The sequence below is a fragment of the Thauera sp. 63 genome (genome assembly GCF_000310165.2).
GTDB lineage: Bacteria > Pseudomonadota > Gammaproteobacteria > Burkholderiales > Rhodocyclaceae > Thauera > Thauera humireducens.
The window spans coordinates 279,421-337,091 of sequence record NZ_AMXC01000001.1; the positions used below are offsets into that span (position 1 = coordinate 279,421).

At 66.1% G+C, this 57,671-nt stretch carries 37 protein-coding genes (2 of these 37 only partly in view); 16 read left to right on the forward strand and 21 right to left on the reverse strand.

The window, feature by feature from the left end; genetic code table 11:
- The 3 genes in view from glgC to C664_RS01460 are tightly spaced (at most 57 nt apart) and all read left to right on the forward strand, a layout consistent with a single transcriptional unit that may run on beyond the window.
- Positions 1 to 127, forward strand: partial view of a glucose-1-phosphate adenylyltransferase gene (gene glgC / locus C664_RS01450; protein WP_004251766.1) — the end only. The gene continues 1,142 nt to the left of window position 1, outside the view; 127 of the gene's 1,269 nt are visible here — the last part of the coding sequence; the start codon falls outside the window, past its left edge; its stop codon occupies positions 125 to 127.
- Between the two features lie 10 nt (positions 128 to 137).
- The gene (glgA, locus tag C664_RS01455) at positions 138 to 1,598 is read left to right on the forward strand and encodes a glycogen synthase GlgA (RefSeq protein ID WP_004251769.1); all 1,461 of its coding nucleotides are present in this window, start codon (positions 138 to 140) and stop codon (positions 1,596 to 1,598) included.
- A 57-nt stretch (positions 1,599 to 1,655) separates the two neighbouring features.
- The gene (locus tag C664_RS01460; protein ID WP_004251771.1) at positions 1,656 to 4,133 is read left to right on the forward strand and encodes a glycogen/starch/alpha-glucan phosphorylase; all 2,478 of its coding nucleotides are present in this window, start codon (positions 1,656 to 1,658) and stop codon (positions 4,131 to 4,133) included.
- Here C664_RS01460 and C664_RS01465 read toward each other — a convergent pair.
- The 3 genes from C664_RS01465 to C664_RS01475 all read right to left on the reverse strand — a co-directional run bounded on the left by C664_RS01465 (position 4,119) and on the right by C664_RS01475 (position 6,841).
- Entirely contained in the window at positions 4,119 to 5,789 is a 1,671-nt protein-coding gene (locus C664_RS01465) for a phosphoethanolamine transferase (RefSeq protein WP_004251774.1), read from the reverse strand. The two genes, C664_RS01460 and C664_RS01465, sit on opposite strands and share 15 nt — an antisense overlap.
- Positions 5,790 to 6,148: 359 nt before the next feature.
- Positions 6,149 to 6,520, reverse strand: a complete 372-nt coding sequence (locus C664_RS01470) for a helix-turn-helix domain-containing protein (RefSeq protein ID WP_038010635.1) — start codon at positions 6,518 to 6,520, stop codon at positions 6,149 to 6,151.
- Between the two features lie 18 nt (positions 6,521 to 6,538).
- Positions 6,539 to 6,841 carry a type II toxin-antitoxin system HigB family toxin gene (locus tag C664_RS01475; RefSeq protein WP_004251777.1) on the reverse strand — a complete coding sequence of 101 codons (303 nt, stop codon included), beginning with the start codon at positions 6,839 to 6,841 and terminating at the stop codon, positions 6,539 to 6,541.
- Positions 6,842 to 6,976: 135 nt separating this feature from the next.
- Between C664_RS01475 and C664_RS01480 the strand changes: the two genes are divergently transcribed.
- Genes C664_RS01480 through C664_RS01495 form a run of 4 tightly spaced genes read left to right on the forward strand, consistent with a single transcriptional unit; the run spans position 6,977 to position 15,097 of the window.
- Positions 6,977 to 8,494: a TIGR02677 family protein gene (locus C664_RS01480; RefSeq protein ID WP_004251778.1), complete on the forward strand. Its 1,518-nt coding sequence runs from the start codon at positions 6,977 to 6,979 to the stop codon at positions 8,492 to 8,494.
- Complete coding sequence (locus C664_RS01485; protein ID WP_004251781.1) at positions 8,494 to 9,732, forward strand: TIGR02678 family protein; 1,239 nt, start codon at positions 8,494 to 8,496, stop codon at positions 9,730 to 9,732. Before C664_RS01480 ends, C664_RS01485 begins: the two co-directional genes overlap by 1 nt.
- Positions 9,733 to 9,743: 11 nt before the next feature.
- Entirely contained in the window at positions 9,744 to 13,907 is a 4,164-nt protein-coding gene (locus tag C664_RS01490) for a TIGR02680 family protein (RefSeq protein ID WP_004251783.1), read from the forward strand.
- Complete coding sequence (locus C664_RS01495; protein WP_004251786.1) at positions 13,904 to 15,097, forward strand: TIGR02679 family protein; 1,194 nt, start codon at positions 13,904 to 13,906, stop codon at positions 15,095 to 15,097. Before C664_RS01490 ends, C664_RS01495 begins: the two co-directional genes overlap by 4 nt.
- A gap of 524 nt (positions 15,098 to 15,621) precedes the next feature.
- On the opposite strand, the gene guaA is transcribed toward C664_RS01495, so the two are convergent.
- Together guaA and guaB are read right to left on the reverse strand one after the other, a co-directional pair.
- Positions 15,622 to 17,187, reverse strand: a complete 1,566-nt coding sequence (guaA, locus tag C664_RS01505; RefSeq protein WP_004251788.1) for a glutamine-hydrolyzing GMP synthase — start codon at positions 17,185 to 17,187, stop codon at positions 15,622 to 15,624.
- A gap of 75 nt (positions 17,188 to 17,262) precedes the next feature.
- Complete coding sequence (gene guaB, locus C664_RS01510) at positions 17,263 to 18,726, reverse strand: IMP dehydrogenase (RefSeq protein WP_004251804.1); 1,464 nt, start codon at positions 18,724 to 18,726, stop codon at positions 17,263 to 17,265.
- Between the two features lie 79 nt (positions 18,727 to 18,805).
- Between guaB and C664_RS01515 the strand changes: the two genes are divergently transcribed.
- Positions 18,806 to 19,309 carry a DUF4124 domain-containing protein gene (locus tag C664_RS01515; RefSeq protein WP_004251807.1) on the forward strand — a complete coding sequence of 168 codons (504 nt, stop codon included), beginning with the start codon at positions 18,806 to 18,808 and terminating at the stop codon, positions 19,307 to 19,309.
- A 60-nt stretch (positions 19,310 to 19,369) separates the two neighbouring features.
- On the opposite strand, the gene C664_RS01520 is transcribed toward C664_RS01515, so the two are convergent.
- Entirely contained in the window at positions 19,370 to 19,699 is a 330-nt protein-coding gene (locus C664_RS01520; RefSeq protein ID WP_004251810.1) for an RnfH family protein, read from the reverse strand.
- Between the two features lie 2 nt (positions 19,700 to 19,701).
- Positions 19,702 to 20,139, reverse strand: coding sequence for a type II toxin-antitoxin system RatA family toxin (locus C664_RS01525; protein WP_004251826.1), 438 nt, complete (start codon positions 20,137 to 20,139; stop codon positions 19,702 to 19,704).
- Between the two features lie 71 nt (positions 20,140 to 20,210).
- On the opposite strand from C664_RS01525, the gene smpB reads away from it, so the two are divergent.
- The gene (gene smpB, locus C664_RS01530; protein ID WP_269745286.1) at positions 20,211 to 20,720 is read left to right on the forward strand and encodes an SsrA-binding protein SmpB; all 510 of its coding nucleotides are present in this window, start codon (positions 20,211 to 20,213) and stop codon (positions 20,718 to 20,720) included.
- Positions 20,721 to 20,724: 4 nt separating this feature from the next.
- On the opposite strand, the gene C664_RS01535 is transcribed toward smpB, so the two are convergent.
- The 4 genes from C664_RS01535 to C664_RS01550 form a co-directional block, all read right to left on the reverse strand.
- On the reverse strand, positions 20,725 to 22,314 hold the full coding sequence (locus tag C664_RS01535) for a protein adenylyltransferase SelO (RefSeq protein WP_038010510.1): 1,590 nt from the start codon (positions 22,312 to 22,314) through the stop codon (positions 20,725 to 20,727).
- Positions 22,315 to 22,627: 313 nt separating this feature from the next.
- The gene (locus tag C664_RS01540; RefSeq protein ID WP_038010637.1) at positions 22,628 to 24,055 is read right to left on the reverse strand and encodes an ABC transporter permease; all 1,428 of its coding nucleotides are present in this window, start codon (positions 24,053 to 24,055) and stop codon (positions 22,628 to 22,630) included.
- A gap of 20 nt (positions 24,056 to 24,075) precedes the next feature.
- Positions 24,076 to 25,053 (reverse strand): ABC transporter permease, encoded by a 978-nt coding sequence (locus C664_RS01545; protein WP_004251836.1) that lies wholly within the window; start codon positions 25,051 to 25,053, stop codon positions 24,076 to 24,078.
- The gene (locus C664_RS01550) at positions 25,053 to 27,233 is read right to left on the reverse strand and encodes an ABC transporter substrate-binding protein (protein WP_004251840.1); all 2,181 of its coding nucleotides are present in this window, start codon (positions 27,231 to 27,233) and stop codon (positions 25,053 to 25,055) included. Before C664_RS01550 ends, C664_RS01545 begins: the two co-directional genes overlap by 1 nt.
- Positions 27,234 to 27,524: 291 nt before the next feature.
- Here C664_RS01550 and fabI point away from each other — a divergent pair, with 291 nt between their 5' ends.
- Entirely contained in the window at positions 27,525 to 28,319 is a 795-nt protein-coding gene (gene fabI, locus C664_RS01555; protein WP_004251843.1) for an enoyl-ACP reductase FabI, read from the forward strand.
- A 109-nt stretch (positions 28,320 to 28,428) separates the two neighbouring features.
- Here fabI and C664_RS01560 read toward each other — a convergent pair whose 3' ends face one another.
- Positions 28,429 to 30,321, reverse strand: coding sequence for a SurA N-terminal domain-containing protein (locus C664_RS01560; RefSeq protein WP_004251846.1), 1,893 nt, complete (start codon positions 30,319 to 30,321; stop codon positions 28,429 to 28,431).
- A gap of 192 nt (positions 30,322 to 30,513) precedes the next feature.
- Between C664_RS01560 and C664_RS01565 the strand changes: the two genes are divergently transcribed.
- Entirely contained in the window at positions 30,514 to 33,816 is a 3,303-nt protein-coding gene (locus C664_RS01565) for an EAL domain-containing protein (protein WP_004251848.1), read from the forward strand.
- A 40-nt stretch (positions 33,817 to 33,856) separates the two neighbouring features.
- Here the strand turns inward: C664_RS01565 and clpB are convergent, their stop codons facing one another.
- Both clpB and C664_RS01575 read right to left on the reverse strand, forming a co-directional pair.
- A complete protein-coding gene (clpB, locus tag C664_RS01570) occupies positions 33,857 to 36,436 on the reverse strand; it encodes an ATP-dependent chaperone ClpB (protein ID WP_004251876.1) in 2,580 nt (859 codons plus the stop codon).
- Between the two features lie 91 nt (positions 36,437 to 36,527).
- A complete protein-coding gene (locus C664_RS01575; protein WP_004251878.1) occupies positions 36,528 to 37,265 on the reverse strand; it encodes an SDR family oxidoreductase in 738 nt (245 codons plus the stop codon).
- Positions 37,266 to 37,488: 223 nt separating this feature from the next.
- Here C664_RS01575 and C664_RS01580 point away from each other — a divergent pair, with 223 nt between their 5' ends.
- Both C664_RS01580 and C664_RS01585 read left to right on the forward strand, forming a co-directional pair.
- Positions 37,489 to 39,552 carry a PAS domain-containing sensor histidine kinase gene (locus C664_RS01580; RefSeq protein ID WP_004251879.1) on the forward strand — a complete coding sequence of 688 codons (2,064 nt, stop codon included), beginning with the start codon at positions 37,489 to 37,491 and terminating at the stop codon, positions 39,550 to 39,552.
- Between the two features lie 34 nt (positions 39,553 to 39,586).
- Positions 39,587 to 41,809, forward strand: a complete 2,223-nt coding sequence (locus tag C664_RS01585) for a putative bifunctional diguanylate cyclase/phosphodiesterase (protein ID WP_004251881.1) — start codon at positions 39,587 to 39,589, stop codon at positions 41,807 to 41,809.
- A gap of 54 nt (positions 41,810 to 41,863) precedes the next feature.
- Here C664_RS01585 and C664_RS01590 read toward each other — a convergent pair whose 3' ends face one another.
- From C664_RS01590 to acs, 6 genes are all read right to left on the reverse strand, one after another.
- Complete coding sequence (locus C664_RS01590) at positions 41,864 to 43,915, reverse strand: VC_2705 family sodium/solute symporter (protein ID WP_004251883.1); 2,052 nt, start codon at positions 43,913 to 43,915, stop codon at positions 41,864 to 41,866.
- Positions 43,916 to 43,958: 43 nt separating this feature from the next.
- The gene (locus C664_RS01595) at positions 43,959 to 46,151 is read right to left on the reverse strand and encodes an exonuclease domain-containing protein (protein ID WP_038010640.1); all 2,193 of its coding nucleotides are present in this window, start codon (positions 46,149 to 46,151) and stop codon (positions 43,959 to 43,961) included.
- Between the two features lie 2 nt (positions 46,152 to 46,153).
- Complete coding sequence (locus C664_RS01600) at positions 46,154 to 46,522, reverse strand: response regulator transcription factor (RefSeq protein ID WP_004251893.1); 369 nt, start codon at positions 46,520 to 46,522, stop codon at positions 46,154 to 46,156.
- A gap of 31 nt (positions 46,523 to 46,553) precedes the next feature.
- Positions 46,554 to 49,295 carry a sensor histidine kinase gene (locus C664_RS01605; RefSeq protein ID WP_004251896.1) on the reverse strand — a complete coding sequence of 914 codons (2,742 nt, stop codon included), beginning with the start codon at positions 49,293 to 49,295 and terminating at the stop codon, positions 46,554 to 46,556.
- Positions 49,296 to 49,305: 10 nt separating this feature from the next.
- A complete protein-coding gene (locus tag C664_RS01610; protein WP_004251899.1) occupies positions 49,306 to 49,503 on the reverse strand; it encodes a hypothetical protein in 198 nt (65 codons plus the stop codon).
- Positions 49,504 to 49,691: 188 nt separating this feature from the next.
- Positions 49,692 to 51,656, reverse strand: a complete 1,965-nt coding sequence (gene acs, locus C664_RS01615; RefSeq protein WP_004251902.1) for an acetate--CoA ligase — start codon at positions 51,654 to 51,656, stop codon at positions 49,692 to 49,694.
- Between the two features lie 282 nt (positions 51,657 to 51,938).
- Here acs and C664_RS01620 point away from each other — a divergent pair, with 282 nt between their 5' ends.
- The gene (locus C664_RS01620; RefSeq protein WP_004251904.1) at positions 51,939 to 53,471 is read left to right on the forward strand and encodes a fumarate hydratase; all 1,533 of its coding nucleotides are present in this window, start codon (positions 51,939 to 51,941) and stop codon (positions 53,469 to 53,471) included.
- A gap of 164 nt (positions 53,472 to 53,635) precedes the next feature.
- On the opposite strand, the gene ppsA is transcribed toward C664_RS01620, so the two are convergent.
- Positions 53,636 to 56,002 carry a phosphoenolpyruvate synthase gene (gene ppsA, locus C664_RS01625; RefSeq protein WP_004251906.1) on the reverse strand — a complete coding sequence of 789 codons (2,367 nt, stop codon included), beginning with the start codon at positions 56,000 to 56,002 and terminating at the stop codon, positions 53,636 to 53,638.
- Between the two features lie 129 nt (positions 56,003 to 56,131).
- On the opposite strand from ppsA, the gene ppsR reads away from it, so the two are divergent.
- Positions 56,132 to 56,965 carry a posphoenolpyruvate synthetase regulatory kinase/phosphorylase PpsR gene (gene ppsR / locus C664_RS01630; protein WP_004251909.1) on the forward strand — a complete coding sequence of 278 codons (834 nt, stop codon included), beginning with the start codon at positions 56,132 to 56,134 and terminating at the stop codon, positions 56,963 to 56,965.
- A gap of 86 nt (positions 56,966 to 57,051) precedes the next feature.
- A protein-coding gene (locus C664_RS01635; protein WP_004251911.1) for a DUF2863 family protein crosses the window boundary here: on the forward strand, positions 57,052 to 57,671 show its 5' portion. 550 nt of this gene lie beyond the right edge of the window; 620 of the gene's 1,170 nt are visible here — the first part of the coding sequence; its start codon is at positions 57,052 to 57,054; the stop codon falls past the right edge of the window.

The window sequence follows — 57,671 nt, forward strand, 5'->3', positions numbered from 1 at the left end:
CGACCGCCGCTGCAAGCTGCCCGAAGGGCTGGTCATCGGCGAGGATCCTGAGCTCGACGCCCGGCGTTTCCACCGTACCGAAAACGGCGTGGTCCTGGTGACCCGGGACATGCTTGCCGCACTCTAAGGAGATCACGATGCGCATCCTGCAGGTCTGCGCCGAAATCTATCCCCTGCTCAAGACCGGCGGCCTCGCCGATGTGGCAGGCGCCCTGCCCGCTGCGCTGAGCGCCTGCGGTGCGGAGCCCCGCGTGCTGCTGCCCGGATTCGCGCCGATCCTGGCCGACCTGCACGACGCGGTCGAGCTTGCCCGTCTCACGCCACCTGCCGGCCTTGAAGCCGCCGATGCCCGCCTGCTGCGTGGCAGGCTGCCCGCCTGCGGCGTCGACGCCTACGTGATCGACGCCCCCGCCTTCTACCTGCGCGCCGGCGGCCCCTACGCCGACGCGCAGCAGCACGCCTACCCCGACAACCATCGGCGTTTCGCCCTGCTCGGCTGGACGGCCGGCCAGCTCGCCCAGGGGCTGGACGGGGGCTGGCGGCCACAGGTCGTGCACGCGCACGACTGGCACGCCGCGCTGGCGCCGGCCTATCTGCGTGCAGCGCACGACGCCGGCGTCCGCGGCCTGCCCGCGTCCGTCTATACGGTGCACAACCTCGCCTACCAGGGGCTGTTCGACAGCCACCACTTCGCCGAACTGGGGCTGCCGCCATCGTTCTTCAGCATGCACGGGCTCGAGTTCCACGGCCGGATCAACTTCATGAAGGCGGGCCTGTACTACGCTGACCGCATCACCACCGTCAGCCCCGGCTATGCCCGCGAGATCCAGACCGCGGAGCAAGGCTGCGGCCTGGACGGCGTGCTCCGCCAGCGCACGCACGACCTGACCGGCATCCTCAACGGCGTGGACGAATCGGTGTGGAATCCGGCGCTCGACGCCCTGCTCCCCGCGCATTATTCGGTCGAGCAACTCGAGGGCAAGGCGCGCTGCAAGGCGAGTCTGCAGCAGGAACTCGGCCTGGCCGCGACGCCGACCTCGCCCTTGTTCTGCGTGGTCAGCCGCCTGACCGACCAGAAGGGCCTGCATCTGATCCTGCAGGCGCTGCCGGAGCTGGTCGCGCGCGGTGCGCAGTTCGCGCTGCTCGGCAGTGGCGACGCGGCGCTCGAGGCAGCCTTCCGCGCCGCGGCAGACGCGGACCCGGCGCACGTCGCCGTACGGATCGGCTATGACGAAGCCTTCGCCCACCGGCTCATCGCCGGCAGCGACGTCATCCTCGTCCCGTCACGTTTCGAGCCCTGTGGGCTGACGCAGCTCTACGGCCTCAAGTACGGCACCTTGCCGCTGGTGCGTCGCGTCGGCGGGCTGGGCGACACCGTCTCGGACAGCCGCCTCGAGACGCTGGACGAGGATGCGACCGGGTTCGTATTCGACGATTTCTCTGCCGCTGGCCTGCTTGGTGCCGCCCGGCGCGCGCTTGCCCTGTACCGCCGCCCGGCAGACTGGAAGTCGGTGCAGCAACGCGCGATGCGCCACCCTTCGGGCTGGCGCGATGCCGCCGACCAGTACCTCGCACTGTACCGCCAGATCGCAGCCTGACCGCCGACGACACCGACGCCTCGATCGCAACGACCGGACCGTAACTTGAACCCGCCCATGGACCTCTCCCAGTTCACCCACCAGTACGACCACCTGTCGCGCGACGTCGCGGCCTTCCGACGTGCGATCTCGAACAAGCTGATGTACCAGGTGGGCAAGAATCCGGAGTCCGCCCGGCCCGAGGACTGGCTCCATGCGGTGTCCTATGCGGTGCGCGACCATCTGGTCGAGCGCTGGATGAAGACCATCCGCGCCAGCTACGCGCAAGACGTCAAGCGCGTCTATTACCTGTCGATGGAATTCCTCATCGGCCGCAGCTTCAGCAATGCCCTGCTCGCGCTCGACCTGATGCCCACCGTGCGTCAGGCCTTGACCGAACTGGAAGTCGATCCGGACGTCGTCATCGACCTCGAACCGGATGCGGCACTGGGCAACGGCGGCCTCGGCCGGCTCGCGGCCTGTTTCCTCGATTCGATGGCGACACTCGGCGTGCCCGGATTCGGCTACGGCATCCGCTACGACTACGGCATGTTCCGCCAGCAGATCATCGACGGACAGCAGGTCGAGGTGCCCGACTACTGGCTGGCGCACGGCAACCCGTGGGAATTCCACCGGCCCGAGATCTGCTTCCGCGTACGCTACGGCGGACACCTGGAGCAGGAAGGCGATGTGGTCCGCTGGGTCGGCACGGAGGACGTACTGGCAAACGCCTACGACACGATCATCCCGGGCTACGGCACCGAGGTGACCAACACGCTGCGGCTGTGGTCGGCCAAGGCCACCGAGGAAATCGATCTGTCGGCCTTCAACCAGGGCAACTACTTCGGTGCGGTCGAGAGCAAGAACCACTCGGAGAACGTCAGCCGCGTGCTGTATCCGGACGATTCCACCCTGTCGGGCCGCGAGCTGCGTCTGCGTCAGGAGTACTTCTTCGTCTCGGCCAGCCTGCAGGACATCCTGCGCCGCTATCGGGTGAACCACCGCGATTTCGACGCCCTGCCGGACAAGGTCAGCATCCATCTCAACGACACCCATCCGGTGCTGGCCGTGCCGGAACTCATGCGCCTGCTCGTCGACGAGCACGGTGTGCCGTGGAAGGAGGCGTGGGCCCTGTGCCGGCGCGTGTTCTCCTACACCAACCACACGCTGATGCACGAGGCGCTGGAGACCTGGCCGGTGGACATGCTCGGCCGCGTGCTGCCGCGCCATCTGCGCATGATCTTCGACATCAACGCCGATTTCCTCGCCGACCTCACCGCCGCACACGGGCACGATGTCGAACTGATGCGCCGCGTGTCACTGATCGACGAGCACGGCGAGCGTCGTGTGCGCATGGCCTACCTCGCGGTGGTCGCATCGCATTCGGTCAACGGCGTGTCGGTGCTGCACTCGGAACTGATGAGGCAGTCGATCTTCGCCGACTTCGCCCGCCTGTGGCCGGAGCGCTTCAACAACAAGACCAACGGTGTCACCCCGCGGCGCTGGCTCGCACAGGCCAATCCCGGCCTGGCCGCCCTGCTCGACGCACGCCTCGGCACAGGTTGGCGACGCAACCTTCACGAACTGGCGGCCTTGCGCGAGTACCAGCACGAGCGCGACTTCCTCGACGCCTTCCGCTCGGTCAAGCGGGCGAACAAGCAGCGTCTGGCCGACTACGTCGGCGCACGCCTTGGCATCGACATCGACCCGGGCGCGCTGTTCGACGTGCAGGTCAAGCGCATGCACGAGTACAAGCGCCAGCTGCTCAACCTGCTGCACGTCATCGCGCGCTACCAGGCGATCCTCGCCAAGCCCGATGCGGACTGGGTGCCGCGCGTGGTGATCTTCTCGGGCAAGGCCGCGTCCGCCTATGTGATGGCCAAGCAGGTGATCCGCCTCATCAACGACATGGCTGCGGTGGTCAATGCCGACGCCCGGCTGCGCGGCCGGCTCAAGGTCGTCTTCATCCCGAACTACAGCGTCAGCCTGGCCGAGCTGATCATTCCGGCGGCCGACCTGTCGGAACAGATCTCGACCGCGGGCACCGAGGCCTCGGGCACCGGCAACATGAAGCTCGCGCTGAACGGCGCCATCACGATCGGCACGCTCGACGGCGCCAACGTGGAGATCCGCGAACAGGTCGGTGACGACAACATCTTCATCTTCGGCCATACGACCGCAGAGGTCGCCGACATCCGCGCGCAGGGCTACCAGCCGCGCAACTGCTACGCGGCCAATCCGCAACTGGCGGCGGCGCTGAATGCCGTACGTGACGGCCTGTTCAGCCCTGGCGAACGCGGGCGCTACCAGGCCGTGTTCGACGCGCTGATGAACTGGGGCGACCACTACCTGCTGCTGGCGGACTTCGCCAGCTATGTCGAGGCCCAGCAGCGTGCGGACGCGTTGTACCGGCAACCCGAGGCCTGGACCCGATCCGCGCTGCTGAACGTCGCCGGCATGGGCCTCTTTTCGTCCGACCGCACGATCGACGCGTACGCGCGCGAGATCTGGAAGACGACGCCGATCCGGCTCGACGCCGCCTCAGTTTTCGAATGAAGCCACGCTGACCGGAAGCTGTGGATCGGCCCAGCGGTATGCGGCGTCCAGAACGTCGCGACCCCGATCGTCGCCCTGCCAGCGGACGTCGAGCAGGTGCGCAAGCGTCCACCCGGTCCAGTCAACGCGGAAAGGACGGCGCCATGCATCCGCCGGCAGGGTGCTGCGGGCCTGGTTCTGCCAGACGATCGCGGGAATGCGGAAACCGGCAACGGTGTGCGAGCTGTGGCCGGCATGGTCGGCGTCATGGCCCACCTCCTGTCCATGATCGGACAGGTAGAGCCAGGCGCGATAGTCGCCGGAGCCCGGCGCCTGCCGCAGCAGTTCGAACGTTTCGGCCAGAACGGTATCGTGATGCAGGAGCGCCGCGTCGTACTCGTCACGGAGCACCTGCAGCCACACCGGTCGCCCTTCCTGCTCGAGTTCGTGCTCGACCACGTCGAATCCATCGTCGAACGGATTGGCCCCTTTCGGATAGCGGAAACTGTAATGCGGATGCGCTCCCATCAGGTGAACGACGATGAGCTTGCGCGGTTGCGGGTCCGCGAGCGCCGCCCGCAGGGGCTTCAGCGTATCGATGTCGGCAGAGCGGTTCGATCGGCCGGGCGTACGGCTCAGCCTCTCGATCCGGTCTGCAAAGGCGGCATGTGACTGATCGATGGCGATGTCGTCGTGATTGCTGATCCACGTGACGTGATAACCGGCGGCACGCGCCAGGGCCAGCACGTGCATCGGCTCCGGCGCGTTGTAGTTGCCGAACCAGAACAGGTTCCGCAAGGACGCCAGCGTACCGGCATCCACCGACCACGCATGCCTCAACACCAGAAAGGCGTCGCCGAGTTCATCCCGCAGTCGTTCAAGCCGTGGGGTCGTCTCCCGTGTGTAGCCATAGAGTCCGAGATTGTCGCGATTGACGCTGTCCGATATCACCACGACGACCGTCGAGGGCCCCTCGGACAAGACCGTCGGCTGCAGTCCGGCAGCCCGCGCAAGGGTTCGCTGCCGGAGTTCGTCCTGATCCGCCCATTCGTCACGGAGCTCCTGAACGGACGCCACCCAGTCGGACCAGAACACCAGTGGATGCAAGCGCCGCCACGGCTTGAGCGCATAGGCAAGCGCGCTGAGAAGCAGTACAGCACAAAGCAGCAGGGCCGACCATCGCCGCAGGAGGGGCATCCTGGCTCCGTTCGCGCGCGGCACGCCTGCCTGCACCGGGGAGACGGCCGTGCGCCGAAGCGCCCAGGCCATCGCAAGACCACCAGCCATGAGGACGGCGACCCAGGGCAGCATCGCGGGCCAGTACATCGAAAGATACTCGACGCTCTCGCCTGTACCCGTGTTCGCGACTGCGGTCAGGACCAGTGCGCTGTCGGCCGAAGCCTGATAAGTGCGTGCCAGATAGGCCCTGACTGCACCGTCGATCATGAAACCCCCCGCCCACAAGCCGACGAACAGGGCGCGCAGTCGGCACACGCGCAAGGCTTCAACCGGCCACAACAGAAGACACATCGCGGGCAGCGCCAAGACCATGACCTGGGCGAGACGGCGCAAGTCATGCGCGGGGATCAGCGTACATAGAACGGTGGCGAACACCACCGCGAACGCAAGCAGATCACTGGAACGAGCGGGAGAATGACCATCGCGGATGGCGTGCATGATCTGGTGGCCTGTCGGGGCTGGGCAAGGATTGTTGAGGTATGGACAACAGGATTCCGGCGGCTATGGACACGGATTCATGTCTGTCCGTTCCCGAACTGCCAGCGCCCACGTGCGACGCACACAAAAAAATCGCTGCCCCGCGCCGATGAAGGCGCGGCGGGGAGCGATTTCGTGGCTATTGCCCGTACCAGGCGCCACCCATCTTCACCCGGCAGGTTGTTCAATAATCGTGATCTGACGGTATCTGCGGCCGTACTTCTTGAACATTCCGCTGATACCGTAGGCGATACCGTCAATATGCCGTTAGCATTGGCGCGGAAGTCGAGACAAGTGCATCTCTCGCCAGCACCATCAAGTCAGCCCGCAACGGTCTCGGCAATCAGAACCTCGGCCGGAATGCCCAGGCCTTGGTGCAATCTACGGATCATGCCCAGTGTCAAGGGGCGCTTGTGGTTCAGGACTTCGTAGACACGGTTGCTCCGGCCAATGAATGGCTCCAGATCTTTCACCGACAGGCCGCTCTGCTCCATCCGGAATTTGATCGCTTCGACCGGATCCGGCACGCCAATGGGGAAGTGCTTGGCTTCATAGGCTTGCACCAGGGTGGTCAGAATATCCAGGCGGTCTCCCTCCGGGGTGCCCGGATCAGGGTCGAACTCCATCAAGGCCGAAATTTCCTTCAGCGTAGCCTTGTAATCGGCTTCAGTGTGAATAGGGCGGATGTCCATGTGGTCCTCCATGGTCACTCAGACCATTTCAATGGTTTCTGCGTCCACTTCGTCGTATTCCTTGTGGGTCCCGACGAATTTCACGTAGACGACCTGCAGCCTATAGGCGATGGCCACGATCAACCGGTAGTCGTTGCCTTTGATGTTGAAAACGACGCGCCGGTTCTTGAGGATGCTGGCGCTGCCGTACTGCGCCTTGATGTCCGATGGCTGAGTCCAGGACGCTTTGGTCACCTCCTCAAACCAAGCCTTCAAAGGCTGCTCGGCATCCGGATGAAGTTTCCAAAATTCCCGAAGGGTGGAGACGGCTATCACTCGCATCAGCAGCACTTTAGTCCCATTATGGGACTATCGCAAGCCGCTTCCGGGTTTTGGCTCGGTAGCGCAAACGCATATGCTCGACAACCGCCCGCATTGTTGCCAACATCGGGCGAACGCCCCCCCAGAATCCAACCCATGCCCTATTCGGACACATCGACCGACCTGTTCCGACACGTCAGCGCAGACAAGGCCGGCATCTACCGCAACATCATGGCGAGCTTCGCCGCGGCAAAACGCCAGTTCAGGCTCCACATGCGACCCGACGAGGTGCTGGCCGAAGCCCGGTGGAGCGATGGCGTACCGAAGCTCGAGGAGGTTCAGAGCGCGCTTGCTCAGCTCACCGAGTGGGGCAACCTCGAGGCGCAACCCGATACCGCGCGCGTTGCCAGCATCAGCGACTTCTACCGCGCCCGCTTCCTCTACCGCCTGTCCCATGGCGGCGAAGCCGTCGAGACGGCCATCACTGCCTTCGCCGAAGCGCTCGGTCGGCGTGCCGAGTTGCAGACGGTCGCGCTCGAAGACATCGCCAGCCGGCTCAAGACCTTGCTCGCGCTGGCCGACGCACCGGCGCTCGATGCGGCGAAGCTGCACGAAACCCTGCGCGATCTGGTGCGCGTGTTCGAAAGCCTCGCCGACAACGCCCAGGCCTTCATGGCCGGCATGGCACGCAGCATCGAGCTGCAGCAGGCCGACGCCACGGCGGTGGTCGCCTACAAGCAGCGACTGATCGACTACCTCGAGCGCTTCATCGGCGACCTCGTCGGGCGTTCCGGTGCGATCGCGCAGCACATTGCCCTGCTGCATCCGCGCATCGATCCGCTGTTGTGGGCGGCCGCGCAGCGCGAAGCGCGCGACGCCGCGCCCGGGGATGAACAAGCGCAGGCCGATGCACTCTCGCAGCGGCAGCAGGCCTGGCGCGAGCGCTGGAGGGGCCTGCGCGGCTGGTTCGTCAGCACCCATCATGAACCGCCGCAGGCCGAGGTGCTGCGCTCGAAGGCACGTGCGGCGATTCCGCAGTTGCTGGCCGCGGTCGCGGCGCTCAATGAGCGGCGCAGCGGGCGCAGCGATCGCTCTGCCGACTTCCGCGTGCTCGCCGGCTGGTTCGCGACCTGCGGCAGCGACGACGACGCGCACCGCCTGGGGCGTGCCGCCTTCGCCCTCAATCCGGCCCGCCATTTCTCGCTGAACCCGGGCGCCGGCCATGAGCTGCCGGCCACCACGCCGTGGGCCGAGGCGCCGCCGCTCTCCATCCATCCGCGCCTGCGCGAGTACGGCGAGGCCGCCCCGCGGGGCCCCTTGCCCAAGGTGCGCGAGCGCAGCGAAGAGCGCGCCCTGCTCGCGCGCCAGTTGCGGGAGGAACATCTGCAGGTCGAGGCCGCGCGGGTGCGCCTGGCGACCGGTCGAACGACGCGCCTGTCGGAGATCGGCCACCTCGATCCGCACGCCTTCTCGCTGTTCCTGTCGCTGCTCGGCGAGGCGTTGACGGCGCAATCCTCGCCCGACGACGTGGTCGAGCGCCAGACCGGCGACGGCCTGTTGCGCGTTCGCCTCGAGCCGCTGGAAGCGCACACCCGGGCCGAAGTCGTCACCGATGCCGGCGTCTTTGCCGGCCGCGACCACCGTATCACGATCACCGCCACGCAAGCGCCCTGATGACAACCGACAGCACCGCGATCGGCCAGCAGCAGGCCCTCCATCAACGCGAGGAGTTCACCGCCGCGCTGCGCGCCCTGTTGATGACGCCGCTGATGACACCGGCACACGCGGAATTCGCCGCCGTGCGCCGCCACGCCGATGCCTTGCGCGAATGGTTCGTCCGCGAGGCCGGCTGGCCCCTGCATATCGAACGCGATGCGGCGCGCCTGTACAAGCGTCCGGCCGACGTACACGACGCCACGCGTGGGCTGCCCGGCTACGAGCGCCGCCGCTATGTTCTACTGTGCCTCGCCTGCGCGGTGTTGGAGCGCGCCGACCCGCAGATCACGCTGCGCGTGCTCGGCGACCGGCTGCTCGCCCTCGCCGCAGACCCGGCGCTGGCCGCGCTCGGCTTTAGCTTCACGCTCCAGGCGCAGCACGAGCGGCGGGAGCTGGTCGCGGTGTGCCGCACGCTGCTCGAGCTCGGCGTCCTGCATCGCGTAGCCGGTGATGAGGAGGGCTTCGTGCACGGCGGCAGCGAAGGCTCGGACAGTCTCCATGACGCACTCTACGACGTGCAGCGGCGGGTCCTCGCCGGTGTACTCGCGGCATCGCGCGGCCCGTCCACGTGGCCCGCGGACGACGCTCCGGCCACGCTCGAGGCGCGGCTCGCCGCGCTGGTGGCGGAGCCGGTGCCGGACAGCGACGAGGGCCGACGCACGGCGCTGCGCCACCATTTGGCGCGCCGCCTGCTCGACGACCCGGTGATCTACCTCGACCGCCTCGACGCCGACCAGCGCGCCTACTTCATGAACCAGCGCGGCACGATGGCCACCCGGCTGTGCGACGCCACCGGGCTGGTCACCGAACAACGCGCCGAGGGCCTGGCGCTGACCGACGAGGACGGCGAGCTGACCGACGTGGCGATGCCGGCCGAAGGCACCGAAGCGCATGTCACCCTGCTCGTGGCCGAGTTCCTGACTGCGCGCGCAAACAGCCGCGCAAGCACCGACGAAGTCGCCGCATTTATTGCTGGCGCACGCCAGCGCTTCGGCAAATTCTGGCGCAAGTCCGCGCGTGAAGCGGGCTCGGAGCACGAGTTGGCGGCGACCGCGCTCGAACGCCTGCAGCGTCTTCAACTGCTCGAACGCGACGGTGCCGAAGTACGACCCTTGCCGGCGCTGGCGCGCTTTGCCGTCGGCGAGGCCGAGCTCAGGCCGGCGGCACCCGCCACCACCGGCACTCTGTTCGATTGAGACTGCAAGCCTTGGATACTCCGGATACCCTGCTCGACACCCCGTCCGACCTTGCGACGGCCGACGCCCGCCCGGCGCTGCCGCAGCCGACGCTGGCCCGCTGGCAACCGCTTCGCCTCGGCCTCGTCGAGCTGTTCCACTACGACAGCGAGGAATTCTGGTTCCGCGATGGCCACCTGCTGCTGCGCGGCAACAACGGCACCGGCAAATCGAAGGTGCTGTCGCTGACCCTGCCCTTCCTGTTCGATGCCCAGCTCAAGCCCTCGCGCATCGAGCCCGACGGCGACGCCGGCAAGAAGATGGCCTGGAACCTGCTGCTCGGCAAGATCGACCGCCGCATCGGCTATGCGTGGATCGAGTTCGGCCGCATCGCCGACGATGGCGAGCCCGACTATCTGACGCTGGGCTGCGGGCTCTCGGCGGCGGCGGCGCGGGCCCAGGTCGATGCGTGGTACTTCGTCCTCGAAAGGCGACGCATCGGCGAAGACCTGTGGCTCACCAGCCCGGCACGCACCGTACTCACCCGCGAGCGACTGAAGGAAGCCTTGCACGAGCACGGCCAGGTGTTCGACACCGCCGCCGCATACCGCCGGGCGGTCGACGAGCGACTGTTCCAGCTCGGTGCCGTCCGTTATGCGGCCCTGATGGACACCCTGGTCCAGTTGCGCCAGCCGCAACTGTCCAAGAAACCCGACGAAGGCAACCTCTCGGACGCGCTGACCGAGGCACTGCCTCCGCTGTCGGCCGAGCTACTGACCGACGTTGCCGACGCGCTCAACCAGCTCGAGGAATACCGCCGCGAGCTGCAGGATTACGAAGCGCTGGCTAAGGCCGTCGGCCAGTTCAACCAGCGCTACCAGCGTTACGCCGCGATCAACGCGCGGCGCCAGGCCCGCGGGCTGCGCAGCGCACAGAGCGGCTATGACACCGCCAGCCGCAATCTCAACGAAGCCCGCACCGAGTTGCAAACCTCGCAGCACGCCGAGGCGCGGGCGAAAGGCCGCCTCGATGCCGCCGAAGCCGCATTGCTCGCCGGCCGCACGCGGCTCGACCAGCTGCAGTCCGACCCAGGGATGAAGGACGCGAATCGCCTGAACCAGGCCGAACGTGACTCCGAATCGCGAGCCGCCGACCTCGTCGACGCGACGCGCATGAGTGACGAGGCAACCGCCCGCCTCGAGCGCGAACGTCGGGCGCTCGATGAACGGGGCACGCGCCGGACACAGGCCGAAGAGGCCCTCGCCACAGCACGCGAAGGCGTCGCCGCAGCGGCGCTGGCCAGCGGCATCGGCGAGCCGTGGCGAGACAATCCGCTGGCGGCGCTTCCGGCCGCCGAACTGGCAACCCTCGGCGACCTGCCCCTCGACACGGCCCTCCAGGATCTGCGCCAGGCAACCCAGGTTCGGCGCGAACAGCTCGCCCTGGTACAGCGCCGCGTAGCCGAGGTGGCGCAGGCCGAGGCCACCCACGCAAGCCGACAACAGGCCCGTGACGAACGACAGGACGAAGCCGAAGCGGCCGCCGCCCGCCGCAGCGTGGCCGACGCCGCGGTCGAGACCGAAGGCAGCCGCGTCGTCGAGGCCTGGCAGGCGCACTTCGCGAACCTGCAGGTGCTGCAGGTGGCTGAGCCGCCGCTGTCCGCGCTGGCCACGTGGGTCGCCAACCTGCAAGGTGACAACCCGGCCCGTGCCGCCTTGTCGTCCGCCCAGCAGCGCGCCGCCGACGAGTTGGCCGGGCAGCGCGCCGCACAGCTCGCTGCGCAAAAAACGCTGCACGACGAGCAGGCGACGCTGCGCGCCGAGCACGAGCGACTTGCGCAGGGCGAAGACGCCACCCCGCCGCCGCCTTATACCCGCGGCACCGAGGCCAGACGGCAACGGGCCGGTGCGCCGCTGTGGCAGCTGGTCGATTTTCACGAGCACATCGACGCCGCCCAGCGTGCCGGCCTCGAAGCCGCGCTCGAGGCGGCCGGACTCCTCGACGCCTGGGTCACCCCCGATGGCCGGCTGCAGGCGGCCGACGGCGCGCCGCCCCTGCACGACACCCAGTGGCTGGAGCGGCCACGCTGTGACGCCTCGCTCGCCGCCTGGCTTACCCCGTCCGCCTCGGCGGCAACGCCCGCAATCGATGCCGCGCTGCTGACGCGCCTGCTCGAAGGCATCGCCTGCTCCGCGCAAGACGACGGCCGGGCCGAAGGCTGGATGGCCCCCGACGGCCGCTTTCGCCTCGGCGCCCTAGCCGGCGCGTGGGCCAAACCGCAGGCCACGTACATCGGCTACGCGGCCCGCGCCGCCGCTCGAGCGCGACGGCTCGCCGAGATCGATCTTCGCCTGGGCGAGATCGCCGACGCTTCACGCCGGATCGACGATGCGCTGACCGAGCTTGCTCGGCGCCAGGAGCGGGCGGCCGCCGAATGGAAGGACGCACCGTCCGACGAGAGCCTGCGCGCCGCCCACGCCGACGCCGCGGCCCGCGAGCGCGAGTTCCAGACTGCGAAGAGCCGGCTCGACGAAGCCGAGCGGCAGCTGCGCGCAGCCTGCGACGCCTTGCAAAGCCGCCGCGATGCGCTGGCCGCCGACGCGGCCGATCTGCGCCTGCCCACCGATGCAGCGGCGCTGGAAGCCGTCGGCGCCGCTCTGTTGCACTTCGGCGAGACCCTGCACGGGCTCTTGCGGGTAGCGCATGAGCTACGCCTGTCGGCAACGGAACTCGCCCGCCAGCAAGCGCGGACGAGGGAAGCCGAGGCCGACGCGCGCCAGCGCGCCGAGCAGTTCGCCGAGCGCGGCCGGCTCGCCCAGGAGTCGCAGGTGCGCCTCGCCACCTTGCGCGAATCCATCGGCGCCCAGGTCGATGAGCTGCAGCGGCGGCTGCGCGAGGCGCGCACTGCCGTCAGCGACGGCGAACGCCATGTGAAGGCCGAAAGCGAAGCCCTGCGCACCGCCGGCGAGGCACGCGCGCGCGGCGAGCAGAAGGTGCTCGACGCCGACGCCACGCTGCAGGAACGCGCCGCTACCCGCCAACACGCCATCACACAGCTGCAGGGCTTTGCCGCCACCGGCCTGCTGTCCGCCGCGCTCCCCGAGGCCGAGCTGCCCGACCTGCGTGCGCCCTGGACGATCGAGCCGGCGCTCACGCTGGCCCGCCGCACCGAGCAGGCACTGGCGCAGGTGGTGGACGACGACGAGGCCTGGACGCGCATCCAGAGCCAGATCTCCCACGACTACGGCGAACTCGGGCGCGCCCTCACGGCGCTCGGCCAGCAGGCCCAGGCCGACACCAGCGACTACGGCATGGTCGTCAGCGTCATCTACCAGAACCGTCCGGAGCGCCCCGACCAGCTGACCGCCCGGCTGGCTGCCGAGATCGCCCAGCGCCGCGAGCTCCTGACGGCGCGCGAGCGCACCCTGCTAGAAAATCACCTCCAGGCCGAGATCGCCGCCGAGGTGCAGCGGCTCCTGCAGGCGGCCGAGCGGCAGGTCGATGCGATCAACAAGGAGCTGAACAAGCGCCCGACCTCCACCGGGGTCAAGTTCCGCCTCCTGTGGCAACCGCTGCCCGAGGGCGGCGAGGGTGCACCGGTGGGCCTGGAGGCCGCGCGCAAGCGCCTGCTCAACACCAGCACCGACCTCTGGTCGGCCGAGGACCGGCGGGTGGTCGGCGAGATGCTGCACCAGCGCATCGCCGCCGAACGCCTGAAGGCCGACGCCGTCGGCGGCAGCCTGCTCGAGCAGCTCGCCCAGGCGCTCGACTACCGGCGCTGGCACCGCTTCCGCGTCCAGCGCTGGCAGGACGGGCAGTGGCGTCCGCTCTCCGGTCCGGCCTCGAGCGGCGAACGCGCGCTCGGCCTGACGGTGCCGCTGTTCGCCGCCGTGTCGAGCTTCTACAGTCAGGCCAGCTACGCCTTTGCGCCCCGCCTGGTGCTGCTCGACGAAGCCTTTGCCGGCATCGACGATGCCGCCCGTGCGCATTGCATGGGGCTGATCCGCGAGTTCGACCTCGATTTCGTCATCACGAGCGAGCGTGAATGGGCCTGCTATGCCGAGCTGCCCGGCGTGGCGATCTGCCAGCTGCAGCGGCGCGAGGGCATTGACGCAGTGCATGTGTCACGCTGGACCTGGGATGGACGGGCGCGCCGGCGTGAAGACGATCCCGATCGGCGCTTTCCCCCCGAATGACCGTGGATGCCCGCCTTCAACGGCTGCTCGGCGGCGAACCCCTTGCGGCGCTGCGCAAGCGGCTGCGCCAACGCTATGCGCGCGGCGCGCCGGCCGACGTCCTGCGTCTGGGCTCGCTGAGCGAGGCCGAGCATGCCGCCCTCGCGGCACTTTCCGGCCGACCGGCGCGCCCTGTGCGGTCGATGCAGATCGACGTGGCGGAGATCGACGCAGCGCTCGCCCGGGCCGGTCTCGCCTCGTCCTTGCGCGATGCGCTCGAACAACTCGACGGACCGATCATCGACGCCAAGGCCGAACGCCTGCACGTTCGCTGGCAATGGCAGCAGGTGGTCGAGGGCTGCGCACACCCCGGCCTGCGTTCGGCGCTCCAGACATCCGTCGGACTCGGGCTGCTGAAGCGCTTGTGTGCCAGCCAGCCCGAGGCCGGCGCCCGCTTGGTCCTCGACGCTGATCAAGTGTTGCGGCGGCTGCCCGCAGGGGGGATTCCGCGGGCGCAGCTGGCCGTTGCTACTCTCGGTAATGCGCACGCGCTCGACGCCGGCAGCCCGGTCGCCACGCTGGTCCTCTCGGCCCTGCGCCAGGGGGCCGCGCCCGACGATGACGCCGACCGGGTACGGGACCTCTGGGCCGCGGCCGGCGTGCTGGTCAATGAGCTGGCGCGGCCTGCGCTGACCCTCAACCTCCCCGGACCGACGGGCACCGAACCGGGCGAACCGACCTATTTCTCGCTACGCAGCCTGGTACGATCGCCGCCGGCCTGGGCCGTCACGGGCCGCCCGGTCTTCATCTGCGAGAACCCGAACCTGCTCGCGATCGCCGCCGACCAGCTGGGGCTGCGCTGTGCGCCGCTGGTATGCACCGACGGCATGCCGGCCGCGGCCCAGCGCCTCCTGCTCACGCAATTGCGTGTCGCCGGAGCAACGCTGCATTACCACGGCGACTTCGACTGGCCGGGCCTGTGCATCGGCAACCAGATGATCCGTGAGCACGACGCCCGGCCGTGGCGCTTCTCGACCGCCGACTATCGCGCAGCCGTCATCGGCGCACCACGTCCCGGTCGCCTCCTCGACGATGCCGCCGTCACCGCGCTGTGGGACGACACGCTCGCCGGCGCGATGCTCGCCGAACGACTGGCGATCGACGAGGAAGGACTCGCCGACGTGCTGCTCGACGACCTGCAACATTGCTGAAGCTGACGTGCGCCCCCGGTCACCCCCCGCCCCGCAACGGCGCTTCATCGAGGGACTCGGGAAGCGGCATCGCAACGATGCCGGTGATCCTGAGCCCGGACGAGGTGAAGCGCGGAACAAGCGCAACAGCACGCGCACCGGCAGGAAAAACCCGGCTCAGGATCCGGTCCGGCACCTCAGCGCCCGGCAACTCGACCGTGCCATCCACGCCGCTGCCGACGAAGCCGGCAGGCGAGCATCAACAACACACCCTCCTTGAAGGCGCCAGCATGTCCGAAACTTGTAGATGATTTTCGGACATGGCGCTCTCGACTGCGGCGTTACGTGATCGAATCGTCATATGGTGGGCACCTTGGTCCCCCCCCAACGGCGACACTATGCTCACCCTCACCTGCTGCCTCACCCAAGCAAACTTCCCTTATATTTCAAAAACTTGCGATATGGACCTGCTTGTTGATGATTGCGAATGAATCATTTCCGAGAAATCGCAAGCCATTGTTTTATAAAGGCATACTCTTTTCCCGTCACTCCCACTCGATCGTCGCGGGCGGTTTGCCCGAGATGTCATACACCACGCGATTGATGCCGCGGACCTCGTTGATGATGCGGTTGCTGACCTTGCCGAGCAGGCTGTGCGGCAGTTCGGCCCAGTGCGCGGTCATGAAATCCTGGGTCTGGACCGCACGCAGCGCCACCACGTATTCATAAGTGCGGCCATCGCCCATCACGCCCACGCTCTTGACCGGCAGGAAGACGGCGAAGGCCTGGCTGGTCTTGTCGTACCAGTCGGCGGCACGCAGTTCGTCGATGAAGATCGCATCCGCCCGCCGCAACAGGTCGGCGAAATCCTGGCGAACCTCGCCGAGAATGCGCACGCCCAGGCCCGGACCCGGGAAGGGGTGGCGATAGACCATGTCGTGCGGCAGGCCGAGCGCCACGCCGAGCTCGCGAACCTCGTCCTTGAACAGGTCGCGCAGCGGCTCGAGCAGCTTCAGGCCCAGGGTCTCGGGGAGGCCGCCGACGTTGTGGTGACTCTTTATGGTCTGCGCCTTCTTGTTCTTGGCGCCACCGGACTCGATCACGTCGGGGTAGATGGTGCCCTGTGCCAGCCACTTCGCGTTCGGCAGCTTCCTGGCTTCGGCCTGGAACACCTCGACGAACTCGCGGCCGATGATCTTGCGCTTCTGCTCGGGGTCGGTGACCCCTTTCAGATGCCCCATGAACTGCGCGGATGCATCGACATGGACGACCTTGGCGTGCAGTCGGCCGGCGAACATCTCCATGACCATCTTGCCTTCGTTCAGGCGCAGCAGGCCGTGGTCGACGAACACGCAGGTGAGCTGGTCGCCGATCGCGCGGTGGATCAGTGCCGCCGCCACCGAGGAGTCAACACCGCCCGACAGACCGAGGATGACCTCTTCGTCGCCCACCTGTTCGCGGATCTTCTGCACCGCCTCGGCGATGTAGTCGGGCATGTTCCAGTCGTTGCCGCAGCCGCAGATGTCGTGCACGAACCGGGCAATCATCTCCTTGCCCTTGATCGTGTGCGTTACCTCCGGGTGAAACTGCACGCCGTAGAAGCCGCGCGCCTCGTCGGCCATGGCCGCGATCGGGGTGGATTCGTTGCTGCCGATGACCTTGAAGCCCGGCGGCAGCTCGGTGACCTTGTCGCCGTGGCTCATCCACACGTCCAGCAGCCCATGCCCTTCGTCATTGCAGCGATCCTCGATGCCCTCGAACAGCTTCGAGTGACCGCGTGCACGCATTTCCGCATAGCCGAACTCGCGCTTGCTGGCGCTTTCGACCTTGCCGCCGAGCTGGCTGGCCATGGTCTGCATGCCGTAGCAGATGCCCAGCACCGGCACGCCGAGTTCGAACACCGCCTGCGGCGCGCGCCAGTCCTCTGCTTCATAGACCGAGTTCGGTCCACCCGAAAGGATCACGCCCTGGGCACCGAAGCTGCGCACGAACTCGTCCGACACGTCGAAGGGATGCAACTCGCAATACACCTGCTGCTCGCGCACGCGGCGTGCGATGAGCTGGGAAACCTGGGAACCGAAGTCGAGGATGAGGATTTTCTGGTGAGCCATGGGCGCGAACGTCTCTAGCGTCTTGAAAAAGGAAAGGCGGCTTCGCAGCCGCCTGGGATGTTTCTAGCCAGCCGATCAGCTGATCTGGTAGTTCGGCGCTTCCTTGGTGATCTGCACGTCATGGACGTGGGATTCACGCATGCCTGCCGAACTGATCTGCACGAACTCGGCACGCTGGTGCATCGCCGGAATGTCGGGGCAACCGAGATAGCCCATCGATGCGCGCAGCCCACCGATCAGCTGATGGATCACCGCGCCGACCGAACCCTTGTAGGGGACGCGGCCTTCGATACCTTCGGGAACCAGCTTGTCGATGTTGCCGGAGTTCTCGTCCTGGAAATAACGGTCTGCCGCCCCCTTCTCCATCGCGCCCAGCGAACCCATGCCACGGTAGGCCTTGTACGAGCGCCCCTGGAACAGCACGGTTTCGCCCGGCGCCTCTTCGGTGCCGGCGAACAGTCCGCCAAGCATCACCACGTTGGCACCCGCGGCGATCGCCTTGGCGATGTCGCCCGAGAAGCGGATGCCGCCGTCAGCGATCATCGGCACACCCGTGCCTGCCAAGGCGTTGGCAACGTTGTCGATTGCCGTGATCTGCGGCACGCCAACGCCGGCGACGATGCGGGTGGTGCAGATCGAGCCCGGACCGATGCCGACCTTCACACCGTCTGCACCGGCGTCGACCAGGGCGAGCGCCGCCGCCGCGGTGGCGATGTTGCCGCCGACCACCTCGATCTGCGGGAAACGTTTCTTGACCCAGTTGACGCGATCGAGCACGCCCTGCGAATGGCCATGTGCAGTATCGACCACGATCATGTCCACACCTGCATCGGCGAGGCGCTCGACGCGCTCTTCGGTGCCTGCTCCGACCCCGACCGCCGCAGCGACGCGCAGGCGCCCCTGTTCGTCCTTGGCCGCGAACGGGTGCTCGGTGGACTTCATCATGTCCTTGACGGTGATGAGGCCGCTCAGCTCGCCCGCTTCGTTGAGGACCAGCACACGCTCGAGGCGATGCACGCGCAGCAGTTCGCGCGCCTCTTCCAGGCTGGCGCCTTCACGTACCGTAACCAGGCGGTCTTGCGGCGTCATGATCTCGGACACGAGCTGATCGAGATTGGTCTCGAAGCGGGTGTCGCGGTTGGTGACGATACCGACCACCTTGCCACGATCGACCACCGGCACGCCGGAGAAGCGGTTCTGCCGCTGCAGCTCGATGACCTCGCCCACCGTCACGGTCGGCGGAACGGTGATGGGGTCCTTCAGAATGCCGGACTCGTGGCGTTTAACCCGATGCACCTCGGCCGCCTGCTCGGTCGGCGTGAGGTTCTTGTGCACCACACCAATCCCGCCCTCCTGCGCCAGCGCGATGGCGAGGCGGCTTTCAGTGACGGTGTCCATTGCAGCGGACACGAGCGGGATATTCAGACGGATACGCCGGGTGACCTGGCTCTGCAGGCTCACATCGCGCGGGAGGACCGTGGAGTGGGCGGGAACAAGAAGGACGTCATCGAACGTCAGCGCCTTCTGAATCACTCGCATGGCTTTTATCCTTTCGACCAAATCCGTATTATACAGACGCCTTTCGCGCCGTGTAAGCGGTGCCTTTCGGAGACCCTTGATGACCCGCACTGCCGTCCTGCTTCTTGCCATGCTCACGGCACTGCCGGTTGCTGCCCAGATCTACAGCTGGAAGGACAAGGACGGGAAGACGCATTACTCCGACATTCCACCGCCGAGCGGGCCGGTGAAGACCATTCGCGGCACACCCGTGCCTGCGCCGGTCGCGCCTCCGGCCGGAGAGCAGGACGAAGGCAAGGCCGCGGGAGAGCAGCCGGCTGCGGACGACGGCAGACCCAAGACGCTGGCCGAACGCGAGGAAGAGTTCCGCAAGCGTCGCGCTGCCGAAGCCGAGGCCCAGGCCAAGGCGCAGCAGGAGCAGGAACGGGAGGCCGAGCGGCAACGCTTCTGCGAAGACGCGCGCAACCAGCTGGCGGCGCTCAATTCCGGGCAACGCATGGCGCGCATGAACGCCGCGGGCGAGCGCGAGTTCATCAGCGACGAGGCACGTTCAGCCGACATCAGCCGTCTTCAGCGCCAGATCGACGAGAACTGCTCGAACTGATCCTGCAATCGCGCGCGGGGACCCTGTCTCAAGCGAGCCTCCTCGCCCGCGGGGGCCATATCAGGCCGCCGACTCTTCCGCGGCCCCCCCACCCTTCTTCATGACCTTGCCCTCGTCGGCGCGCTTCTTGCGCACGGCCTTCGGGTCGGCAATGAGCGGCCGGTAGATCTCGACCCGATCGCGATCGCGCAGGGTTGCATCGGCCTTGGTGAGCTTGGCGAAGATGCCGAGCTTGTTGCGCCCGTCCAGTTCGATGTCGGGATACTTCTGCAGCAGGCCCGACGCCTCGATGGCCTGACGAACGGTCGCCCCCTCGGGCAAGCTCACCTGCACGAGTTCCTGACGCTGGGGCAGCGCGTAGACGACTTCAACCCGGATTGCTTCAGCCATGTTCAGCCCTTTGCGTAGACCTGTCCTGCACGCTTCACGAAGGAATCGACGAAGGTGTTGGCGATGTGATTGAACACCGGCCCGAGCACCTTCTCCAGCAACTTGCTCGAAAACTCGTAGTGCAGGCTGAACTCGACCTTGCACGCCGTATCACCCAACGCAGTGAACAGCCAGTGGCCGTCCAGGCGTGTAAACGGGCCGTCGACCAGCCGCAGCTTCATTTCGTTGGGCCAGCGCTTTTCGTTCTCGGTGCTGAAGTGCGCCTTGATGCCGTGGTAGTTGATGTGGAGGGTGGCCGCGGTGATGGTATCCGTGCGGGCATGCACCTCGCTGCCGCCACACCATGGCAGGAACTGGGGATAGTCCTCGCAGCGATCGACCAGCTCGAACATCTGCACGGGGGTGAATTCGATCAGAACCAGCTTCTTGACGTCGGCCATGAAAAATCAGGGGCGGTGCGCGACCCGGAACGACGCCGGTGCCGTGCTGTTAAAATGCGCGATTCTACCGCATGCGGGCACACCCGTTTGCCGCGCGGCGACCCCGCCCTGCAGCGCCGAAGGATCATCAAGACATGAGCATCATCGAAAACCGCAAAGCCCTCCACGACTTCTTCATCGAGGAAAAGCACGAAGCCGGCATGGTCCTCGAGGGCTGGGAGGTGAAGGCGATCCGGGCCGGGCGCGCGAACATCAAGGAATCCTACGTCATCATCCGCAACGAGGAGATCTTCCTCTTCGGCATGCACATCACGCCGCTCACCACCGCCTCCAGCCACGTCCACCATGATCCGGTGCGCACGCGCAAGCTCTTGTTGCACAAGAAGGAGATCGCCCGCCTGATCGGCAAGGTGGAGCGCGCGGGCTACACCCTGGTGCCGCTCGACCTGCATTTCGTGAAAGGCCGGATCAAGCTGGAGATCGGCCTCGCGAAGGGCAAGAAACTGCACGACAAGCGCGAGGACGAGAAGAAGAAAGACTGGGAGCGCGAGAAGCAGCGCCTGATGCGCGTGAAAGTCTGAGCGCTCAGGAACTGCAGGACAGCATCGAACAACCCGCCTTGTGGCGGGCCCAGTCCGGCCGTCGCGCGGCGTAGGTTTCGCGTCCGGGCTGTTCGACGTAGGGCCTGCGCAGCACCTCGAGCAGTTCGCTCACGCCGCTCGGGTCGCCCTGCTCCGCCCGGTCGATCGCCTCTTGCGCCAGGTAGTTGCGGGGTACGTAGAGCGGATTGACCGCGTTCATGCGCTCGCGGCGTACAGCGCCGGGCACGCCGTCCTGAGCGATCCGCGCGGCGTAATCCTCCAGCCACGCATCGAGCTCGGCCGCGACATCGCCACGACGGGCTTGATCGTAGAAGGCGGTGTCGAAATGCGAGACCGACGGCTGCGCCAGATCGAGATCGGAAAGCAGCCGGAAGAAGAGCGTCATGTCGACCTCGCCCGCCCGCAGCAGGGTGTGCAGCCTCGCCACCCGCGCGGCATCGCTTGCGTCGTCGTCCTCATCGCCCCCGCGCCACGTCTCGAGACCCAGCTTCTGCTGCGTCATGCGTCGATCCTCGGTCGCGAACACCTCGCCATACATCGCCAGCGCCCGCTCCAGCGGCTCGACCTGCTGGATCACCGGATAGACCGCGTTGGCCAGTTGCCACAGGTTCCATTGCGCGATGCGCGCCTGATGCCCGAAGCGGTAGCGGCGCCCGCCAGCATCGGTCGTGTTGGGCGTCCAGTCGGGGTCGAAGTTGTCGATCCAGCCGTAGGGGCCATAATCGATCGTGAGACCGAGGATGGACATGTTGTCGGTGTTCATCACGCCATGCACGAAGCCGACCCGCATCCAGTGCGCGATCAGCACGGCGGTGCGCCGACACACGTCCTCGAACCACCTCAACCGGCGCTGTACGGGATCGGGCTCGGCCTCAGCCAGCTCCGGGAAGTCGCGATCGATCGTGAAGTCGATCAACTGTTGCAGCAGCGGCTCCTCGCCACGCGAGGCGAAGATCTCGAAGTTACCGAAACGAATGAAGGACGGCGCCACGCGGCACACGATGGCACCCGGTTCGGGCCGCGCGTTGCCGTCGTAGAACATGTCGCGGATCACCGGCTCGCCCGTGGCCACCAGGCTCAGCGCACGCGTGGTCGGCACGCCCAGATGGTGCATGGCCTCGCTGCAGATGAACTCACGGATCGACGAACGCAGCACTGCACGCCCGTCGGCGCGACGCGAATACGGTGTCGGCCCGGCACCCTTCAACTGCAGCTCCCAGCGCTGGCCTTGCGGGTTGATCGTCTCCCCGAGCGTGATCGCACGCCCGTCGCCGAGTTGCCCCGCCCAGTTGCCGAACTGGTGGCCGCCATAGCAGGCGGCGTAAGGCACCATGCCGGGAAGCAGCGCATTGCCGCCAAAGACCTCGGTAAACCGCGGATCACGCAGGTCGGACTCGTCGAGCCCGAGCAAGTCCGCGACCTCACGCGACCATGCCAGCAGCTTCGGCGCACGCACCGGCGTCGGGTCGACTCGCGAATAGCAGGCGCCGTGCACCTGACGCACGTGCCGCCCGTCCTCGGGATCTGCGGGCAGCTCGCGCACGAAACGGTTATCGAATCTAAGGTCTCTCATGGGGTCTGTCTTCTTGAAGTGTTGATCGCGAATCACGCTGACCGGCGTGCAGGGCGTTTCTGGAGCCGGCGAGGACTGTCCTAAGCCGAGCGCAGCGATGGCGAGTTCCGCAGCCGGCGGAAGGAATGCCCTGTGCGCCGGTCAATGGCCTCACTGCCCGCCAACATGAGCGCGTTCATCGTTGGTGCTTGGTTTGACAGGGGCGCTGGGCATCCGCTCCGGCTGCTGCGGCACTCGCCCTTCGGGCCCGGACAGTCCTCGCAGCCTTCTCGGAAACCCCGCCCGCTGTGAGCCCTGTGACTGATCGGCGGCCTCAACCCCTTCTGGGATCGAAGGCGTCGCGCACAACGTCCGCGAACAGGTTGGCGGCGAGCACCAACACGAACATGAACGCAAACGCCGCAGCCAACGACCACCAGACCATCGGTTCCCGCGCAAGTTCGGCGCGCGCCATGTTGATCATGGTGCCGAAGCTGATCGTCGTCGGATCCACGCCGATGCCGACGTAGGACAGCACCGCCTCGGCCAGCACCAGGCCGGAAAAGTCCATGACCAGCGCGATCATCACGATGTGCATCACGTTGGGCAGGATGTGGCGGCGCAGGATTGCAGGCGTGCGCACCCCGAAGGCACGCGCCGCCTGCACGTACTCCAGTTCGCGCAGCTTCAGCGTCTCGCCCCGCAGGAGCCGCGCGAGGCCCGTCCAGCTCGTGATGCCGAGGATGAAGCACAGCGCCAGCAGGCGCGCATCCGAGCGTTCGGCTGCCGTGTCGAACCACTGCGGATGGGTGTCGATGACCACCTGCATCATCAGCACCGCGGCGGCAATCAGCAGCACGCCGGGAATCGCGTTCAGCACGGTGTACACGTACTGGACGGCATCATCCACCCAGCCGCCGAGATAGCCTGCGGCGATGCCCAGCGCCACCGCGAACGGCATCATCACCAGGGTCGTGATCGTGCCGATGACCAGCGCAGTGCGCACGCTCTTGAGCGCAAGGTAGAGGACATCCTGACCCACCTTGTCGGTGCCGAGCACGTGGTACAGCGGTGCAAGCTCGATGCAGATGGCGACGATTGCGAAGATGAGGCCGAGCGTGACGAGCGCCGCCCGCCATGCCAGCACCGTGCGCCCCGCCAGCAGCGCCGCGACAATCTCACCCCAGCCCAGGCCACTGCCGCGCCAGACGAGTGTGGCCAGCACCACGAAGGTCGCAAGCCAGGCAAACAGGGCCTGCCCCAGCCCCGCGAGCACGCGGCGCGACAGATCTGCGCCCTTGTCCGCAACCGGGTCTTCAAGGTGAGACGCGCCGTGCACGAGGCGCGGATAGTCCCTGCCCTGCCCGCCCCCGGGCAGCTCGATCGTCTCGCGCTGGTAGAGCTGCCAGGCGAAGGGCGCGGAATACGTTTTTTCGGTCTGCAGCCGCAAGGGCGCGAGTACCGCATCCAGCACGGACAGGACTTCGGTCGAGTATCTCGGCGGCCCCTGTTCGCCCACAGCCCCGACGGGCGCGTCGACCGCAGGCAGCAAGGGCCGGTAATGCAGGCTGTCGAGCACGCCAACCGTGACGAAGGCAAGCAGGATCGTCGCGGCGGCCATGCCGGCCGGGCGTCGACCGACCTTGCGCCAGGCCTCGCGCAAAGGCTCGTTGGCACGCACATAGAACACCGCCGCCGCGGCCGTCGCCAGCAGCACGAACAGCAGCAGGTCGGTCCATAGCACCACCGGCTGAAAGCCCATCGTCGTTTCCATGGGCGCGCTCATTCCAGCCTCACCCGAGGGTCGACCAGCGTGTAGGAGATGTCGGTCAGGATCAGGCCGATGATGTAGAGCACCGAGCCGATGAAGACCATCGCCCGCACCACCGCGAAATCCTGCGCGTTGATCGCATCGATCGTGTAGCTGCCCAGCCCCGGGATCGCGAAGAAGGACTCCACCAGCAGGCTGCCCATGAACAGCAGCGGAATCACCACCACGACCCCGGTCAGGATCGGGATCAGCGCGTTGCGCAGCACGTGGCGGAACAGCACGGCGAGCTCGGACAGGCCCTTGGCGCGCGCCGTGCGCACGTAATCCTTCGAGATCTCCTCGAGGAAGATGGTGCGATACCAGCGCGCGCTCGAGCCAATGCCGGCGACCACGCTGATCAGCACCGGCAGCACCAGGAAGCGGGTGGCATCCAGCCCCGGCGCATAGCCCGAGATCGGCACCAGCGCCCACATCTTCGACACCAGCCACTGCCCGCCGATGATGTAGAACAGGCTCGATATCGACATCATCGCCACGCACAGCACCACGCCCCAGAAGTCGAGATAGGTAGCGCGGAAGAACACCAGCAGCAAGGCGAAGCTGATCGAGACGAGCAGGCTGAGGACGAAGGTCGGCAGTGCGATCGCAAGGGACGGCCCCATGCGGTCGCGGATCTCCTGGCCGATATCGCGGCCGTCGTCGGCGCGGCCGAACTCGAGCGCGAACATGCGCAGCGACTTGTCGAAGAAGATGGTGTCGGTGAATCGCGCACGGCCTTCGGCCGCCGCGTTGACGAACATCGGCTTGTCGTAACCGCGCTCGACCTTCCAGCGCTCGATGGCCTCCGGGGTCGCACGCTTGACGCCGATGTGCATGCGCGCCATGTCGTCGGGCGAATTGACCACGAAGAACAGCACGAAGGTCAGCAGATTCACGCCGATCAGGATCGGGATCGCATACAGCGCCCGGCGGACGAGATAGGCCAGCATCAGCGCCCGCCTCCGCCATTGTCCGGCGCGGCCGTGGCGACCTCGCGCCGGCGCCAATGCACGACCGCCGGCGCCACCAGCGCGGCCAGCAGCAGCGCGACAAGGGCGAGCGGCCACAGCACCGGGCGGTTCCACTCCGCGCGCGCGGCAGCGCGGCGTTCGATGTCGATGCGCTGGTATTTCATGTTGTTGCGTACCATGGCGCCCGGCTTGCGGTTCAGCACCCAGCCATGCTGCAGCGAGTAGGCCTTGGGGTGGAAGGCGAAGATCCACGGCGCCTCCTGCTGCAGGATCGCAACCATGCGGTCAATGATCTCCTGCCGGGCAGGTCCGTCCGGCATGGCCTTCATCTTCTCGAACAGGGCGTCGTACTCCGGATTCTCGTAGTTGGCAGCGTTCTGGCCATTGAACTTCACCTTGCCCTGCGGGCCGTGCAGCAGGAAAAGCAGGTTCTCCGGATCCGGATAATCCGCATTCCAGCCGAAGAAGAACAACTGCGCGCTGCCCTGTCGGATCTTGTCCTGAAAGCGGTTGAAATCCGTCGGGCGCACGACGAACTGCACGCCAAGCTCGCGGAAGCGCTTCGCCAGCCAATCAGAGCGCGCCTTGTCGCCGAGGCCGCCCGGGGTGGTGTCGAGGTTGATGACCAGGGGCTCGCCCGTCTGCGCATGTCTTCCGTTCGGCCAGCCGGCCTCGGCCAGCAGGCGGCGGGCGTCGTCAAGCCCGCGCCTGACCGGACGACCGTCCGCTTCGCCGCCGCGCCATTCGTAGACAACGGGATTGATGCCCTGGCGCCCTTCACGCGCGCCGAAGATGCCGGGCGGAATCGGGCTCATGCCCGGCACGCCGCGGCCATTCAGGAAGATCGAGACGAACTCCTCCATGTCCAGGCCAATCGAAATGGCCTGGCGCAGCTTGCGGGCACGCTCCTTCTCGGCCCTGGATGGCCCGCCGCCCACCAGCGGATCGAGCATGTTGAAGCCGAGATAGAAGATCGACGGCGACACCGAGGTGAGCAAGCGGATGCCCTTCGACTCCATGTCCTCCGATAGCGAGACCTCGCCCTGGCTGGTCAGCGTCACCGCCTGGTCGAAGTTGTCCGAAGACACCCCCGAGGCGTCGTAATAGCCCTGCAGGAACTTGTTCCAGTAGGGGATTCCCTCGCGCTCGCGCGAGAAGACCACGCGGTCGATGAACGGCATGGTCTTGCCACAATCGTCCAGCAGCCCGGCGCCAGCATCGCCCGGCGCCCCTTCGCACGGATAGGCTTCGCCGCGAAAGTTGGGGTTGCGCGCCAGCACCATGCGCGCATTCGGATTGTTCTCGACCAGCATGTAGGGGCCGGTCCCGATCGGCCACCAGTCCAGCGTCAGGTTGCGCTCGGCCATGCCCGGCTGGCTGAAGAAGCGATCGGCTTCCGGCGGGACCGGACTGAAGAAGGGCATCGACAGCCAGTACAGGAACTGGGGGTAGGCCCCTTTGAGCGTGATGCGGTAAGTGTGGCGGTCGAGCACCTCGACACCCGGCAGCTCGAAGGCTTCGAGGTCGATGAACGCCTTGGCGTCCTTGCCGGTGCGTCCCTGGGCCTCGAGCAGCCGCCCTTGCAGCACCTTCAGGCCCGGGATGTACTCGGCCATCAGCTCGAAGATCGGCGAATGCAGGCTCGGATGTGCAAGCCGCTTCATCTGGTGCACGTAGTCCGCCGCCACCAGTTCCCGCGTATCCGCATGCGCGAAATCCCCGATGGCCCGCACCCCATCCAGCGCGTCAGGCAGCATCGGAACGTAGCGCGGCTCGCCGTCTTCCTTGCGGGCGAAGGCCGGATGTGGCTGATAGAGGATGCCCGGCCTGATGCGCACCTCGACGACAGTCCTGTCCACGCGGGACGCATCTGCCGTCTCCGGTAGCTCGCGCCCGTTGCGATCATAGCGGCGCAGGCTCGGCATCGCCGCCGCCGTTGCCGGCTCGAGGACGTAGGGTCGTTTCAGGTAGTTGTATTGCAGGGGTGGCTCGACGATCTGGTACAGGAAGCTCGCTTCATCCTCGCTGTAGGACTGTACCGGGTCCAGATGCTTCGGCCGCTCGGTGAAGGCGGTGTAGAAGATGCCTTGCCCGCGCTCGGCTGCCGGATAGGGGTCGTTGAGGTCGGCGGCGCATCCTGCCAGCCATAGCGCCGTCACGATCGCCCCGGCGCAGGAGACTTGCCACGGTAACCGAAGAAGAGACGCGCGACAGGAAAACGGGAAACGGAGCACAGGCAAGTGGACAGATCAAGGACAGCCCCGATTCTGGCAGGTTTTCCCCTGCCTCGCAGCGTCTGTCGATACCCGCACGTCCATCGGAATCGCCCGTAAACACGCCCTGCACAGGCGCAGGCATCGACTTCCGGCGCTACACGGATCGTTTCGAACACCACTGCCTTCATCGGGGTTATGGCTATAATTGCCAGCTTGTCATTCGGAGTTGGATCCATGGGCTTTCTCGCCGGCAAACGTATTCTGATCACCGGTCTTCTGAGCAATCGTTCCATTGCATACGGCATCGCCAAGGCCATGCACCGCGAAGGCGCCGAACTGGCCTTCACGTACCAGAACGAACGCTTCCAGGAACGGGTTGCCAAAATGGCCGCCGATTTCGGCAGCTCGCTGCTTTTCCCGCTCGACGTGCAGGATGACGCACAGATCACCGACCTGTTCCGGCTGCTCGGCGAGCACTGGGACGGCCTGGACGGCCTCGTCCACTCCATCGCCTTCGCCCCGGGCGAGGCCCTGGAAGGCGACTTCCTCGACGGCCTCACGCGCGAGGCATTCCGCATCTCGCAGGAAGTCAGCACCTACAGCTTCCCGGCACTGGCGAAGGCCGCACGCCCGATGATGAAGGGCCGCAACGGCGCACTGCTGACCTTGTCCTACCTGGGCGCGGTGCGCACCATGCCCAACTACAACATCATGGGCCTCGCCAAGGCGAGTCTCGAAGCCTCGGTCCGCTACCTGGCCGTGACCCTCGGCCCTGAAGGCACGCGCGCCAATGCCATCTCCGCCGGTCCGATCAAGACGCTGGCCGCCTCGGGCATCGGCAGCTTCGGCAAGCTGCTGGCCTTCAACGAGCACAATTCTCCGCTGCGCCGCAACGTGACGATCGAGGAAGTCGGCAACGCTGCGGCCTTCCTGTGCTCGGATCTCGCCAGCGGCATCAACGGCGAAGTCATGTATGTGGACGGTGGTTTCAACACCACTGCGCTGGGCAACGCAGCACCCATGCCCTGAAAGACCTCTGGCCGCGCAAGCGGCCAGAGCAAAGCAAAAGGCCCGATCGAATCGGGCCTTTTGCTTTGCTGCCTGAGGGCATGACGACCCTTCGGGTCGTCATGCCGGATCAGGGCTGTGATCTCGGCTGCAGCTTGACCTGCACCTCGTAGCGGTTGCGCAATTCCGACAGGAAGGCGCCGAAGTCGCGCTCAGCCAGCACCTGCGCATACTGTTCGGCCACGGCAAGCACGCGCGGATCGTCATCCGCAATCTCGGGGCGTGTCACGGACTCGATGCGATAGAGCACATAGTCACCCTCGGGCAGGCCGAGGCCGACGTGCGTCGGCAGTTCCTTCGACTGCGCCGAGAACACCGCCTGCATGGCCGCGCCAGGCAGGCCGGGAGCAGAGCGCTGCAGCGCACGGGCTTCACCCCATTTACCGTCGACCTGCTCGCCCTTGTTGAGCGCAGCGAGCATCGCCGCGCCCTGCTCGGCGACACGGCGCGCCGCCGCCTCACGCCGCAGATCGGCCACGATACGGGCCTTGACCTCGTCCAGCGGCAGCAGCACAGCCGCCTCGTAGGCCTTGACGCGTGCCGCGACCAGCGTGTTGGTCGCAACCTCGACGGCCTCGGTGTTGCGTGCGTTCCTGACGGCGTCATCGCCGAACAGCGCATTCAGCAGCCGTTCGTTGCTGTACCCGCCGATGCTGCCGCCCTCGCGCGACACCCAATCGGTGCTGCGGATCTCGAGCTTGAGCGCCTCGGCCACCGGGGCAAGGCTGTCGGCCTGCTCATAGACCATATTCGCAAACTGCTCGGCCTGTTCGGCGTAAAGCCGGCTGGCCGCCTGTGTGCGGAGTTCACCAGCGATCTCGTCGCGGACCTCGTCGAGCGCGCGCGTGCTCGCGGGCTTGATGCCGGTGACCTGAATGATGTGCACCCCGAAGTCGCTGCGTACCGGCTCGCCGATCTGATCCTGCTGCTGCGAGAACACCGCATCCTCGAAAGCGCCCACCATCACGCCACGCCCGAAGAAGCCCAGATCGCCACCGCGCGAGGCCGAGCCCGAATCCTGCGACTTCTCCTTCGCCAGCGCGGCGAAGCGGGACGGATCCTTGCGGAGCGCCTCCACCAGCGCCTTTGCCTCGTTCATGACGCGACTGACGTCGGCTTCGCCTGCATCGGCCGCTAGTTCGAGCAGGATGTGGCGTGCCTGGCGTTCCTCGGGTACGCCGAAACGCGCCGGGTTGCCTTCGTAGAACGCGCGGATCTCATCGTCACTGACGCTCACCTGCTTCTCGACCGCCTCACGGTCGAACACCACGTAGTCGGCCTGCAGGCGGGCCGGACGCTGGAAGCGGTCCTGATTCGCGGTGTAGTAGGCCTTGACCTCGTCGTCGCTCACGGTGATCTCCGCCTCCATCTTCGACACCGGCAGACGCAGTTCGCGAATGCTGCGCTCCTCGAGCTGGGCAGCCAGGAAGCGGCGGGCCGATGCGGCCGGCGCAAATCCGGCCTCACCCAGCGCGAGAGACAGTTGCTGGACCCGGATGTCCTGCGCCAGGCGCGCCTCGAACATCGCCGGGCTCATCCCCTGGGCACGCAGCAGCGTCTCGTAGCGCTGCAGCGAGAAACGGCCGTCCTCCTGGAAGGACTCCACGTTGGCGATCGTCGTCTGCAGCTCCTGCGGGGTGACGACAAAGCGGTTCTCGGCCGCATAGAGCGCCAGCACGCGGCGATTGATCAGGTTCTCGAGCACCGATCGGCGAAGCTCCTCGGATTCGAGCAGGGCGCGATCGGCCGTACCACCCGCTGCAGCGCGCAAGCGGTCCTGCTGGTCACGCAGCGCCTCTTCGAACTCGACCGTACCGATCGGCGAACCGGCAACCGTCGCGACTTCGTTACCACCCGGGGCGTCACTGAAATAAGCGTCCATGCCGAAGAAGGCAAATGGGACGATAAGAATGGCCAGGATCACCTGGGCAACGCGCTTGTTGCTGCGAACAGCTTCGAACATCTCGATATCCGTGGGAGCCTTGGGAATGGAGTACGGACAGCACGAGGACGAAGGGCGTTCATTCGTCCGTCAATCAGCCCGCATTTGCAAGGGCGGGAGTTTAGCGCATCCACGGGGGCTTCAGGCCGCTCGGCAAGCAGAACGTGCGCTATGCCTCGAAATGGGCAACAGGGCACCGATATACTGCGCGAAATGCAGATTCACAAACTGGCCGAAAACGTCGGCCTCGCCCTCCTCGTCGGACTCGGCTACGCGATCAGCGGCTGGCTGTCGATAAAGCTCGCCGTACCGCCGGGTTACACCACGCCCGCGTTCCCGCCCGCCGGCATCGCGCTATCCGCCATGCTGATCTTCGGTGCGCGCGTCTGGCCGGGCATCCTCGCAGGCGCCCTCGTCGTCCAGTTCATCGCGCACCTTGCGGTCGGGATCAGCCAGGCGCCGCTCGCCGGCCTGCTGATTCCGACGTTCGGCGCTGTGCTGCAGGCCGCGGCTGGCGCCTGGCTTGCCCGATGGCTGATCGGCTTTCCCAACCGTCTCGACTCGCCGCGCACCATCGTGCGTTTCCTCGTACTGGTCGCCCCGATCGGTTCGCTGGTCAATGCATCGCTGTCGGTTCCGGCCCTCCACGCGGCAGGAATCATCACGACCCAGGAGATGGCGTTCAACTGGTGGACATGGTGGCTGGGCGACACGCTGGGCGTGATCGTCATGGCGCCGCTGATGTTCGTGCTGTTCGGACGCCCTTCAGCCGACTGGGATGGCCGTCGGCTCGGCGTTGCCATTCCGCTCGGACTCGCGCTTGCGATCCTGGCCTTCGCGTTCCGGCAGGTGCTCGTCTGGGAGGAGTTGCGCGTCCAGGCACAGTTCACCCGCGACACGGAGCATCTCGCCAGCCAGGTGCGCAAGCGCCTCGATGCACAGATCGACATGATGCTGGCGATCCGTGGGCTGATGAGCGTGAGCGAAAGCGTGTCACATGAGGAGTTCCAGGATTTCGTCCGCCCTTGGCTGGACCGCTATCCCGGCACGAAGAATTTCGCCTGGAACGCGAGGGTCCTGCAGGGCCAGCGCGCGCGCTTCGAGACCCTGGTACGCGCATCGGGCCATCCGGACTTTCAGATCCTCGACCGGGATATGCAGGGGAAGGTATATCCCGCCGCAGATGCGCCGGAATACCTGCCGATCGTCTACGTCGCACCGCTGGAGCACAACGCCAGTGCGATCGGCATCAACCCCATGTCACTTTCCCCCGCGGCGCAGGCCATCCTCGAGAGCCGCCAGACGGGTAGCCCCGTCGCCGCAGAGGCGTTCCGGCTCGTCCAGGAAACAGGAGCGCAGAAGGGCGTCGTCCTTTACCTGGCCACGCACCGCCACGCCTCCTCGACACACGAGGGGGCGCTCAGTCTTCACTCGGAGGAAGGCATTGTCTCTTCGGCCTTCCGCATGGACGACGCGCTGGCGGCAGTGCGGGCGCAGGCCGAGGAAATCGGAATCGAACTCTGCCTCAAGGATACCGCCGCCGCCCCCGGACGCCAGCGCCTGACCGGACTGGATGAGTGCGATTCGGCCACGTGGCTGGCGCATGCGATAGGCCGCCGGGTCGCCCTCCCCTTTGCGGGACGCTCCTGGGAGCTGCGTCTGCGCGCCACCGATAACTACATCTACGCGCAGCGCACCTGGGCCGCCTGGGGTGCAGTCGCGACCGGCCTGCTGGGCACGGGCCTGCTGGGCGCCTTCCTGCTGATCAGTACGGGCCACACCCGCCGCATCACCGGTCTCGTGGACCGCCGCACGCGGGAACTCGAGGCCACCACCGCCACGCTTCGTGAGAATCAGGCTGCCCTTGCGGAGGCGATGCGGATCGCGCGAATGGGCAGCTGGGAAACCCGGGTCGGGCAGCGGGGTCTGCGCTGCTCGGACGACCTTCATCGCCTGCTCGACACGAAACTGCACCGGCTCGGATCGGTACATGACATCGTCGCGGCCCTCGCGCCCGAGGACCGGCCGATGATCGAAGCGAAACTCGAAGAGCTCGCACAGGCACCGGGGCAGGTCACGATCGACGCACGAACGGACCGCGAGCCCGCCCGCGTACTGCAGTTCCAGATCGAGAGCGAGTGGCGCGATGGCGCCCTCGCCCACATCCGCGGCACGGTGCAGGACGTCACCGAGGCACGGCAGGCCGAAGCGCACATCCAGTACCTCGCGCACTTCGACACGCTGACCGGACTCCCCAACCGCAGCGCCTGGATTGGCCAGGCACAGGGAGCGCTGCGCACCGCAGAGCGCCATGGCGACCGCCTGGCGGTGCTGTTCCTCGATCTGGACAACTTCAAGACCGTCAATGACTCACTCGGGCACCCGGTCGGCGATCGCCTGCTGGCGGCCGTGGCGCGTCGTCTGTCAGGCTGCCTGCGCGGAGAAGATCGCCTGGCCCGGCTCGGCGGCGACGAGTTCGTCGCCCTCCTGCCCCGCCTCGAGCACCCCGGCGATGCGGCAACCGTCGCACGCAAGATGCTCGAGGTACTCGACGATACGCTGCGCATCGAAGACCACGATCTGCGTCCCTCGGTGAGCATCGGCATCGCGCTCTATCCCGACGACGGTCAGTCGGTCGACGTCCTGCTCAAGCACGCCGACACGGCGATGTATGGTGCCAAGGCTGCAGGCCGCAACAACTTCCAGTTCTTCGTCCCGGCGATGAACGAACGTGCCAACGAGCGCCTCAAGCTCGAAAGCGCGCTGCGCCGGGCCGTTGCCGGAAAGCAGTTGCTGCTGCACTACCAACCCCAGATCGACACGCGCAGCGGCCGCGCAATCGGTTGCGAGGCGCTGGTGCGCTGGCAACACCCCGAACGCGGGCTGGTGCCGCCGGCCCAGTTCATCCCGATCGCCGAGGATGTGGGAATGATCGTGCCGATCGGCGAGTGGGTGTTGCGCGAAGCGTGCCGCCAACAGGCGGAATGGGCCGCGGCCGGCCTGCGCGACCTGACGGTGGCCATCAACATTTCGGCACTGCAGTTCCAGCGTGCGGACTTCCCCGACGTCGTCGCCCGCATCCTCGACGAGACCGGCGCCGACCCCGCCGCGATCGAGCTCGAGATCACCGAGAGCGCGCTGATGAACCCCGGCAGCGAGCAGCTCGAACGCCTCAACCGCCTGATCGAGCGCGGCCTCACGCTCGCACTCGACGATTTCGGCACCGGATATTCGTGCCTTGCCTACCTCAAGCGCCTGCCACTGAGCCGGATCAAGATCGACCGCTCCTTCGTCGCCGACCTGCCGGGCGACACCGAGGACGCCGCGGTTGTCTCGGCCGCACTCTCGCTCGCCCGCGACCTCGGCATGGACGTGGTTGCCGAGGGTGTCGAGACACCCGGCCAGCGTGCCTTTCTCGCCGAGCGCAACTGCACGCTGATGCAGGGCTACCTGTTCTCCAGGCCGCTCGACGCTGGCAGCTTCGAGGCCTGGATCAGGGGCTTGGGCCACCACTGAGCCGGCCCCGTGCAAGGGCCGGCCCGGTGGTCACACGCCATCAGGCCTGTTCGAAAACCAGCTTGCCGCCACGGACATCGACGCGCACGCGGTCCCTGGCGGCGAACTGCCCTTCGAGGATCGCCTTCGCGAGCGGATTCTCGATGCGCTCCTGGATCGCGCGCTTGAGCGGTCGCGCCCCGAACACCGGATCGAAACCGGCATTGGCCAGTTCTGCGAGCGCCGCATCGCTGACGTCGAGCCCCATCTCCAGCCGCGCCAGACGCTTCTCCAGGTACTGCAGCTGGATCTTCGCAATGCTGGCGATGTGCTTCTCGTCGAGCGCGTGGAACACCACGACCTCGTCGATGCGGTTGATGAACTCCGGGCGGAAGTAGGTCTTGACCTCGGCCATCACCGCCAGCTTGATCACCCCATAGTCGTCGCCCGCCATGGCCTGGATCATCTGGCTGCCCAGGTTGGAGGTCATCACGATCACGGTGTTCTTGAAGTCCACCGTGCGGCCCTGGCCGTCGGTCATGCGGCCGTCGTCCAGCACCTGCAGCAGCACGTTGAACACATCCGGATGTGCCTTCTCGACCTCGTCGAAGAGGATCACGCTGTACGGCTTGCGGCGTACCTGCTCGGTCAGGTAGCCGCCCTCCTCGTAGCCGACGTAGCCCGGCGGCGCGCCGATCAGGCGGGCGACCGAGTGTTTCTCCATGAACTCGCTCATGTCGATGCGGATCAGGTGCTCCTCGGAGTCGAACAGGAAGCTCGCCAGCGTCTTGCACAGCTCGGTCTTGCCCACGCCGGTGGGACCGAGGAAGAGGAAGGAGCCGTACGGCCGGTTCTCGTCCGACAGGCCCGCACGCGAACGGCGGATGGCATCGGCCACCAGACGCACCGCTTCGTCCTGACCCACCACGCGCTCGTGCAGCTTGTCTTCCATCTTCAGGAGCTTCTCGCGCTCGCCCTGCATCATCTTGCTGACCGGAATGCCGGTAGCGCGCGACACTACCTCGGCGATCTCCTCAGCGCCGACCTGGGTGCGCAGCAGCTTGTTCGGCGCGGCGTTCTCGCCCGCCTGCTCGGCCATCTTCAGCTGCCCCTCGAGCTGGGGCAGCTTGCCGTACTGCAGCTCGGCGACCTTGTCGAGCTGGCCCTTGCGCTGGTACTCGGCCATCTGCGCGCGCAGCGCGTCGATCTCTTCCTTGATGTGGGCTGAGCCCGCGACCTTGGCCTTCTCCGCCTTCCAGATTTCCTCGAGGTCGTTGTACTCGCGTTGCAGCTTGGCAAGCTCGTCCTCGATGAGCTGCAGGCGCTTCAGCGAAGCCTCGTCCTTCTCCTTCTTCACCGCCTCGCGCTCGATCTTGAGCTGGATCATGCGACGGTCGAGCTTGTCCATGACCTCGGGCTTGGAGTCGATCTCCATCTTGATGCGCGCGGCGGCCTCGTCGATCAGGTCGATCGCCTTGTCGGGCAGGAAGCGGTCAGTGATGTAGCGGTGCGACAGCTCGGCTGCGGCAACGATCGCCGGGTCGGTGATGTCGACGCCGTGGTGGATCTCGTACTTCTCCTGCAGGCCACGCAGGATGGCGATGGTCGCCTCCACGGTCGGCTCGTCGACCAGCACCTTCTGGAAACGGCGCTCGAGCGCGGCATCCTTCTCGATGTACTTGCGGTACTCGTCCAGCGTGGTCGCGCCGATGCAGTGCAGCTCGCCGCGGGCAAGCGCCGGCTTGAGCATGTTGCCCGCGTCCATCGCACCCTCGGCCTTGCCCGCACCGACCATGGTGTGGATCTCGTCGATGAAGAGGATGATGCGGCCCTCGTCCTGCGCAATCTCCTTCAGCACCGCCTTCAGGCGCTCCTCGAACTCGCCGCGGTACTTGGCGCCAGCCAGCAGCGCGGCCATGTCGAGCGACAGTACCTTCTTGCCCTTCAGGGTCTCGGGCACCTCGTCATTGACGATGCGCTGCGCCAGGCCCTCGACGATGGCAGTCTTGCCCACGCCGGGCTCTCCGATCAGCACCGGGTTGTTCTTGGTGCGGCGCTGCAGGATCTGGATCGCGCGGCGGATCTCGTCGTCGCGGCCGATCACCGGGTCGAGCTTGCCGCTGCGGGCGCGCTCGGTCAGGTCCATGCAGTACTTCTTCAGCGATTCGCGCTGGCCCTCGGCATCCTGGCTGCCGACACTGGCACCGCCCCGCACCGCCTCGATCGCAGCCTCCAGCGCCTTGCGCGCCAGGCCATTCTCCTTCAGCAGCCGGCCGGCCTCGCCCTTGTCGTCGGCGAGCGCGAGCAGGAACATCTCGCTGGCGATGAACTGGTCGCCGCGCTTCTGCGATTCACGGTCGGTCACATTGAGCAGGCTGTTCAGATCGCGCCCGATGCTGACCTCGCCACCATGGCCCTCTACCTTCGGCAGGCGCCCGATGGCCTTGGAGACCGCGGCCTTCAGCGGTGGCACATTGACGCCGGCACGCTGCAGCAGCGACACGCTGCCGCCGTCGTCCTGTTCGAGCAGCGCCTGCAGCACATGCAGCGGCTCGATGAACTGCTGGTCGTTGCCCACGGCGATGCTCTGCGCATCGGCCAGGGCTTGCTGGAACTTGGTGGTGAGCTTGTCGAAGCGCATCTGGAGCATCCTCGGGATTCGTTGAACTGCACCTTATGTGGGGCGCGTTCGCCCCGCTTCAAGAGGCCGTATCGCCAGGCGACACGCAGCCTCAGCCCTGCAGGTCGCGCAGATCGGCGGTCGGCACCGTGCCGAAGGCGTCGCCCAGCAGGTAGTCGGCCAGGCGCCGTGCGCAGTCGTCGACCGGGACGAGCCCGCCCGCTCGCTGCATCTCGGCAAAGCGCTCACGCAGCGGGAAGCGCTCCAGGCTGGTCGCGCGAATCGTGGCCTGCATCTCGGTGTCGAGCACGCCCGGCGCGAGGCTGCAGATGCGCAGGCCCGCGACCTTGTCCTCCGCGACCGCACGGGCGTGATGGTCCAGCGCCGCCTTGCTCGCACAGTAGACGCTCCAGCCCGGATAGGGCTTGCGCGCCGCGCCGCTCGACACGTGCAGGATGCGACGGTCGGTGACCGAGGCGGCGGCTGCGCAGAAGGCCGCGGCAAGCATCAACGGCGCAGCGACATTCAGCGCGAGCGCGCGCGCCACCTCGTTCGGGTCCTGCAGCGCCGGCGGGCCCATTGGCGAGATGGTGCCGGCGTTGTTGACCAGCACCGCCTGCTCGGCCCCGTCAAGCCAGGCTCCAAGCCTCCCCGTCTCGAGCCAGCGCGGGAGCGCATCTGCGTCCGCCAGATCGAGCGCCACTTCGGAGAAGGTGTCCGGGAAGCGCGCGGCGAGCCGCGCATTGCGGTTGCGTGCAAGTCCCAGCACGCTGGCCCCACGTAGAAGCAATGCAGCGGCAACCGCGTCGCCGAGCCCGCGGCTATGACCGCTCACGATGGCCTTGATCATTCCTCGCCCTCCCGCGTCTGTGACATCTCGCTGGCTGCCCGTCCCGCGGGGATGCGCACCAGCGTCGGCCTTGATCATACAGCCCTGCCGGCGCCCGGCACGACACGTCGGATGCATGCAGGAAACGTCACTCATGCATCCCTTCGGCGCAGCAGCAACGATATGATGCTGCGAATACTTCCGCGCCGCTGGCCGCACCGAGACGCCCAACAACGGACACCCGATGGATAAGCTGCAGACCTTCGTCAGTCTGTTCGACTACGCACCACTGCCGATGTCCTACTCGCCGCTCGACGCGGCGGGCGGGCTGCTGGCGTCGTTCTGGAATCGATCGTGGTTCGAATGCTTCGGCTATCGGCCCGACGAGGTACAAGGCAGGGCAGGTGAAGCATTTGGCCTCTGGCCCGACGTCTCGTTCCGCGCCGACTTCCTGCGTGCAGTCGGCTTCGACGACATCAGCAAGACGGAAACGACGCTGCGTCGTGCAGACGGCAGCCTGCGCACCGTCATCGTCTCTGCGCGCAAGATGTTCGCCGACGACACCACCTTGATGGTGGTGAGCTACGAGGACGTCACCGAGCAGCGTCAGCTGGAATCGGCCCGAAAGGCGGCCGAACGCTCCCTGCGCCTGTTCCAGGAGATGGTCGAGAGTTCGAACGACGCAATCATGATCGTCGAAGACCACCACGTCATGGCCTGCAACACGGCCGCCACGACGCTGTTCGCAATGCCGCGCGAACAGCTGATCGGACGCCACCCCGGCGACCTCTCCCCTGAACGCCAGGACGACGGCGAGTCTTCGTTTATCGCCGCAGTACGGCACATGGAACGCGCAATCGCGGGTGAAACCGAACACTTTCTCTGGCGTCATCTGCGCGGCGACGGCAGCACCTTCATGGCGGACGTGGTGCTGAACCCCGCGATCGACCTTGGCGCAGACGACGGCGAACGCGGCCGGCGTTACGTGACCGTGGTGCGCGACGTGACCGACGAGCAGCGCGCCGCACGCGCACTCCAGGACAGCGAAGAACGCTTCCGTCAGTTGTTCGAGCTGGCGCCGGTCGGCCTTGCGCTCACCGAGAGCGACGGTCACTTCCTTGCCGTCAACCGCCACTGGATCCAGCTGTTCGGCTACACGCTGGAGGACCTCCCGCGCACCGAGCACTGGTGGGAATGCGCCTACCCCGACGCCGCGTATCGCGAGAAGGCGCGTGCGACCTGGACCAGGGCAAGGGCTGCGATCACCGACCGCAACGGAGAGATCGAGCCGGCCGAGTACATCGTCACCGGCAAGGACGAACGGCAGCGTCACGTGTTGATTGGCGGCGCCATGATCGGCAACAACGTGCTGACGAGCTACAGCGACGTCACGGCCCAGCGTGAGGCGCGCGCGCAACTCGAGGCGCTCAACCAGAGTCTGGAAGCACGGGTGGAGGAACGGACACGCGACCTGAGACAGGCGATCGCCGACCTGACGCTGGCCCAGCACGAACTGGTGCGATCGGAGAAGCTCGCCAGCCTGGGGGCGCTGGTGGCGGGGGTGGCTCACGAACTCAACACCCCGATCGGTAATGCCGTGATGGTCGCCAGCACGCTGAGCGACCAGCGCAGGCGCTTCGAAACGGCCGTCACCGAGGGGCTGCGGCGCTCGGCACTGGAGAGCTTCCTGCGCGAACTGCGTGAAACGAGCGAGATGATCGAGCACAACCTGCGCCGAGCCGCAGAGCTGATCACCAGCTTCAAGCAGGTTGCGGTCGATCAGTCGAGCTACCAGCGACGCACTTTCGGCGTTGCCGAGACCTTGCACGAACTGCGCATGACGCTGAATCCATCGCTCAGGCGCGCCGGCGTCACGCTGATCGAAGACGTCCCGCCCGAGCTGCGCATGGATAGCTACCCCGGACCGCTGTCGCAGGTGCTGATGAATCTGGTGAACAACGCCGTCGTCCACGCTTTCGATGGCCGCTCCGGCGGCACGGTACGCATTTCCGGCACGCCCCTGCCCGGCCTCCGCGTGCGCCTCCAGATCAGCGACGACGGTTGTGGCATCGAAGCCGACCAGCTCCCGCGTATTTTCGATCCGTTCTTCACCACGAAACTCGGACGCGGCGGATCGGGATTGGGCTTGCATATCGTCCATACGCTCGTCACCGGCGTCCTGGGAGGCAGCGTTCGCATTGAAAGCGTGCCTGGCGTGGGCAGCAGCGCGATCCTGGAGCTACCGCTGAACGCCCCACCGCTTCGCACCAGCCCCGAAGACGATGGCGGGCCATCCTCACATCCTTGAACCGATAGCCGGTCCTCACGCCCGGAGACCCTGCATGCAACACGACGAATCGAGCTTCAGCGCCGACGACGAACTGATCGCGATCGAAGAGGACATTCCCGCCTCGCCAAGCGACACCGAGGCGCCCGAGCCCTGGCAAGTGCTGATCGTCGATGACGACGAGGACGTGCATCGCGCAACCGAGCTCGCGCTGCGCGGCATGCTCGTCGAGGACCGTCCCATCCGGCTGCTGCACGCGCACACGGGCGAGGCGGCCCTGCTGCAGGTCGCGCAACACGAAGACCTCGCCGTGATGCTGCTCGACGTGGTCATGGAGTGGGACAACGCGGGCCTGCAGGTCGTGCGCAAAGTGCGCGAGTCACTGAAGCGCAGCGCACTGCGCATCATCCTGCGCACAGGACAGCCGGGCTATGCACCGGAACTGGAGACCGTTCGGAACTACGACATCAACGACTACAGGACCAAGTCCGAACTGACCCGCGTACGGCTTTTCACGAGCCTCACCGCGTCGATTCGGGTCTATCGCCAGATGCGTACGCACGAGCGCATGCGTCAGGGGCTCGAAAGCATCGTCCGAGCGAGTACAGAGCTCTCCAAGCTGCGGGGCATGCAGCGCTTTGCCGAAGGCGTGGTGGATCAGTTGTGCGCCCTGCTCGGCGTGCGTGCCGAAGGGCTCGTCTGCGCCCAGGGCGGCCTGTCGAGCGTCGGCGAACCCGCGCGCGTCATCGCCGCCGCCGGGCGCTTCCGCAAGTACGTGCTGCAGCCGCTCGCCGCACTCGACACGGCGGTGATCCGCGACGCACTGATGCGCTGCCTGGACGAACAACGCAGTCTTTTCGCGCCGGCGCTGGCGATCTACTTCCCCACCCCGGCGGAGCGCCGCCTCGCCGCGTATGTCGAGCTGTCCGGCCCCCTGCGCGAAGGCGATCGCCATCTGCTCGAAGTGTTCTGCTCGAGCATGGCGGTCGGGTTCGAGAACGTGTTGCTGTACGACCGCCTCATCGACCAGGCCTACCTTGACCCCTTGCTCCGCATCCCCAACCTGAACCGCCTGCTCGAGCACCTCGCAGACCCCGCGCTGGAGCCCGCCAGCTCCACCCTCGCCCTGCTCGACATCGACGATTTTTCGGCGATCAACGACACGCTCGGACACGAGTTCGGCGACGCAGCCCTGAAGGCGATCGTCGCCCGGGCGCAGGCGGTCCTGCCCGAATGCCACCTGGCACGGCTGGGTAGCGACCTGTTCGCGGTACTCGGCCACTCACGCATGGTCAAGCCCGACACGCTGCAGCAACTCTTCACCGAGTCATTCGACGTCGCTGGGCAGCGCGTGAGATTGTCGGCCACGATCGGATTGGTGCAACTGGGCACACGTGACTGTTACGGCCCGGCGCTGTTGAAGGACGCGCATGTCGCATTGAAGCAGGCCAAGCTGCATCACCGCGGCACCGCCGTGTATTTCTCGGCGGCACTCGGACAGGATGCCCGCGCACGCATGCACCTGCTGCGCGAACTGCGCGAGGCCTTCGATGCCCACGATCGCTTCTTCGTGGTCTACCAGCCCAAGGTTCATCTGGCGAACGGGCGGCCGAGCGGGGTCGAAGCGCTGCTGCGCTGGCGTACCGCGAACGGAGAACTCATCGCGCCCGATCGCTTCATTCCGCTGGCCGAGCAGTCTGGCCTCATGATCGCGCTGGGTGCTTTCGTCCTGCGCAACGCCTGCCAGCAGCTACGCCGGCTGCGCGATGCGGGTCACGATGCACTCACCATGGCGATCAATGTGTCGCACGTACAGCTGCGCGATCCCGATTTCATGATGCTCTTGAAGGCCAGCCTGGATGAGGCCGGCGTGCCCGGATCGCAAGTGGAACTCGAGATCACCGAATCGATGGCCGCCGAGGACCTCGAACTGGTGAGAGGACTGCTTGCGGCGCTGAAGACGCTGGGCGTTCGCGTGGCGATCGATGATTTCGGCACGGGCTTCTCGTCGCTCAGCGTGCTGCGTCATCTCGATGCGCAACGCCTGAAGATCGACCGGAGTTTCGTCACCGAGATGCTTCAGGACAATAGCATTGCACGCATGGTGATCAGCCTCGGGCACACGCAGCGCATGGCGGTGACGGCCGAAGGCATCGAAACCGAAGCCCAGCGCGACGCGCTGCTCGCCCTTGGCTGCGACGAGGGACAGGGCTGGCTGTACGCGAGGCCGCTGGAAGAGGCCGCATTGCTCGCCTGGCTCGCAAACGCATCCGCCTGAACCGCTGCCCCCCTTTGCCCGGGCAGCGAAGCTGCACGGCCAGGCATGCCGCCCTCAGCTTCGAGGCGAACGGTCGTGATCCGGCGGCAGTTGCGGATAGCGCACGTAATCGACCAGGTCCTGGATCTCCTGCGGCGGCGGACGCGTGGCCAGGCTGACCAGCACGATCGTCAGGAAACCGAGCGGCACGCCAAACACCCCAGCCGAGATCGGGTTGATGTCGAACCAGGCATTGCTCATCGAGCCGCCGAAGAAGCTGTGCGTGCGGACGACGTAGTACAGCGTGACGGCCAGTCCCAGCAGCATGCCCGCAACCGCGCCCGGACGGTTTGCCCGCTTCCAGAAGATGCCCAACACCAGTGCCGGAAAGAAGGCCGAGGCCCCGATCGAGAAGGCCAGCCCCACCATGAACAGGATGTTGTCCGGGCGCAGCGACGCGACCCACGCGGCCACCACTGCCACCACCAGCAGCTGCGATTTCGAGATCACGAGCCGGCGGTGGGTCGTCGCCGCCGGGTTGATGACCTTGTAATACAGATCATGCGACAGCGCATTCGAGATCGTCAGCAGCAAGCCATCGGCGGTCGACAACGCAGCGGCCAGACCGCCCGCCGCCACCAGACCCGACACGACATAAGGCAAGCCGGCGATCTCGGGCGTTGCCAGCACGATCACATCGGTGTTCAGGCGCAGTTCCGCCAGCTGCAGGATGCCATCGGCGTTCAGGTCCTCGATGCGGACCAGCCCCACCTTGCCCCATGACGCCACCCACTCGGGCAGGATGCTGAGGCTCGACCCCACGACGTTGTGGTACACCTCCCACTTGGCGAACACGGCGTAGGCCGGCGCGGTGACATACAGCAGGAAGATGAAGAACAGCGACCACAGCACCGACTTGCGTGCGTCGGTGACACCGGGCGTGGTGTAGTAGCGCATCAGGATGTGCGGCAGCGCGGCCGTACCGACCATCAGCACGAACATGAGCGCAAGGAAGTTGTTGCGGGCCACGGCTGATTCTTCGGGTGTGGCGCCCGGATGCGCCTGCGCATGCCGCGGCGGCGGTCGCGCGCGCTCGAGCGCATCGATCCGCGCCTTCTCCCATTGCACACGGGCCTCGTCGGCCGTGCGCGGCAGGTCGCGCAGCGTGCGTTCGGTCAGGGCGATGTCACGCGCCGACGCATTACCCAGCCGCAGCGCATTGAGACGCTCGATCAAGGCGCGCCGCTCGACCTCGAGCGAACCGGGCAGCGCGTCGATCTTGGCCGCATAGCCCTCCGCGCGAAGGCGGTACAGGGAGCGGACCTCGATCTCGCTGGGCGCCTCGAACAGATCCTGCTCGCGCTCGCTGATCTGCTGCAGCACCGTGCCATACACCGCCTGCGGGATCGGGATGCCGGTGAGCTTGTACGACAGGATCACCACCGGCACGAGGTAGGCGATGATCAGGATCACGTACTGTGCCACCTGGGTCCAGGTCACCGCCCGCATGCCGCCGAGGAATGAGCACACGAGGATGCCGGCCAGCCCGACGAACAGACCGATCTCGAACTCGATGCTGACGAAGCGACTGGTGACGAGCCCTACGCCATAGATCTGCGCGACCAGATAGACGAAGCTCGCGAGAATCGTGGCCCCCAGCCCCACCAGGCGCGCCACGTTGCCCTCGTAGCGCGCGCCGAGGAAATCCGGAATGGTGTATTGGCCGAACTTGCGCAGGTAGGGCGCCAGCAACAAGGCCACCAGCACGAAGCCTCCGGTCCAGCCGGTGACGAAGGCCAGTCCTTCGAAGCCCGAGAAATACAGCGTGCCCGCCAGGCCGATGAACGAGGCCGCGCTCATCCAGTCCGCCGCGGTCGCCATGCCATTGAACATGGCGGGCACACGTCGTCCCGCGACGTAATACTCCGACACGTCGGAGGTACGGCTCATCACGCCGATACCGGCGTAGATGGCGATGGTGACGAACAGGAAGATGTGACCGATCAGGTGCGACGACAGCCCGTAGTACTCGCCAATCGCGAGGCCGACCACGAACAGCAGGAAGGTACCGGTGTACCAGGCGTAATAGCGTCGCAGGCGGCGCGCGAACGCCGAAGGGTTGCTCATCGTCCCCTCCGCCGGCCGGTTCGCAACCCCGTAGCGCAGTCCATCAATACTTGATCCGCGCGTAGTAGGTCTTTTCCGCCGCCTCGCGCGCTTCGCGCAGGGTACGAATGCCCTTCTCGGCCAGCAGCGGCAGGAGCTTGAGGAACACCTCGGCAGTGACGATCGCGTCGCCCAGTGCGGTGTGGCGACCGACGATGGTCAGGCCGAGGCGCTCGGCAATCGCCTCGAGCCGATGCGACTCCTGGTTCGGATGCACGACGGCCGACAACAGCAGGGTGTCGATGACCGGCTGGTCGAAGCGAAGGCCGGTCTGCTCTTCCTTCAACTGCAGGAAGCGCATGTCGAACGCGGCGTTGTGCGCGATCAGCACGGTATCCGCGGCAAACGCGTGGAAAGCCGGCAGCACCGACTCGATGGTGGGCTGTCCGCGCAGCATCTCGGCCGTGATGCCGTGGATTTTCGCCGACTCGGCAGCCAGCGGGCGGCGCGGGTCGATCAACTGCTCGAAGGACTCGTTGCGCAAGAGCTTGCCGTTGAGCACCCGCGTTGCGCCGATCTGGATGATCTCGTCGCCCTGCGACGGGTTCAGGCCCGTCGTCTCCGTGTCGAAAACCGTGAACGCAAGTTCGGTGAGCGGGCGGTCCTCGATACCGTGCGATTTCTCCGACCACGCGAACAGGTCGAAGTCGTAGTACTCGGGACGGCTCTCGCCACGCAGGAAGAGTTCCGCTTCCGACTGCTCCTGCGGGATGGCGGCAGGCAACAGGATGCGGAAGAAGGCACGATGGCGGACCTTCTCGCGCTCGAGCCACATCTCGCCGTCGTGGCGGTCGATGACGTCGCGCACCGTCAGCGGGCTGCTCTCGTCGTCGATCTTCATCGGCTCGAGCTCCCAGCTCATGACCGTCTCGGTGCTCATCGCCTGGCCCGACCAGATCAGGTCGAGGTGAACGAGCCGGCCCGCCGAGCTCAGGCGGAAACGCACCTCGCGCACCTCGAATTCGTCGGAAAGACGGTTTGCGAGGTAGGTCAGCGCCTGCATCAGCGAGAAGCTGTCGACCTTCACCCACAGGCGCTCGTCCACCTCCTCGAGCTTGGTAGGCAAGCCGATGCGCTCCTCGATGCGGCGCTGCACCGCCGCGATGAGGTCGGCCCCCAGCATCTCTTCCAGCGGCCAGCGCACCTTCAGCGAATCCGCAAACTCGCTCGCGGTATCGTTCAGGCGCTGGCCCATGGCCTGCACCTCATCGCGAATGACCTTGCGGAAGCGGTCACGCATCTCGTCGGGCAGGTCGCCGTATTCGAGCATTTCGGCAGCGGCCCGGACATTCCCCAGCGAGGCGCGGTTGCCTTCCGTGAGGTTGTGCAGCATCTGGTCGCGCCGCGACTCGGTCTCGAAGTTCCGCGTGATGTTGTCGAGCATCAGGATGAAGCCGGTGAAGGTGCGCTCGGGCACGGCCTCCCCGCCTTCGATCTTTTCCTCGCTGCGTGCGACTGCCAGCACCGGCGACATCTGCACGCGCAGCAGCTGGCCTGCACGGGTGGTCGTGACGAAATTCGCCTGCGGTTGTGCGACCCCGCGCTTCAGGCGCTGCTGGATGGTTTCAAGCGCGTGGGCAATCAGGTTGCGTTCGAACACCGCATAGATGGAGCGGCCGAGGCCGATCAGCTCGCCACCGCCCGCCACGCCAGGCGCGTCGGACAGGGCACGGAACTGCATGCGTGCGCGGTTGTTGTAGAGCAGGATGCGTCCGTCGAGGTTGCAGACGACGACGCTCTGGGTCAGCTCGGACATCAGCGCCGCGAGGCGGTTCTTCTCCTGCTCCACCGAATCCTTCGCACGCGCGATCTGCGCCTCGACGTCGCCGAAGATCTCGTCGCGCTGGCTCGCCAGCTCGTTGGCGGCAACCGCGAGCATCTGCACTTCGGGCGGTCCGTTGGGCTGCACGCGGAAACCACGGTTTGCGCCCAGCATCAGGCGCAGATTCTCGGCCATGCGCAGCAAGCCCTGCACGTACTGGCGGAACAGCGTCCGCAGCACCCCGACGCCGGCAGCAAAACCGAGGAGGGTCAGCATCATCCCCACCCCCAGATGCGGCGCGAGCACATCGACGAGTTGCTGTCGGCCGTCGCCCTCAGTCTCGAACCAGACGATGAGCGCAGTGAGGATGAAGGGGCCGGTCATCAGCAGCCCCAGCACGACCACCGCGAGCGCGAACCGGAGCCGGGCGGACATGGTCACGCCCCCAGCAGGCTGCGGACTTTTTCGACGAGCTCCTTGGTCGAGAAAGGCTTGGTCATGTAGGCGTCCGCGCCCAGCGCGAGCCCCTTGGCGACCTCGGTGTCACGCCCCTTTGCCGTCAGCATCAGGATGCGGACCCCGCCCAGTGCTGGATCGGACTTGATCTCCTGGCAGACTTCGAAGCCACTCTTCTTGGGCATCATGACATCGAGCAGCACCAGATCGGGACAGTCCTTGCGGATTCGCGCCACGGCCTCCTCGCCGTCGGTCGCCACCAGCACTTCGAAGCCCTCGCGCTTCATGAGGAATTCCAGGGAAATTACGATGTTCTGCTCGTCGTCTGCAATCAGAATCTTTTTACTCATGCGCTTCTCCTCCCTCCTGCGCCATTCTATGTCATTCGCCGCCTGCAGCCGACGGCAGCGGCAGCTCGAATGAAAACGTCGCCCCCTCCCCGGGCACCGATTCCAGCCACAGCCGTCCGCCGAAGTGCTCTACGATCTGCCGGCTGATCGGCAAGCCCAGCCCGGTGCCCTGCGGGCGCGAACGCTCGTCGCCGCCCTGCCTGAACTTCTGGAAGATCTCGGGCTCGAGGGCGGGCTCGATCCCTGGACCGTTGTCACGCACATCGACCCGCAGCCACTGTCCATTGCGGCGCAGCCGCACCAGCACGTGACCGCTGTCCACCGGAACGAACTTGGCTGCGTTGGACAACAGATTCAGCATCACCTGCAGCAGACGGTCGTGGTCGGCCCGCAGCAACGGCACATGTTCGGGCAGATCGAGCTCGACCTGCGCGCGGCGGTCGCGGAACAACTGTTGTGTCGCATCGACGGCATGGCTCACCAGTTCGCACATATCGATGTCGGTGTTGTGCCATTCGGCATGACCCGACTCGATCTTCGCCATGTCTAGCACCTGGTTGACGAGCCTGGTCAGCCGCACCGTCTCGGACACGATGATGCCGAGAAAGCGCTGACGATCCTCCACGTCGATGTCCGGATCATCCTTCATCATCTCGGACAGCGCCCGGATCGAGGTCAACGGCGTGCGCAGCTCGTGCGTGACCGAAGACATGAAATCGTCCTTCAGGCGATCGAGTTCCTTGAGCTTCTCGTTGGCCGCGCGCAGTTCCGCGGTGGCGGCCTCGAGCGCCCGCGACTTCTCCTCGAGCTGGTGCGAATAGGCACGGACCTGGGAGGCCTCGTCGAGGATGTCCATCACCTCGCCGAGGCCGAGCGGCTCCTCCTGCACCACCGTCGCCACCATCACGCGCGCCGACGCGCTGCCGATCGCCCCGGCAAGCAGCGACTCGGCAAAGTGGGCGAGCTCCGGATCGGCCTTGAGCTGATCGATGCGCTCCAGCCCGTGCGCCCGTGCATAGGCACCAAAGGTCTCTTCGGCGCGACGCTGTCCGAGAAAACGCGCCACCAGCGGTACGAGGTCTGCCACCTCGGCCCCCGCACGCCAGAACCCGGCGGGACGCGGATCGCCGCGACGACCGACATCGACGAACAGCGCCGCCTGGCTCGCCTCGACGCCGGTCGGTACGCGCAGCAGCGACACGAACACGTAGCAGCCGATGTTCGCCAGCATGCTCCAGAACAGTGAATGGCTGATGTTGTCGAGCCCGGTCAGGCCGAACAGGTGTTCGGGCCTCAACCAGTTCAAGCCGAACAGTCCGTGCTGCAGGAAGTACGGGTCGAGCCAGCCCGACTTCGCGAACGAGGGTAGCAGGAGGGTATAGCCCCACACCACGAATCCGGCCAGCAGGCCGGCAAACGCGCCCTCCCGCGTGCCGCCCCGCCAGTACATGCCGCCGAGCACGACGGGGGCAAACTGCGAGACGGCCGCAAAGCTGATGAGGCCGATGCTGACCAGCGCATAGGCTTCACCGGCGAGCCTGAAATAGACATAACCCAGCAGGAGTACGCCGACGATCGCGCCCCGACGGATGCCGAGCAGGAGGCGGGTCAGGTCGCGCTGCTCGGACAGCGCAAGGCGGCGACTACGCAACAGCAGCGGCATCACGAGGTCGTTGCAGACCATGGTCGACAAGGCGATCGCCTCGACGATGACCATCCCGGTCGCCGCCGAGAGCCCGCCGATGAAGGCGAACAGCGCCAGCGCGGCGTTGTCATGGGCGAGCGGCAAGGTCAGCACGAAGGTATCGGGGTCGACCGTGCCCCGCCCGAAATGCAGCAGGCCGCCGAGCGCAATCGGGATGACGAAGATGTTGATCGCCAGCAGATAGGCAGGAAACAGCCACGTCGCCCGCCGCAGATGCTGCTCATTGACGTTCTCGACGACGGCAATCTGGAACTGACGCGGCAGGAAGATCACCGACAGCATGGCCAGCAGGACATAGGCGAACCAGCCGCCGTATCCGCTTTGTCCGCTGCCGTTGAACGCGAGCAGGGCGGCAAGTCCGGGCTCGGCAAGGGCGCGCGCGTACAGGTCGCCAAAGCCGTCATAAAGGACGTAGGTGACATAGAACCCGACGGCGAGGAATGCCAGCAGCTTGACGACCGACTCGAACGCAATCGCGGCCACCATGCCTTCGTGGCGCTCGGTCGTGTCGAGGTGCCGCGTGCCGAACAGGACGGTGAACGCCGCCAGCGTCAGGGCGACGTAAAGGGTGCTATCGAGCCACCAGCCGCCCGACTCGCCAAGGTGCAGCAGCGCGTCGGCATCCTCGATGAGGAGTGCATAGGCGCTCGAGACGGCCTTCAGCTGTAGCGCGATATAGGGAACGATGCCGACGACCGCGATGACGGTCACCAGGCCACCGAGCAGATGGCTCTTGCCGTAGCGTGACGCGACGAAGTCCGCAATCGAGGTGATGCGATGACTGCGCGCGATGCGGATCATCTTGAGCACCACCAGCCAGGCCAGTGCCATGCCCAGGGTCGGCCCCAGGTAGGTGGGCAGGAACCAGACTCCGCCCGATGCCGCACGCCCGACACTGCCGAAATAGGTCCACGCAGTGCAATAGACGGCCAGGGAGAGGCCGTAGGTCCAGGGGTTGGCGATGATGGAGCGCCCCTGATCCGCGCGGCGGTCGCCGACATAGGCGATTGCGAACAGCGTCAGCAGATAGGCGAACGATACGCCGACGATCAGCCAGCCAGGCAGCATCGCACCTTCCTCAGCGCGGCCCGCGCTCGACGATCCAGGCCACGAGCACGATCAGCGCGGACCACACGCCGAACAGATAGACATGGAGCAAGGGCCAGCCGAACAGCGTCGACGGCCCGTCAAACAGCGCGAGCAAGGGAAAATTGAGCAGCAGTACGCCGGCGATGAACACCGCCACCAGGCGCTGCCCCGCGAGTGCCTTGCGCATCATGTCCCTCCCATGATGGACGCCCCGACCAAAAGACGAATGCGCCCCCTGCTCTGAGTGGCAGGTTGGGCGCACCGTACGAACAGGGGGCGCGCACTGCGCGCCCGTCTCCCCTTCCCACCCGGCATCGCGCCGGGTCCTCCCCTGTCGATCATTGCAGGCCGGACACCTGCCCGGCCTGAAACCGGTCAGCCCTTGAGCTGCTCGAGGATGTGCGGGTTCTCGAGCGTCGAGGTGTCCTGCGTGACGTCCTCACCCTTGGCAAGCTGGCGCAGCAGACGGCGCATGATCTTGCCCGAGCGGGTCTTCGGCAGGTTCTCGCCAAAGCGGATGTCCTTCGGCTTGGCGATCGGCCCGATCTCGAGTCCAACCCAGTTCTGCAGTTCCTTGATCGTCTTGGCAGCCTCTTCGCCGGTGGGGCGCGGCCCCTTCAGCACCACGAAGGCCACGATCGCCTCGCCGGTCACATCGTCCGGACGGCCAACGACGGCAGCCTCGGCAACCTTTTCGTGCGCCACCAGCGCCGATTCGATTTCCATGGTGCCCATGCGGTGACCGGACACGTTCAGCACGTCGTCGATGCGGCCGGTGATCGTGAAGTAGCCCGTTTCCACGTCGCGGATCGCGCCGTCGCCAGCGAGGTAGAGCTTGCCCTGGAAGTCCGCCGGGTAGTAGGACTTCACGAAGCGGTCCGGATCGCCCCAGATGGTGCGGATCATCGACGGCCACGGCTTCTTGACCACCAGAATCCCGCCCTGCCCCCACGGCACTTCGGTACCGGTCTCGTCGACCACCGCAGCCTGGATGCCCGGGAAGGGCAGCGTGCAGGAGCCCGGCACCATCGGCGTGGCACCCGGCATCGGCGTGATCATGTGGGCGCCGGTTTCCGTCTGCCAGAAGGTATCGACGATCGGGCAGCGGCTGCCGCCGACGTTCTGGTAGTACCACTCCCAGGCCGCCGGGTTGATCGGTTCGCCCACCGAGCCGAGCAGGCGCAGGCTGGACAGGTCGTACTTGGTGGGATGCACGGTCGGGTTGTTGTCCGCGGCCTTGATCAACGAGCGGATCGCGGTCGGCGCGGTGTAGAAGATGCTGACCTTGTGGTCCTGGATCATCTTCCAGAAGCGGCCTGCATCCGGATAGGTCGGCACGCCCTCGAACACGATCTCGGTCGCACCGCAGGCGAGCGGGCCGTAGGTGATGTAGGTGTGGCCGGTGACCCAGCCGATGTCCGCGGTGCACCAGAAGATGTCGTTCGGCTTGATGTCGAAGGTGTACTTCATCGACAGCACGGCCTGCAGCAGGTAGCCGCCCGAGGAGTGCTGGACGCCCTTCGGCTTGCCCGTCGAACCCGAGGTGTAGAGGATGAACAGCGGATGCTCGGCCTCGACCCACTCCGGCTCGCAGACGTCCGACTGGTTGGCACACACGTCGTGGAACCAGCTGTCACGACCGGCCACCATGTTGCAGTCGCCGCCGGTGCGCTTGACCACCACGACGTTCTTGATCGTGTCGCAGCCACCCAGCGACAGGGCTTCGTCGGCGATGGGCTTGAGCGGCAGCGCCTTGCCGCCGCGGTGCTGGCCGTCCGAGGTGATCAGGGCGACCGCGCCCGCATCCTCGATGCGGTCGCGCAGCGCGTGTGCCGAGAACCCACCGAAAACGATCGAGTGGGTGGCACCGATACGGGCGCAGGCCTGCATCGCGACGACGCCTTCGATCGACATCGGCAGGTAGATGACGACGCGGTCGCCCTTCTTGACGCCCATGCCGCGCAGGGCATTGGCGAACTTGCTGACGCGGCCGAGCAGATCCTTGTAGGTGACGCGAGTGACGTCGCCGTTGTCGCCTTCGAAGATCAGCGCAACCTTGTCACCCAGGCCGTTATTGACGTTGCGGTCGAGGCAGTTGTACGAGACGTTGAGCTTGCCGTCGGCAAACCACTTGAAGAACGGCGCATTGCTCTCGTCGAGCACCTGGGTGAACGGCACCTTCCAGTCGATCAGTTCCTTGGCGCGGCGGCCCCAGAAGCCCTCGTAGTCGTCCTCTGCTTCCTTGCACAGCGCTCGGTATCCGTCCATGCCGGAAACCGCGGCGTTCTTCACCATCTCTTCCGACGGGTTGTAAATGCGGACTTGCTGTTCGTTGGACATGCTCACCTCTCCTCAACTGATCAAATGGTTGAAGCCGACCCATTGCGGGTCCTCGACTGGTTGGCTCCAGTCTTGAAATCCGTTCATCCGTTTCGACAACCGGTCACCGGGCTGCCGCCGAATGGCATGCATTTAAGAACATGTATCTTACACAGGACTTACATGCCTGCTATCGGGGCCATGAAGGACGCGGCCGGGGCGCGGTGCTAAAATTCCAACGTTGATCGAGCTGCGATCCACCTACGGCATTCTGCCCCTCAAGTCATCCGGAGACCAAGCGTCATGACGATTATTCGCGAAGAAGACCTCATTCAGTCGATTGCGGATGCGTTCCAGTACATCAGCTACTACCACCCGCTCGATTACATCCAGGCACTCGGCGAAGCCTACGAACGCGAAGAGAGCCCGGCCGCGAAGGACGCGATCGCGCAGATCCTGACCAACTCGCGCATGGCCGCCGAGGGTCATCGCCCGATCTGCCAGGACACCGGTATCGCCGTCGTCTTCCTCAAGGTCGGCATGAACGTCCAGTGGGATGCGAAGCGGAGCGTCCAGGAGATGATCAACGAGGGCGTGCGCCGCGCCTACAACAACCCCGACAACAAGCTGCGCGCCTCGGTGCTGCTCGACCCTGCGGGCAAGCGTCAGAACAGCAAGGACAACACGCCGGCCGTGGTCCACTACGAGATCGTCGAAGGTGACGAAGTCGAAGTCATCTGCGCAGCCAAGGGCGGCGGCTCCGAGAACAAGTCGAAGATGGTCATGCTCAACCCGTCCGACTCGATCGTCGACTGGGTGTTGAAGACCGTACCGACCATGGGCGCGGGCTGGTGTCCGCCGGGCATCCTCGGCATCGGCATCGGTGGCACGCCCGAGAAGGCGATGTTGCTGGCCAAGGAATCGCTGATGGAGCCGGTCAACATCCACGAACTGCGCGAGAAGGCCGCCTCGGGCGCCAAGCTGTCCCGCGTCGAGGAGCTGCGCCTCGAACTGATGGACAAGGTCAACGCGCTCGGCATCGGCGCGCAGGGCCTGGGCGGCCTCACCACCGTGCTCGACGTGAAGATCATGGACTACCCGACGCACGCCGCGTCGCTGCCGGTGGCGATGATCCCCAACTGTGCCGCCACCCGCCACGTGCATTTCCACCTCGACGGCTCCGGCCCGGCCCAGCTGCCGACGCCGAAGCTCGAAGACTGGCCGCAGGTCACCTGGAAGGCCGACACCAACGTCGCCACCCGCGTGAACCTCGACACGCTGACCAAGGAAGAAGTGGCCTCCTGGAAGCCGGGCCAGATCCTGCTGCTGAACGGCAAGATGCTCACCGGCCGCGACGCCGCGCACAAGCGCATCGCCGACATGCTGGAGAAGGGCGAGAAGCTGCCGGTCGATTTCACCAATCGCGTCATCTACTACGTCGGCCCGGTCGACCCGGTGCGTGACGAAGTCGTCGGCCCGGCCGGCCCCACCACCGCCACGCGCATGGACAAGTTCACCCGCATGATGCTGGAGAAGACGGGCCTGATCTCGATGATCGGCAAATCCGAGCGCGGCCCGGTCGCGATCGAGGCGATCAAGGACAACAAGTCGGCCTACCTGATGGCCGTGGGCGGTGCCGCCTACCTGGTGTCGAAGGCGATCAAGGAAGCCAAGGTCGTCGGCTTCGAGGACCTCGGCATGGAAGCGATCTACGAATTCACCGTGCAGGACATGCCGGTGACGGTCGCGGTCGACGCCAACGGCACCAGCGTCCACAACACCGGCCCCAAGGAGTGGCAGGCGAAGATCGGCAAGATCCCGGTCGTCGTCGCCTAAGCAGGTAAGCGCTCGCCGCCACCCGCGGCGCAGCGCCACAGCCCGGCCAAGGGAAACCTGCCTCGGCCGGGCTTTTTCATGGGCAGAAAAAAGGAACGGGGGAGCGGGCATCACGCCCCTCCCCCGCTCCTCACTTCAGCACCGGCTCGCCGCCGGCGCCCAGCTTATTGGGCGCGATGCGCGGCCAGCTTCAACCAGGTGTCGACCACGGTATCCGGGTTCAGCGAGATGGTCTGGATCCCCTCATCCATCAGCCACTCGGCGAAATCGGCGTGGTCGGACGGCCCCTGACCGCAGATACCGACGTACTTGCCGAGCTTGTTGGCCGCCTGGATCGACATCGACAGCAACTGCTTGACCGCCGGGTCGCGCTCGTCGAAGGCATGCGCCACCAGACCGGAGTCGCGATCCAGGCCAAGCGTGAGCTGGGTCAGATCGTTCGAGCCGATCGAGAAACCGTCGAAGTACTGCAGGAACTGCTCGGCCAGGATGGCGTTGGACGGGATCTCGCACATCATGATCAGCTTGAGGTCGTTCACACCGCGCTTGAGGCCGTGCTCGGCCAGCAGATCGACCACGCCGGCGGCCTCTTCGAGGTTGCGCACGAACGGGATCATGATCTGAACGTTGGTCAGGCCCAACTCGTTGCGCACCTTCTTCATCGCCGCCACTTCCATCTCGAAGCAGTCGCGGAAGCTGTGGGCGATGTAGCGCGAGGCGCCACGGAAGCCGAGCATCGGGTTCTCTTCTTCCGGCTCATAGATCTCGCCGCCGAGCAGCTTGCGGTACTCGTTCGACTTGAAGTCGGACATGCGCACGATCACGGGTTTCGGATAGAAGGCGGCGGCGATGGTCGCCACGCCCTCGACCAGCTTCTCGATGAAGAACTGCTTGGGCGTCGCGTAGCCACGCGAGCGGCGGTTGATCTCGTCCCGCAGGTTGGCCGGCACCTGACCGAGATCGAGGATCGCCTTCGGGTGGATGCCGATCATGTTGTTGATGACGAACTCGAGGCGAGCCAGGCCGACGCCGCCGTTGGGGATCTGCGCGAACTCGAAGGCGAGCTCGGGGTTGCCCACGTTCATCATGATCTTCACCGGAATCTCGGGCAGGTTGCCCATGTCGGTGGTGATGACCTCGTAGTCGAGCTTGCCGCGATACACGTAGCCGGTATCGCCTTCGGCGCAGGACACGGTGACGGATTCACCCTCATTGAGGACGTCGGTCGCGTTGCCGCAGCCGACGATGGCGGGGATACCCAGTTCGCGCGCGATGATCGCAGCGTGGCAGGTACGGCCGCCGCGGTTGGTGACGATGGCGCTGGCGCGCTTCATCACCGGCTCCCAGTTCGGGTCGGTCATGTCGGTGACGAGCACGTCGCCCGCCTGCACGCGATTCATCTCGGAGGCATCGCTCACCACCCGCACCACACCGGCGCCGATCTTCTGGCCGATGGCACGGCCGTGCGTCAGCGCCTTGCCGTACTGCTTGAGGCGGTACTTCTCCATCACCAGACCGGTGTCCTGGCTCTTCACGGTCTCGGGTCGCGCCTGCAGGATGTAGAGCTTGCCGTCGACGCCATCCTTGCCCCACTCGATGTCCATCGGGCGGCCGTAGTGCTTCTCGATGATCACCGCGTAGCGGGCCAGCTCCAGCACATCCTCGTCGGTCAGCGAGAAGCGGTTGCGATCGGCTTCGGGCACATCCACCGTGCGAACCGACTTACCCGCCACGGCCTTGTCGGTGAACACCATCTTGATCAGCTTGGAGCCCAGGTTGCGGCGGATGATCGCCGGCTTGTCGAGCGCCAGCGTGGGCTTGTGCACGTAGAACTCGTCCGGGTTCACTGCACCCTGCACCACCGTCTCTCCCAGACCGTAGGACGCGGTGATGAACACGACCTGATCGAAACCCGACTCGGTGTCGATCGAGAACATGACGCCCGAGGCACCTGAGTCCGAGCGCACCATGCGCTGCACGCCCGCCGACAGCGCGACGTCGGCGTGGGCAAAGTTCTTGTGAACGCGGTAGGCGATCGCGCGGTCGTTGTAGAGCGACGCGAACACTTCCTTCATGGCGTGCAGGATGTTCTCGTAGCCGTGAATGTTCAGGAAGGTTTCCTGCTGGCCGGCAAAAGAGGCGTCCGGCAGGTCTTCGGCGGTTGCCGACGAGCGCACGGCAAAACTGCCCTCGCCTTCGGCGGTAATCTTCTCGTACGCCGACTTGATCTCCGCTTCGAGCTGCGCCGGGAACGGAATGTCGATGATCCACTGGCGGATCTGCGCACCGGTCTTCGCCAGCGCGTCGACGTCGTCGACGTCGAGGGCGTCGAGCGCGGCATTGATGCGATCAGCCAGACCGTCATGGGCGAGGAATTCGCGGTAGGCTTCTGCGGTCGTCGCAAAACCACCGGGCACGCGTACGCTGGACGGCAGCTGGCTGATCATCTCGCCGAGCGAGGCGTTCTTGCCGCCGACCTTTTCGACATCGGTCATGCGCAGTTCGTTGAAAGGGATCACGTAGCGAGTCATGGCTGGACTTCCGCAAAAGGGAGATAGAAAGCAAAATGCGATTTTACCGTTTTATTGTGCTCTGCCGCACGACAGGGTTTGCCCCAATACCCACCCGGCCGCTCCGGCCGGCGCATACAGGTATCCATCATGAGTGAAGTGCCCACCCGCACCGTATTCTTCGTCTCCGACGGCACCGGCATCACGGCCGAAACCCTAGGCCACAGCCTGCTTGCACAGTTTCCTGAAGGCAGGTTCAGGCAGGTCCGTGCGCCGTTCGTGGACGACATCGACAAGGCCATCGAATGTGCGGCGCAGATTCGCGAGGCCGCCGCAGCCGACGGCGTCCGCCCGATCGTGTTCAGCACCCTTGTGAACGACGACACGATTGCTGCGCTGCACAAGGCCGACGCCCTGTTCCTTGATCTCTTCGAACGCTTCATCGGCCCGCTCGAAACCGAACTCGGGCAACGTTCGACCCATGCTGTCGGACGCTTCCACGGCATCGCCGACAGCATCAACTACAAGCACCGCATCGAAGCCATCAACTTCGCGATGGCGCACGACGACGGCGTGTCGAGCGACGGCGAACTCGCGGAAGCCGACGTGATCCTCGTCGGCGTCTCGCGTTCCGGCAAGACGCCTACCAGCCTCTACCTGGCGATGCAGTTCGGCGTCAAGGCCGCCAACTACCCGCTGATTCCCGAGGACTTCGAGCGCAACAAGCTGCCAGGCGAGTTGCACAAGTACCGCACCAAACTGTTTGGCCTCACCATCGCGCCGGAACGCCTGTCGCAGATCCGCCAGGAGCGCCGCCCGAACAGCCGATATGCCTCGTTCGAGAACTGTCGCTACGAAATCGACGCCGCACACAAACTCATGCGGCGCGAGAACATCCGCTGGCTCGACTCGACCACGAAATCCATCGAGGAGATCTCCGCAACGATCCTGCAGACCGTCCGCGTCGACCGCCCCGGATTCTGATGCGCGGGGCTTCCGCGCACGATCGACTACAATACGATCCGTCGCGCCCGCGCCTGCGGACGCCCCAACAGCAACAGGACATCCCGATGAAAAGAACGCGCCTCAAGCGCCGTGGCGGCCTTGGCCGCATCGCCGAAAGACTCGTCTGGCTCGCCAACGGACTGACCGAATCCGGCAGCCGTGTCGAAGACCGCTATTGGGACCAGCAACTGAGCAGCACCATCGACGCGAATCTCGCCGACGATGAGGAAGAGGCGCTCAACGCAGCACTCGATCACCTCTACAGCACCGAACCGCGCGCCTACGACGAACTTGCCGACTTCATCGAGTCGCGTGCCGAATGTGCCGCCGGCGCTTTTTCGACGCATGACGTGGTGTTGGTCGCAGCCCCCATTCTGGCGTGGTCTCGCTACCGCATTCCCGCCTCGAGCATCCCGCCCGCCGTCCTGGCGAACCTTCGTGTGCATCTGCAGGCGCACGTACTCGCCAAGGGGGCACGGCTTGCGCTGGCAGACTTCCTTTTCAGTCCCGACCAGTTGCCGCAGGGCTACTGCGCCACGGCAGAGTTCGCCAAGGTGCTGGGCACCGCCGCAATGGACAACCACGACCTGCGGATCAGTACCGAAGGCATGCCCGAGACAGCGCAGTTCCTGTCGGACACCCGCTACCTGCTCGCCGCGGTCGCCGTTCCGCGGGGCGCGGCCCT

What these genes read in the sequence shown, in the direction of transcription:
- C664_RS01580 (WP_004251879.1), top strand. Translation starts at nt 37,489, where the DNA reads ATGGATAAGCTGCAGACCTTCGTCAGTCTGTTCGACTACGCACCACTG.
- smpB (WP_269745286.1), top strand. Translation starts at nt 20,211, where the DNA reads ATGCGGGCACACCCGTTTGCCGCGCGGCGACCCCGCCCTGCAGCGCCG.
- C664_RS01470 (WP_038010635.1), bottom strand. Translation starts at nt 6,520, where the DNA reads ATGGACATCCGCCCTATTCACACTGAAGCCGATTACAAGGCTACGCTG.
- guaB (WP_004251804.1), bottom strand. Translation starts at nt 18,726, where the DNA reads ATGCGAGTGATTCAGAAGGCGCTGACGTTCGATGACGTCCTTCTTGTT.
- glgA (WP_004251769.1), top strand. Translation starts at nt 138, where the DNA reads ATGCGCATCCTGCAGGTCTGCGCCGAAATCTATCCCCTGCTCAAGACC.
- C664_RS01545 (WP_004251836.1), bottom strand. Translation starts at nt 25,053, where the DNA reads ATGCTGGCCTATCTCGTCCGCCGGGCGCTGTATGCGATCCCGATCCTG.
- C664_RS01560 (WP_004251846.1), bottom strand. Translation starts at nt 30,321, where the DNA reads ATGTTCGAAGCTGTTCGCAGCAACAAGCGCGTTGCCCAGGTGATCCTG.
- C664_RS01460 (WP_004251771.1), top strand. Translation starts at nt 1,656, where the DNA reads ATGGACCTCTCCCAGTTCACCCACCAGTACGACCACCTGTCGCGCGAC.
- C664_RS01590 (WP_004251883.1), bottom strand. Translation starts at nt 43,915, where the DNA reads ATGAGCAACCCTTCGGCGTTCGCGCGCCGCCTGCGACGCTATTACGCC.
- C664_RS01485 (WP_004251781.1), top strand. Translation starts at nt 8,494, where the DNA reads ATGACAACCGACAGCACCGCGATCGGCCAGCAGCAGGCCCTCCATCAA.
- C664_RS01525 (WP_004251826.1), bottom strand. Translation starts at nt 20,139, where the DNA reads ATGGCCGACGTCAAGAAGCTGGTTCTGATCGAATTCACCCCCGTGCAG.
- C664_RS01520 (WP_004251810.1), bottom strand. Translation starts at nt 19,699, where the DNA reads ATGGCTGAAGCAATCCGGGTTGAAGTCGTCTACGCGCTGCCCCAGCGT.
- C664_RS01610 (WP_004251899.1), bottom strand. Translation starts at nt 49,503, where the DNA reads ATGCGCAAGGCACTCGCGGGGCAGCGCCTGGTGGCGGTGTTCATCGCC.
- C664_RS01515 (WP_004251807.1), top strand. Translation starts at nt 18,806, where the DNA reads ATGACCCGCACTGCCGTCCTGCTTCTTGCCATGCTCACGGCACTGCCG.
- C664_RS01480 (WP_004251778.1), top strand. Translation starts at nt 6,977, where the DNA reads ATGCCCTATTCGGACACATCGACCGACCTGTTCCGACACGTCAGCGCA.
- C664_RS01495 (WP_004251786.1), top strand. Translation starts at nt 13,904, where the DNA reads ATGACCGTGGATGCCCGCCTTCAACGGCTGCTCGGCGGCGAACCCCTT.
- C664_RS01565 (WP_004251848.1), top strand. Translation starts at nt 30,514, where the DNA reads ATGCAGATTCACAAACTGGCCGAAAACGTCGGCCTCGCCCTCCTCGTC.
- C664_RS01535 (WP_038010510.1), bottom strand. Translation starts at nt 22,314, where the DNA reads ATGAGAGACCTTAGATTCGATAACCGTTTCGTGCGCGAGCTGCCCGCA.
- C664_RS01540 (WP_038010637.1), bottom strand. Translation starts at nt 24,055, where the DNA reads ATGGGCTTTCAGCCGGTGGTGCTATGGACCGACCTGCTGCTGTTCGTG.
- ppsR (WP_004251909.1), top strand. Translation starts at nt 56,132, where the DNA reads ATGAGTGAAGTGCCCACCCGCACCGTATTCTTCGTCTCCGACGGCACC.
- C664_RS01585 (WP_004251881.1), top strand. Translation starts at nt 39,587, where the DNA reads ATGCAACACGACGAATCGAGCTTCAGCGCCGACGACGAACTGATCGCG.
- fabI (WP_004251843.1), top strand. Translation starts at nt 27,525, where the DNA reads ATGGGCTTTCTCGCCGGCAAACGTATTCTGATCACCGGTCTTCTGAGC.
- C664_RS01620 (WP_004251904.1), top strand. Translation starts at nt 51,939, where the DNA reads ATGACGATTATTCGCGAAGAAGACCTCATTCAGTCGATTGCGGATGCG.
- C664_RS01600 (WP_004251893.1), bottom strand. Translation starts at nt 46,522, where the DNA reads ATGAGTAAAAAGATTCTGATTGCAGACGACGAGCAGAACATCGTAATT.
- C664_RS01465 (WP_004251774.1), bottom strand. Translation starts at nt 5,789, where the DNA reads ATGCACGCCATCCGCGATGGTCATTCTCCCGCTCGTTCCAGTGATCTG.
- C664_RS01575 (WP_004251878.1), bottom strand. Translation starts at nt 37,265, where the DNA reads ATGATCAAGGCCATCGTGAGCGGTCATAGCCGCGGGCTCGGCGACGCG.
- C664_RS01605 (WP_004251896.1), bottom strand. Translation starts at nt 49,295, where the DNA reads ATGCTGCCTGGCTGGCTGATCGTCGGCGTATCGTTCGCCTATCTGCTG.
- C664_RS01475 (WP_004251777.1), bottom strand. Translation starts at nt 6,841, where the DNA reads ATGCGAGTGATAGCCGTCTCCACCCTTCGGGAATTTTGGAAACTTCAT.
- C664_RS01595 (WP_038010640.1), bottom strand. Translation starts at nt 46,151, where the DNA reads ATGTCCGCCCGGCTCCGGTTCGCGCTCGCGGTGGTCGTGCTGGGGCTG.
- ppsA (WP_004251906.1), bottom strand. Translation starts at nt 56,002, where the DNA reads ATGACTCGCTACGTGATCCCTTTCAACGAACTGCGCATGACCGATGTC.
- guaA (WP_004251788.1), bottom strand. Translation starts at nt 17,187, where the DNA reads ATGGCTCACCAGAAAATCCTCATCCTCGACTTCGGTTCCCAGGTTTCC.
- clpB (WP_004251876.1), bottom strand. Translation starts at nt 36,436, where the DNA reads ATGCGCTTCGACAAGCTCACCACCAAGTTCCAGCAAGCCCTGGCCGAT.
- acs (WP_004251902.1), bottom strand. Translation starts at nt 51,656, where the DNA reads ATGTCCAACGAACAGCAAGTCCGCATTTACAACCCGTCGGAAGAGATG.